This window comes from Nocardioides marinquilinus, assembly GCF_039543705.1.
Taxonomy (GTDB): Bacteria; Actinomycetota; Actinomycetes; order Propionibacteriales; family Nocardioidaceae; genus Nocardioides; species Nocardioides marinquilinus.
The window spans coordinates 112,284-167,610 of the sequence record NZ_BAABKG010000004.1 but is presented as its reverse complement, the minus strand read 5'-3'; the positions used below and the strand labels follow the sequence as shown (position 1 = coordinate 167,610).

The 55,327-nt window shown below is 73.3% G+C and carries 57 protein-coding genes (2 of these 57 only partly in view); 29 read left to right on the top strand and 28 right to left on the bottom strand.

Annotated features, from left to right (window positions below; translation table 11 throughout):
• Positions 1-623 carry the 5' portion of a GlxA family transcriptional regulator gene (locus ABEA04_RS16230; RefSeq protein WP_345460862.1) on the bottom strand. Its footprint begins 322 nt before the window's first position, so 623 of the gene's 945 nt are visible here — the first part of the coding sequence; it begins with the start codon at positions 621-623; its stop codon lies off the left edge, out of view.
• Positions 624-717: 94 nt separating this feature from the next.
• Between ABEA04_RS16230 and ABEA04_RS16225 the strand changes: the two genes are divergently transcribed.
• A complete protein-coding gene (locus ABEA04_RS16225; protein WP_345460859.1) occupies positions 718-882 on the top strand; it encodes a hypothetical protein in 165 nt (54 codons plus the stop codon).
• Between the two features lie 114 nt (positions 883-996).
• Here the strand turns inward: ABEA04_RS16225 and rpsA are convergent, their stop codons facing one another.
• Complete coding sequence (gene rpsA, locus ABEA04_RS16220) at positions 997-2,478, bottom strand: 30S ribosomal protein S1 (protein ID WP_345460856.1); 1,482 nt, start codon at positions 2,476-2,478, stop codon at positions 997-999.
• Between the two features lie 157 nt (positions 2,479-2,635).
• Positions 2,636-3,562 (bottom strand): phosphotransferase family protein, encoded by a 927-nt coding sequence (locus ABEA04_RS16215; RefSeq protein ID WP_345460853.1) that lies wholly within the window; start codon positions 3,560-3,562, stop codon positions 2,636-2,638.
• A 23-nt stretch (positions 3,563-3,585) separates the two neighbouring features.
• On the opposite strand from ABEA04_RS16215, the gene ABEA04_RS16210 reads away from it, so the two are divergent.
• Complete coding sequence (locus ABEA04_RS16210) at positions 3,586-4,449, top strand: class I SAM-dependent methyltransferase (RefSeq protein ID WP_345460850.1); 864 nt, start codon at positions 3,586-3,588, stop codon at positions 4,447-4,449.
• 244 nt (positions 4,450-4,693) lie between these two features.
• Here ABEA04_RS16210 and ABEA04_RS16205 read toward each other — a convergent pair whose 3' ends face one another.
• The 3 genes from ABEA04_RS16205 to ABEA04_RS16195 all read right to left on the bottom strand — a co-directional run bounded on the left by ABEA04_RS16205 (position 4,694) and on the right by ABEA04_RS16195 (position 7,290).
• Entirely contained in the window at positions 4,694-5,689 is a 996-nt protein-coding gene (locus ABEA04_RS16205) for a potassium channel family protein (RefSeq protein ID WP_345461778.1), read from the bottom strand.
• Between the two features lie 105 nt (positions 5,690-5,794).
• Positions 5,795-6,781 (bottom strand): YihY/virulence factor BrkB family protein, encoded by a 987-nt coding sequence (locus ABEA04_RS16200; RefSeq protein WP_345460847.1) that lies wholly within the window; start codon positions 6,779-6,781, stop codon positions 5,795-5,797.
• Between the two features lie 59 nt (positions 6,782-6,840).
• On the bottom strand, positions 6,841-7,290 hold the full coding sequence (locus ABEA04_RS16195) for a MarR family transcriptional regulator (protein WP_345460844.1): 450 nt from the start codon (positions 7,288-7,290) through the stop codon (positions 6,841-6,843).
• Positions 7,291-7,344: 54 nt separating this feature from the next.
• Here ABEA04_RS16195 and ABEA04_RS16190 point away from each other — a divergent pair, with 54 nt between their 5' ends.
• Positions 7,345-8,460: a phosphotransferase gene (locus tag ABEA04_RS16190; RefSeq protein WP_345460841.1), complete on the top strand. Its 1,116-nt coding sequence runs from the start codon at positions 7,345-7,347 to the stop codon at positions 8,458-8,460.
• A 12-nt stretch (positions 8,461-8,472) separates the two neighbouring features.
• Here ABEA04_RS16190 and ABEA04_RS16185 read toward each other — a convergent pair whose 3' ends face one another.
• The gene (locus tag ABEA04_RS16185) at positions 8,473-9,855 is read right to left on the bottom strand and encodes a cation:dicarboxylate symporter family transporter (RefSeq protein ID WP_345460838.1); all 1,383 of its coding nucleotides are present in this window, start codon (positions 9,853-9,855) and stop codon (positions 8,473-8,475) included.
• Between the two features lie 160 nt (positions 9,856-10,015).
• Between ABEA04_RS16185 and ABEA04_RS16180 the strand changes: the two genes are divergently transcribed.
• Both ABEA04_RS16180 and ABEA04_RS16175 read left to right on the top strand, forming a co-directional pair.
• Complete coding sequence (locus tag ABEA04_RS16180) at positions 10,016-11,587, top strand: sensor histidine kinase (RefSeq protein ID WP_345460834.1); 1,572 nt, start codon at positions 10,016-10,018, stop codon at positions 11,585-11,587.
• Positions 11,584-12,264 (top strand): response regulator, encoded by a 681-nt coding sequence (locus tag ABEA04_RS16175; protein WP_345460831.1) that lies wholly within the window; start codon positions 11,584-11,586, stop codon positions 12,262-12,264. The genes ABEA04_RS16180 and ABEA04_RS16175 overlap by 4 nt, the downstream gene beginning before the upstream one ends.
• 417 nt (positions 12,265-12,681) lie before the next feature.
• On the opposite strand, the gene ABEA04_RS16170 is transcribed toward ABEA04_RS16175, so the two are convergent.
• Positions 12,682-14,139 (bottom strand): glycine hydroxymethyltransferase, encoded by a 1,458-nt coding sequence (locus ABEA04_RS16170; RefSeq protein ID WP_345460828.1) that lies wholly within the window; start codon positions 14,137-14,139, stop codon positions 12,682-12,684.
• A gap of 352 nt (positions 14,140-14,491) precedes the next feature.
• Here ABEA04_RS16170 and ABEA04_RS16165 point away from each other — a divergent pair, with 352 nt between their 5' ends.
• The 4 genes from ABEA04_RS16165 to ABEA04_RS16150 all read left to right on the top strand — a co-directional run bounded on the left by ABEA04_RS16165 (position 14,492) and on the right by ABEA04_RS16150 (position 18,026).
• A complete protein-coding gene (locus ABEA04_RS16165; RefSeq protein WP_345460825.1) occupies positions 14,492-16,207 on the top strand; it encodes a nitrite/sulfite reductase in 1,716 nt (571 codons plus the stop codon).
• Between the two features lie 70 nt (positions 16,208-16,277).
• Positions 16,278-16,487 (top strand): hypothetical protein, encoded by a 210-nt coding sequence (locus ABEA04_RS16160; protein WP_345460822.1) that lies wholly within the window; start codon positions 16,278-16,280, stop codon positions 16,485-16,487.
• Entirely contained in the window at positions 16,484-17,233 is a 750-nt protein-coding gene (locus ABEA04_RS16155; protein WP_345460819.1) for a phosphoadenylyl-sulfate reductase, read from the top strand. Before ABEA04_RS16160 ends, ABEA04_RS16155 begins: the two co-directional genes overlap by 4 nt.
• 28 nt (positions 17,234-17,261) lie before the next feature.
• Positions 17,262-18,026: a sirohydrochlorin chelatase gene (locus ABEA04_RS16150; protein WP_345460816.1), complete on the top strand. Its 765-nt coding sequence runs from the start codon at positions 17,262-17,264 to the stop codon at positions 18,024-18,026.
• 306 nt (positions 18,027-18,332) lie between these two features.
• Here the strand turns inward: ABEA04_RS16150 and ABEA04_RS16145 are convergent, their stop codons facing one another.
• The 5 genes from ABEA04_RS16145 to gcvT are packed head-to-tail and all read right to left on the bottom strand — an operon-like array spanning position 18,333 to position 23,078.
• Positions 18,333-19,136, bottom strand: coding sequence for a thymidylate synthase (locus ABEA04_RS16145; RefSeq protein ID WP_345460813.1), 804 nt, complete (start codon positions 19,134-19,136; stop codon positions 18,333-18,335).
• A gap of 10 nt (positions 19,137-19,146) precedes the next feature.
• Positions 19,147-20,004, bottom strand: coding sequence for a PhzF family phenazine biosynthesis protein (locus tag ABEA04_RS16140; protein ID WP_345460810.1), 858 nt, complete (start codon positions 20,002-20,004; stop codon positions 19,147-19,149).
• A 30-nt stretch (positions 20,005-20,034) separates the two neighbouring features.
• Positions 20,035-21,630: a hypothetical protein gene (locus ABEA04_RS16135; protein ID WP_345460807.1), complete on the bottom strand. Its 1,596-nt coding sequence runs from the start codon at positions 21,628-21,630 to the stop codon at positions 20,035-20,037.
• Between the two features lie 9 nt (positions 21,631-21,639).
• The gene (locus ABEA04_RS16130; RefSeq protein WP_345460804.1) at positions 21,640-21,912 is read right to left on the bottom strand and encodes a hypothetical protein; all 273 of its coding nucleotides are present in this window, start codon (positions 21,910-21,912) and stop codon (positions 21,640-21,642) included.
• A complete protein-coding gene (gene gcvT, locus ABEA04_RS16125) occupies positions 21,909-23,078 on the bottom strand; it encodes a glycine cleavage system aminomethyltransferase GcvT (RefSeq protein ID WP_345460801.1) in 1,170 nt (389 codons plus the stop codon). The genes ABEA04_RS16130 and gcvT overlap by 4 nt, the downstream gene beginning before the upstream one ends.
• Positions 23,079-23,154: 76 nt before the next feature.
• On the opposite strand from gcvT, the gene ABEA04_RS16120 reads away from it, so the two are divergent.
• Entirely contained in the window at positions 23,155-24,663 is a 1,509-nt protein-coding gene (locus ABEA04_RS16120; protein WP_345460798.1) for a leucyl aminopeptidase, read from the top strand.
• A gap of 441 nt (positions 24,664-25,104) precedes the next feature.
• Here the strand turns inward: ABEA04_RS16120 and ABEA04_RS16115 are convergent, their stop codons facing one another.
• A complete protein-coding gene (locus ABEA04_RS16115; protein WP_345460795.1) occupies positions 25,105-26,622 on the bottom strand; it encodes a S8 family peptidase in 1,518 nt (505 codons plus the stop codon).
• Positions 26,623-26,820: 198 nt separating this feature from the next.
• Positions 26,821-27,192 carry a hypothetical protein gene (locus tag ABEA04_RS16110; protein WP_345460793.1) on the bottom strand — a complete coding sequence of 124 codons (372 nt, stop codon included), beginning with the start codon at positions 27,190-27,192 and terminating at the stop codon, positions 26,821-26,823.
• 62 nt (positions 27,193-27,254) lie between these two features.
• Here ABEA04_RS16110 and lpdA point away from each other — a divergent pair, with 62 nt between their 5' ends.
• Positions 27,255-28,628 (top strand): dihydrolipoyl dehydrogenase, encoded by a 1,374-nt coding sequence (gene lpdA, locus ABEA04_RS16105; protein WP_345460790.1) that lies wholly within the window; start codon positions 27,255-27,257, stop codon positions 28,626-28,628.
• A 100-nt stretch (positions 28,629-28,728) separates the two neighbouring features.
• Positions 28,729-30,702, top strand: coding sequence for a 2-oxoglutarate dehydrogenase, E2 component, dihydrolipoamide succinyltransferase (gene sucB / locus ABEA04_RS16100; protein WP_345460787.1), 1,974 nt, complete (start codon positions 28,729-28,731; stop codon positions 30,700-30,702).
• Between the two features lie 130 nt (positions 30,703-30,832).
• On the opposite strand, the gene ABEA04_RS16095 is transcribed toward sucB, so the two are convergent.
• Together ABEA04_RS16095 and ABEA04_RS16090 are read right to left on the bottom strand one after the other, a co-directional pair.
• Entirely contained in the window at positions 30,833-31,288 is a 456-nt protein-coding gene (locus ABEA04_RS16095; protein ID WP_345460784.1) for a tellurite resistance TerB family protein, read from the bottom strand.
• Positions 31,289-31,380: 92 nt separating this feature from the next.
• Positions 31,381-32,247, bottom strand: a complete 867-nt coding sequence (locus ABEA04_RS16090) for a hypothetical protein (protein WP_345460781.1) — start codon at positions 32,245-32,247, stop codon at positions 31,381-31,383.
• 61 nt (positions 32,248-32,308) lie between these two features.
• Between ABEA04_RS16090 and ABEA04_RS16085 the strand changes: the two genes are divergently transcribed.
• Complete coding sequence (locus ABEA04_RS16085) at positions 32,309-33,244, top strand: TIGR01777 family oxidoreductase (protein WP_345460778.1); 936 nt, start codon at positions 32,309-32,311, stop codon at positions 33,242-33,244.
• Here ABEA04_RS16085 and ABEA04_RS16080 read toward each other — a convergent pair.
• Together ABEA04_RS16080 and ABEA04_RS16075 are read right to left on the bottom strand one after the other, a co-directional pair.
• Positions 33,228-33,788 (bottom strand): hypothetical protein, encoded by a 561-nt coding sequence (locus ABEA04_RS16080; protein ID WP_345460775.1) that lies wholly within the window; start codon positions 33,786-33,788, stop codon positions 33,228-33,230. The genes ABEA04_RS16085 and ABEA04_RS16080 overlap by 17 nt on opposite strands.
• A 66-nt stretch (positions 33,789-33,854) precedes the next feature.
• Positions 33,855-34,451 carry a hypothetical protein gene (locus tag ABEA04_RS16075; RefSeq protein WP_345460772.1) on the bottom strand — a complete coding sequence of 199 codons (597 nt, stop codon included), beginning with the start codon at positions 34,449-34,451 and terminating at the stop codon, positions 33,855-33,857.
• A 33-nt stretch (positions 34,452-34,484) separates the two neighbouring features.
• Here ABEA04_RS16075 and ABEA04_RS16070 point away from each other — a divergent pair, with 33 nt between their 5' ends.
• The 4 genes from ABEA04_RS16070 (at position 34,485) to ABEA04_RS16055 (ending at position 38,185) form a co-directional block, all read left to right on the top strand.
• Positions 34,485-35,408 (top strand): alpha/beta hydrolase, encoded by a 924-nt coding sequence (locus tag ABEA04_RS16070; protein WP_345460769.1) that lies wholly within the window; start codon positions 34,485-34,487, stop codon positions 35,406-35,408.
• Complete coding sequence (gene lipB, locus ABEA04_RS16065) at positions 35,405-36,160, top strand: lipoyl(octanoyl) transferase LipB (RefSeq protein WP_345460766.1); 756 nt, start codon at positions 35,405-35,407, stop codon at positions 36,158-36,160. Before ABEA04_RS16070 ends, lipB begins: the two co-directional genes overlap by 4 nt.
• Before the next feature lie 85 nt (positions 36,161-36,245).
• Complete coding sequence (locus tag ABEA04_RS16060; protein WP_345460763.1) at positions 36,246-37,178, top strand: ABC transporter ATP-binding protein; 933 nt, start codon at positions 36,246-36,248, stop codon at positions 37,176-37,178.
• Positions 37,175-38,185: a hypothetical protein gene (locus tag ABEA04_RS16055; RefSeq protein ID WP_345460760.1), complete on the top strand. Its 1,011-nt coding sequence runs from the start codon at positions 37,175-37,177 to the stop codon at positions 38,183-38,185. The genes ABEA04_RS16060 and ABEA04_RS16055 overlap by 4 nt, the downstream gene beginning before the upstream one ends.
• A 16-nt stretch (positions 38,186-38,201) precedes the next feature.
• Here ABEA04_RS16055 and ABEA04_RS16050 read toward each other — a convergent pair whose 3' ends face one another.
• From ABEA04_RS16050 to ABEA04_RS16040, 3 genes are read right to left on the bottom strand one after another with little or no spacing between them, the layout of a single operon-like run.
• Positions 38,202-38,501: a DUF3349 domain-containing protein gene (locus ABEA04_RS16050; protein ID WP_345460757.1), complete on the bottom strand. Its 300-nt coding sequence runs from the start codon at positions 38,499-38,501 to the stop codon at positions 38,202-38,204.
• A gap of 16 nt (positions 38,502-38,517) precedes the next feature.
• On the bottom strand, positions 38,518-38,823 hold the full coding sequence (locus tag ABEA04_RS16045) for a hypothetical protein (RefSeq protein ID WP_345460754.1): 306 nt from the start codon (positions 38,821-38,823) through the stop codon (positions 38,518-38,520).
• A gap of 14 nt (positions 38,824-38,837) precedes the next feature.
• On the bottom strand, positions 38,838-40,064 hold the full coding sequence (locus ABEA04_RS16040; RefSeq protein ID WP_345460751.1) for an inorganic phosphate transporter: 1,227 nt from the start codon (positions 40,062-40,064) through the stop codon (positions 38,838-38,840).
• A 209-nt stretch (positions 40,065-40,273) separates the two neighbouring features.
• Between ABEA04_RS16040 and lipA the strand changes: the two genes are divergently transcribed.
• The 3 genes from lipA to ABEA04_RS16025 all read left to right on the top strand — a co-directional run bounded on the left by lipA (position 40,274) and on the right by ABEA04_RS16025 (position 42,975).
• Positions 40,274-41,221 carry a lipoyl synthase gene (lipA, locus tag ABEA04_RS16035; protein ID WP_345460748.1) on the top strand — a complete coding sequence of 316 codons (948 nt, stop codon included), beginning with the start codon at positions 40,274-40,276 and terminating at the stop codon, positions 41,219-41,221.
• 31 nt (positions 41,222-41,252) lie between these two features.
• Complete coding sequence (locus ABEA04_RS16030) at positions 41,253-41,990, top strand: DUF4191 domain-containing protein (RefSeq protein WP_345460745.1); 738 nt, start codon at positions 41,253-41,255, stop codon at positions 41,988-41,990.
• An 85-nt stretch (positions 41,991-42,075) separates the two neighbouring features.
• On the top strand, positions 42,076-42,975 hold the full coding sequence (locus ABEA04_RS16025) for an AraC family transcriptional regulator (RefSeq protein ID WP_345460742.1): 900 nt from the start codon (positions 42,076-42,078) through the stop codon (positions 42,973-42,975).
• 142 nt (positions 42,976-43,117) lie between these two features.
• Here ABEA04_RS16025 and ABEA04_RS16020 read toward each other — a convergent pair whose 3' ends face one another.
• The gene (locus tag ABEA04_RS16020; RefSeq protein WP_345460739.1) at positions 43,118-45,190 is read right to left on the bottom strand and encodes an MMPL family transporter; all 2,073 of its coding nucleotides are present in this window, start codon (positions 45,188-45,190) and stop codon (positions 43,118-43,120) included.
• A gap of 112 nt (positions 45,191-45,302) precedes the next feature.
• Between ABEA04_RS16020 and ABEA04_RS16015 the strand changes: the two genes are divergently transcribed.
• Positions 45,303-45,737, top strand: a complete 435-nt coding sequence (locus tag ABEA04_RS16015; protein ID WP_345460736.1) for a MarR family winged helix-turn-helix transcriptional regulator — start codon at positions 45,303-45,305, stop codon at positions 45,735-45,737.
• A gap of 6 nt (positions 45,738-45,743) precedes the next feature.
• Here the strand turns inward: ABEA04_RS16015 and ABEA04_RS16010 are convergent, their stop codons facing one another.
• On the bottom strand, positions 45,744-46,178 hold the full coding sequence (locus tag ABEA04_RS16010; RefSeq protein WP_345460733.1) for an RDD family protein: 435 nt from the start codon (positions 46,176-46,178) through the stop codon (positions 45,744-45,746).
• A gap of 156 nt (positions 46,179-46,334) precedes the next feature.
• On the opposite strand from ABEA04_RS16010, the gene glnA reads away from it, so the two are divergent.
• Genes glnA through ABEA04_RS23020 form a run of 3 tightly spaced genes read left to right on the top strand, consistent with a single transcriptional unit; the run spans position 46,335 to position 48,822 of the window.
• Positions 46,335-47,756 (top strand): type I glutamate--ammonia ligase, encoded by a 1,422-nt coding sequence (gene glnA / locus ABEA04_RS16005; RefSeq protein ID WP_345460730.1) that lies wholly within the window; start codon positions 46,335-46,337, stop codon positions 47,754-47,756.
• Between the two features lie 27 nt (positions 47,757-47,783).
• Positions 47,784-48,458, top strand: coding sequence for a DUF4192 family protein (locus ABEA04_RS16000; RefSeq protein WP_345460727.1), 675 nt, complete (start codon positions 47,784-47,786; stop codon positions 48,456-48,458).
• A gap of 7 nt (positions 48,459-48,465) precedes the next feature.
• Positions 48,466-48,822: a DUF4192 family protein gene (locus tag ABEA04_RS23020; protein ID WP_425577049.1), complete on the top strand. Its 357-nt coding sequence runs from the start codon at positions 48,466-48,468 to the stop codon at positions 48,820-48,822.
• 4 nt (positions 48,823-48,826) lie between these two features.
• Here ABEA04_RS23020 and ABEA04_RS15995 read toward each other — a convergent pair whose 3' ends face one another.
• Positions 48,827-49,768, bottom strand: a complete 942-nt coding sequence (locus ABEA04_RS15995; RefSeq protein WP_345460724.1) for a GlxA family transcriptional regulator — start codon at positions 49,766-49,768, stop codon at positions 48,827-48,829.
• A 108-nt stretch (positions 49,769-49,876) separates the two neighbouring features.
• Here ABEA04_RS15995 and ABEA04_RS15990 point away from each other — a divergent pair, with 108 nt between their 5' ends.
• From ABEA04_RS15990 to ABEA04_RS15980, 3 genes are all read left to right on the top strand, one after another.
• Positions 49,877-50,188 (top strand): putative quinol monooxygenase, encoded by a 312-nt coding sequence (locus tag ABEA04_RS15990; RefSeq protein WP_003941073.1) that lies wholly within the window; start codon positions 49,877-49,879, stop codon positions 50,186-50,188.
• 179 nt (positions 50,189-50,367) lie between these two features.
• On the top strand, positions 50,368-50,757 hold the full coding sequence (locus ABEA04_RS15985; RefSeq protein WP_345460720.1) for a hypothetical protein: 390 nt from the start codon (positions 50,368-50,370) through the stop codon (positions 50,755-50,757).
• A gap of 815 nt (positions 50,758-51,572) precedes the next feature.
• A complete protein-coding gene (locus tag ABEA04_RS15980) occupies positions 51,573-52,436 on the top strand; it encodes a hypothetical protein (protein WP_345460717.1) in 864 nt (287 codons plus the stop codon).
• A gap of 30 nt (positions 52,437-52,466) precedes the next feature.
• Here the strand turns inward: ABEA04_RS15980 and ABEA04_RS15975 are convergent, their stop codons facing one another.
• The 3 genes from ABEA04_RS15975 to ABEA04_RS15965 are packed head-to-tail and all read right to left on the bottom strand — an operon-like array spanning position 52,467 to position 54,111.
• Positions 52,467-52,754 carry a DUF6510 family protein gene (locus tag ABEA04_RS15975; protein WP_345460714.1) on the bottom strand — a complete coding sequence of 96 codons (288 nt, stop codon included), beginning with the start codon at positions 52,752-52,754 and terminating at the stop codon, positions 52,467-52,469.
• A gap of 2 nt (positions 52,755-52,756) precedes the next feature.
• Positions 52,757-53,497 carry a ferredoxin reductase gene (locus tag ABEA04_RS15970; RefSeq protein WP_345460711.1) on the bottom strand — a complete coding sequence of 247 codons (741 nt, stop codon included), beginning with the start codon at positions 53,495-53,497 and terminating at the stop codon, positions 52,757-52,759.
• Between the two features lie 2 nt (positions 53,498-53,499).
• The gene (locus ABEA04_RS15965; protein WP_345460708.1) at positions 53,500-54,111 is read right to left on the bottom strand and encodes a sulfite oxidase-like oxidoreductase; all 612 of its coding nucleotides are present in this window, start codon (positions 54,109-54,111) and stop codon (positions 53,500-53,502) included.
• Positions 54,112-54,200: 89 nt separating this feature from the next.
• Here ABEA04_RS15965 and ABEA04_RS15960 point away from each other — a divergent pair, with 89 nt between their 5' ends.
• Positions 54,201-55,211: a S66 family peptidase gene (locus tag ABEA04_RS15960; RefSeq protein WP_345460705.1), complete on the top strand. Its 1,011-nt coding sequence runs from the start codon at positions 54,201-54,203 to the stop codon at positions 55,209-55,211.
• Between the two features lie 30 nt (positions 55,212-55,241).
• On the top strand, positions 55,242-55,327 hold the start of the coding sequence (locus tag ABEA04_RS15955) for a type II toxin-antitoxin system PemK/MazF family toxin (protein WP_345460702.1). 304 nt of this gene lie beyond the right edge of the window; 86 of the gene's 390 nt are visible here — the first part of the coding sequence; the start codon lies at positions 55,242-55,244; its stop codon lies off the right edge, out of view.

The window sequence follows — 55,327 nt, the reverse complement described above, 5'->3', positions numbered from 1 at the left end:
TGGTAGTCGACGACCTGGCGGGCGATGAACTGCGCCTGCCCGCCGTCGCGGTGCGGGGGGACGACGATGCGGCGCGCCGTCGCGGCGGCCACCCGGGCGCCGAACGTCTGGCGCATCAGGTGCAGCGAGGCGTCGATGCCGGCGGCGCTGCCGGCCCCGGTGACGATCGTGTCGGACTGCACGTAGAGGACGTCGGGCCGCACGATCGCGCGCGGGTAGCGCTCGGCCATGACGTCGGTGAAGCGCCAGTGGGTGGTGCACTCACGGCCGTCGAGCAGCCCGGCCTCGGCGAGGATGAACGCGGCCGTGCAGTGGGCGTAGACGAACGCGCCGCGCGCGTGGGCGGCGCGGGCCACCTCGAGCACGGCGGGGTCGAAGCGCAGGAAGTCGTGGGTGGGCGAGAAGCAGACGAGGTCGGCGTCCTCGGTGGCCTCGAGGCCGAGGTCGACGTGCAGGTCGAAGCCCGACCGGCCCTCCACCCGCCCCGGCCGGGGCGTGCAGACGCGGAAGTCGAAGACCGGGGTGTCGTCCTCGGGGTGCTCGGGCTCGCCCCAGACCTCGACGAGCGAGCCGAGCCCGAACGGCTCGGCCTGGTCCTGCACGACGACGGCGACGGTCTTCACGCTCCGCAGCCTAGGCCGGAACTGGCAGGAAATCGACCAGGACCGGCATTCCTGCCACTGGTGGCAGGATCACCGTGGGAGCAGGATTACTGCCATGAGCATCCTGTTGATCGTCCTGGTCCTGTCCCTCGCCGCCATCGCCTGGAGCGTGCGCGCCGTCCTCCACGACGGGCCCTCGGCCCGCCCGCCCCGCTCGCACGGCGTCGACACCGACTTCGTCGCCCCCACCGTCCGCGGCGCCTACGAGCGTGCCGCCTGACCCGCCCACCCGCCCCCACCGACGACGACGGCCCGGCCCCCTCTCGGGGACCGGGCCGTCGTGGCGTTCGGTTCTGCTTCGTCGTGCTGGCTCAGCGAGCCGGGGGGCCTGGGATCAGGCGCCGCCGCCGGTGAGCTTGTCGCGCAGGGCCTGCAGCGCCTCGTCGGAGGCGAGCGAGCCGCCGTCCTGACCGGACTCGTCGTCGCTGCCACCGCCGGAGGAGTAGGACGTCGCCTCGCCGGCCTCGGCCTCGGCGGCCTTGGCCTCCTGCTGCTGCTTGACGTGCGCCTCCCAGCGGGCGTGCGCCTTGGCGTACTGGTCCTCCCAGACCGCACGCTGCTCGTCGAAGCCCTCGAGCCACTCGCCCGTCTCGGGGTCGAAGCCCTCGGGGTAGACGTAGTTGCCCTGCTCGTCGTAGGTCGCCGCCATGCCGTACAGCGTGGGGTCGAACTCCTCGACGTCGGAGGCGGCCGCGGTCTCGTTGGCCTGCTTGAGCGACAGCGAGATGCGACGACGCTCGAGGTCGATGTCGATGATCTTGACCATCACGTCGTCGCTGACCTGGACGACCTGCTCGGGGATCTCCACGTGGCGCTCGGCCAGCTCGGAGATGTGCACCAGGCCCTCGATGCCCTCCTCGACGCGGACGAACGAGCCGAAGGGCACCAGCTTGGTGACCTTGCCCGGCACGATCTGGCCGATCTGGTGGGTGCGGGCGAAGTGCTGCCAGGGGTCCTCCTGCGTCGCCTTGAGCGACAGCGAGACCCGCTCGCGGTCCATGTCGACGTCGAGCACCTCGACGGTGACCTCGTCGCCGACAGCCACGACCTCGCTCGGGTGGTCGATGTGCTTCCACGACAGCTCGGAGACGTGCACCAGGCCGTCGACGCCACCGAGGTCGACGAAGGCACCGAAGTTGACGATGCTCGAGACGACGCCCTTGCGGATCTGGCCCTTCTGCAGCTGGGTCAGGAAGCCGTGGCGCACCTCGGACTGGGTCTGCTCGAGCCACTGGCGGCGCGAGAGCACCACGTTGTTGCGGTTCTTGTCGAGCTCGATGATCTTCGCCTCGAGCTTCTGGCCCACGTAGGGCTGCAGGTCGCGCACGCGGCGCATCTCGACGAGCGAGGCGGGCAGGAAGCCGCGCAGACCGATGTCGAGGATCAGGCCGCCCTTGACGACCTCGATGACGGTGCCCTCGACGACGCCGTCCTCCTCCTTGACCTGCTCGATGGTGCCCCAGGCACGCTCGTACTGGGCGCGCTTCTTGGACAGGATCAGGCGACCCTCCTTGTCCTCCTTCTGGAGGACGAGGGCCTCGACGGCGTCACCGACGGAGACGACCTCGTTGGGGTCGACGTCGTGCTTGATCGACAGCTCGCGCGAGGGAATGACGCCCTCGGTCTTGTAGCCGATGTCGAGCAGGACCTCGTCGCGGTCGACCTTGACGATGGTGCCGGCGACGATGTCGCCGTCGTTGAAGTACTTGATGGTCTGGTCGATCGCGGCCAGGAAGTCCGCTTCGGAGCCGATGTCGTTGACGGCCACCTGGGGCGCGTCGACGTCGAAGTCGGCGAAGTTGAGAGTGCTTGTCATCTGGGAGTGGGATCCTCGGGGTGGACAACGTGTCGGGGCACGCGAGAAGCCCGGTTTCACCATCGACGAGAGCCGGTCTCGTGAGAGACCCTTTCAACAGCGAGCCGCGGTCCGCTCCGTACGGGACGACGGCAGACCTCTGGCGCAGTGGCCGAGTCTACGCGCGGGCGCGAAGACCCGTCCAACCGGCGTCGTCCGGGGGCGCGGCCGCCGGGTCGCGGGTGCGGGCGATCGCGAGCAGCAGGTCGTGGCCGCGGGCGGCGACCGGGTTGGCCTCACGGCGCGAGGCGAGGTCGACGAGCGCCCACAGGTCGGCGGCGCGGGCCAGGGCGAGCGCCGGCGCGGAGGCCACGCCGTGCCGGGCTCCGTAGGCCGCGAGGACGGCGTCGGCGTAGGCCGGCGCGCGCTCGAAGCGCAGCACGTTGCCGAGGTCGGTGAAGGGATGGCCGGCGTGGGCGTACTCCCAGTCGAGCAGGCCGGTGACGGCGAGGGTGTCCGGGTCGACGAGCAGGTTCTTGGGGTTGAGGTCGCTGTGCACCAGGCAGCGCCGCGCGACGGTGTCGAGCAGGTCCTGCGCGGCGTCGGCCACCTCCAGCAGCCCGGCCTGCTCGTCGCGCGTCCAGTGCCGCAGCCCGTCGAGGTGGGTCTCGACGTAGGTCGGCAGCGCATCGGGGACGCCGTCCCACGGCTCGACCAGCAGGTCGCGGTCGCGGACGACGAACCCGCCGGCCCGCGGCATCGGCATGCCGCCGAGGGCCGCCACCAGCTCGCCGACCGCCGTGCCGAACCGGGCCAGCCCGGCGTCGTCCAGCCGCGGGAGCACGAGGTCGCCGCGCTCCCCCGGCAGCAGCGAGGTGACCAGCAGGGCGGGCGCGAAGCTGCCCGGCGGGCCGGGCGGGCGCACCTCGAGCACGTCGGCCACCGGCAGCAGCCCGTGCACCAGCCGCAGCAGCGCGGCGTCGACCTCGGCGCGGTCGGGGTCGCGGACGCAGATGCGCACCACCACCCGCTCGTCACCGACGGCGCCGAGGTAGGTCTCTCCCGACCAGCCGCCGTCGAGGGGCTCCAGCGATGCGAGGTCCACCGGCGCGAGACTACGGTTCGACCATGCCGGACGCCGACCCGTTCGCGCCCGACTCGCGCCACCACCCGCCGCTGCCCGACTCGGTGCGCTCCACGCGCCGTCCGGTCGACGAGGCCACCTCGCGGCGGGCGAACGGGCCCGACTGGGACCGCTACGCCGACGAGTACCAGGCCACCCACGGCGCCTTCCTCGGCGACGCCGGCTTCGTGTGGGGACCCGAGGGCCTCACCGAGGACGACGCCCGCGCGCTCGCCCCGCCGGGCGGGCTCGCCGGACGCGACGTCCTCGAGGTCGGCTCGGGCGCCGGCCAGTGCTCGCGGTGGGTGGCCACCCAGGGCGGACGGGCGGTCGGCCTCGACCTGTCGTTCCGCCAGCTGCAGCACGCCCACCGCCTCGACGCCGAGACCGGCGTGCGGGTCGTCTCGGTGCTCGGCACCGCGACCGCGCTGCCCTTCGCCGACGCCAGCTTCGACGTCGTCTTCTCCAGCTTCGGCGCGCTGCAGTTCGTGCACGACATCGCGACCGCGGTGGCCGAGACAGCCCGCGTGCTGCGGCCCGGCGGCCGCTTCGCCTTCTCGATCACCCACCCGCTGCGCTGGGCCTTCCCCGACGATCCCGGCGAGGAGGGGCTCGTGGCCAGCCAGTCCTACTGGGACCGCACCCCCTACGTGGAGGTCGACGACGCCACCGGCGAGGTGACCTACGTCGAGCACCACCGCACGCTCGGCGACTGGGTCGGGCTGCTCGCCGGTGCCGGGTTCGCCCTCACCACGCTGCTCGAGCCGGAGTGGCCCGAGGGGCACGACCGGGTGTGGGGCGGCTGGTCGCGCACCCGGGGGCTCGTCGTCCCGGGCACCGCGGTGCTCGGCGCCGACCTGCGCCCTTGAGGAAAACTTGAGCAGACGTTCGGGGTTTCTGCTGCCCGAACGTGAACAGCCCGTCTATAGTTCTTCCTACCGAGCCGCTGGTGACCCGAGACGCCAGCGGCTCGGTTCTTTTTTCCCTCGACCTCATCGCCTCTTCGCGGATTCTCCTGCGGGGCCGGGGCAGGTCGTCCTAGAGTCGGGTCACCGCGCCGCTGGTGACCCGAGACGCCAGCGGCGCGGTCTCACGTTTTCGCGCGGACGTCGGTCAGTCGGCGTCGCTGGCGAGGTCCTCGTCGTGCGTGCCGGGCCGCGGCGCCCACGGCAGCTCCTTGGCCGGGCGGACGACGATCAGCCGGTCTCCGCGGGCGAGCAGCGCGACCACGGGGTCGAAGTAGCGGTAGACCCGCTCGTCGCGCACGACCGCGATCACCTGGTCGGGCAGCGTCTGCGGCTGCTTGCCGACCTCGGCGACGAGCAGCTCGCGCTCGGCCACCTCGAGGCCCTCGCCGTAGCTGAGCAGGTCCTCCATGACCGTGCCGAGCATCGGCGAGACGGTGGAGAGGCCGAGCAGCCGGCCGACGGCGTCGGAGGAGGTGATGACCGAGTCGGCGCCCGACTGCCGCATGAGCGGCGCGTTCTCGTGCTCGCGGACGGCGGCCACGATGTAGGCGTCGGGGCTGAGCTGGCGCACGGTGAGGGTGGCGAGCACGTTCGAGTCGTCGCGGTCGGTGGTGATGATGACCTGGTCGGCCTTGGCGACCCCGGCGCGCCGCAGCACGTCGCGACGGGTGGCGTCGCCGGTGATGACGGCGAGGCCGTCGGCGTGCGCCTCGGCCAGCGCGCCCGAGGAGGGGTCGACCACGACGATCTCGTCGCGCTCGAAGCCGTTGTTGAGCAGCGTCTCGACGGCGCTGCGGCCCTTGGTGCCGTAGCCGACGACCACCACGTGCTGGCCCATCTTCCTCCTCCATCGGGAGACTCGGATCATCTCGCGGCCCTGCGAGGCGAGCACCTCGAGGGTGGTGCCGATCAACAGCACCAGGAACCCGATGCGGGCCGGGGTGATGACGAAGGCGTTGACCAGCCGGGCGGTGTCGCTGACCGGCGCGATGTCGCCGTAGCCGGTCGTGCTCAACGTGACCGTCGTGTAGTAGATCGCGTCGATGAGGCTGATCTCGTTGGCGGGGTCGTTGTTGTCGTTGTAGCCGGTGCGGTCGAAGTAGACCAGCAGCACGGTGCCGACCAGGATGCCGAGCGCCATCAGCACCCGGCGGGTCAGCTCCCACCACGGCGACCGGGTGCGCTCGGGCAGCGCGATGCGGCCGCGCTGTGCCTCGTCCCGGTCGCTCACGGCCACGCGCGGAATCTATCCCTCGGCCTGGCGCTCACGCGTCACCGCGGTGCGCAGGCGCTGCGTCATCAGCTCGAGCCGCGCCCGCGCGGTGTGCTTCTGCGGGAAGACCTCGTCGAAGGCGGCGTTGACGGCGGCACCGATCAGCACCGCGAGCGCGACGAGGTAGAGCCACAGCAGCACCGCGATCGGCGCGGCGAGCGGGCCGTAGATCGAGCGGGAGTCGGCGGCGGTCACCGTGAGCACCCAGCGCAGGACGGCCGACCCCACGATCCACGCGACGAGCGAGAACGTGGCGCCCGGCAGGTTGAAGCTCCAGCTCGTCCGCACCGGCACCGAGACGTGGTAGAGCGTGGCCAGGAAGCAGATGCAGACCACCACCACGACCGGCCAGTAGAAGCCCATCAGGAGGTGCAGCCGGTCGGGCAGCGCATCGCGCACCAGGCTCGGCCCCGCCACCAGCAGCGGCAGCGAGACCGCGCCGGTGAGCACGGCCAGGATGTAGAGCCCGAAGGCCAGGGCCCGGGTCTTGACGATCCCGCGGTGCCCGCCGAGCCCGTGCATGATCGTGATGGTGTCGACGAAGACGTTGAGCGCGCGCGAGCCCGACCACAGGGCGAGCACGAAGCCCACCGAGATCACGTCGAACCGCCCACCGCCGAGGACGTCGTCCAGGGTGGGCTCGATGACGTTGGCGACGGCGCTGTCGGTGAGGAACGCGCCGCACAGGTCGACCACCGCCTGACGCACCTGCTCGACCTGCGCGGGGTCGAACTGCCCGGTGACGTAGCCGATCGCGCCGGCGAGGGCGAAGATCAGCGGCGGCACCGAGACGACGGCGAAGAACGCGCCCTCGGCCGCCAGGCCCGTGACGCGGTGGCGCAGGCACGAGCCGACCGTGGTGACGACCAGCCGCCAGGTGACGTGGCGCAGCCGGTCGAGGCGGCGGCCCGACGACGCCGCGTCGGCCCGGCCGGCCGCGTCGGGGCTGTGCGCCGTCATCCCGCCACGCTAAGGCCGCGGCCCCCCGCGGGCGGGGAGGCGGGGCGCACGCCCCCGGGCTACTCCGGCGCCGGCTCGTCCGACGCGGCGGCCAGCTCGACGAGCACGCCGCGGAAGGTGGCGTAGCGGCGCTCGCCCACGCGCTCGCGCCACCGGTCCTCGAGCCGCGCCAGGCCGCGGGTGACCGCGCGGGCGCGCTGGTCGCCGAGGCGGGTGCGCCGCACCACCCGCACCCGGGCGTCGTCCGGGTGGGGCTCCGAGGTCAGGTGGCCGCTCGCGACCAGCGGGGCGACGAGCTGGCCGCAGCCCTGCTTGGTCATGCCGAGGCGGGCGGCGAGGTCGGTGACGCTCGTGCCGTCCCGCGGGACGGCCTGCAGCAGCCGCAGGTGCGAGAGGCGCAGACCGCGCCACTCCTCCCCCGCGAACGCCGCGCCGACGTCGGCGAACAGCGCCCCGAGCAGGTCGGCCACGTGGGGCTCGTCGTCGCGCTCGCCCTTGACGGAGACCATCAAGCGACTTTACCGTCTCGAGATCGTCAAGCCGCTTGACCGATCGGGGCCACCATGACCGACCGCGCCGCCCTCGGGCCCGCCGACGTCGACGACGACCGCCTGGCCGTGATGGTCGAGGCTCTGCTCGGCGAGCCCGCCCGCGTCGTCGCGACACGGGTCGAGCCGGTGGCCCACGAGATCCCGGCCCTGACCACCGTCGGGCGGCACTGGGTGCACGTGACGGCGGAGACCGCGGCGGGCGAGCGCGACGTGCGGCTGTTCGTCAAGCACGTGCAGGCCTGGCACCACTCGCCGTTCTTCGCCTCCGTGCCGCCCGAGGCGCGGCAGATGGCCGCCGCCTCCTACCCGTGGCGCACCGAGGGCGCCGTGTACCGCTCCGACCTGTGCGACCGGCTGCCCGCGGGTCTCTCGATGCCGCGGGCGCTCGCCGTGGTCGACCTCGAGCCCGACGCGCAGGCGCTCTGGCTCGAGGACGTCACCGCGCCGCCGGCGCCCTGGGACGACGCCCGCTACGCCCGCGCGGCGCGGCTGCTCGGCCGGCTCGCGGCGAGCCCGGCCGTGGCCCCGCTGGCCGACGTCGGCGCCTTCGACTGGTCGGTGCTGCACTACGTGCACGGCCGGCTGGCCCCCGACGTCGTCCCGCGGCTGCTCGCCGACGACGCCTGGGCGGCGCCGGAGGTGGCCGGGGCCTTCGAGCCCGCCCTGCGGACGCGGCTGCGCGAGGCGGCGGGGCGCGTGGCCGACCTCGGGGCCGAGCTGGCCGCGCTGCCCCGGACGACGTCCCACGGCGACGCCTGCCCCAACAACCTGCTGCCGTCGACCGACCCCGACGGCTTCGTGCTGGTCGACTTCGGCTTCTGGCTGCGGCAGCCGGTGGGCTTCGACCTCGGTCAGCTGCTCGCCGGCGAGGTGCAGCTCGGCCGCGACCGCTGCGACGTCGCCGCGCTGGCCGCTCGCGACGAGGCCTGCCTGGCGGCGTACGTCGCCGGGCTGGCCGACGAGGGCCTCGACCTCGACCCCGCCCTGGTGCGGCGAGCCCACGCCGTGCAGCTGTTCCTGTTCGCGGGCGTCTCGAGCGTGCCCGAGGGCCCCGTGACAGCGCAGCAGGCCGAGGCCCGGGCCGCGTTGGCGACCCACAGCCTCGGCCTGCTGGCCCTGACGGACTGACCGGAGCGGCCCTCAGACCCGCTCGGGGGTCTTCTCCAGGCTCGGGGTCGTGCTCGCCGGGGCCGGCTCGCCGACGTCCTCGTGCTCGTCGAGCATCGTGGCCTCGTCGAAGGGCACCTCGCCGGCCAGCACGCTCGTGAGGCGCTCGTGGTCGTAGCTGCCGGTCCACTTGCCGACCAGCACCGTGGCGACGGCGTTGCCGGCGAAGTTGGTGACCGCGCGGGCCTCGGACATGAACCGGTCGATGCCGACGATGAGGCCGACGCCGTCGACCAGCTCGGGGCGGTGCGAGCTCAGGCCGCCGGCCAGGGTGGCCAGGCCGGCGCCGGTGACGCCGGCGGCGCCCTTCGAGGCGATCATCATGAACAGCAGCAGCGAGACCTGCTCGCCGATCGACAGCGGGTCGCCCAGCGCCTCGGCCACGAACAGCGAGGCCATGGTCAGGTAGATCGCGGTGCCGTCGAGGTTGAAGGAGTAGCCGGTCGGGACGACGACGCCCACGGTGGCCTTGTCGACGCCGGCGTGCTCCATCTTGGCGATCAGGCGGGGCAGGGCCGACTCGGACGACGAGGTCGACACGATCAGCAGGAACTCGCGGCCGAGGTAGCGCAGCAGGCTGAAGATGCTGATGCCGGTGGCCAGGCGCAGGATCGTGCCGAGGACGGCGAAGACGAAGATGCCGCAGGTGACGTAGAAGCCGATCATCAGCACCGCGAGGCTGCGCAGCGCGTCGACGCCGGTGGCGCCGACCACGGCGGCCATGGCGGCGAAGGCGCCGACCGGGGCGGCGTACATGATCATCGCGAGCACCCGGAAGACGACCCGCTGCGCGTGACCGATGCCGCGCAGCACCGGCTCGCCGGCCCGGCCCATCTTCTGCAGCGCGAAGCCGACGAGCAGCGCGATCATCAGCGTCTGCAGCACGTCGCCGGACGTCAGGCCCGAGAGCAGGGAGTCGGGGATGATGCTCTGCAGGAACTCGGTGGTGCTGCCGTGGCCCTCGGCGGCCTTCTCCTGGCCGGTGCTGCGCACCGCGTCGGTGACGCGCAGGCCCTCGCCCGGGTGCAGCAGGTTGCCCACGACCATGCCGATGGCGAGCGCGAAGGTCGACATCGAGATGAAGTAGACGAGCGCGAGGCCGCCGACCTTGCCGACCTTGGCGGCGTTGGCGACCGAGCCGACGCCGATGACGATCGTGCAGAAGATGACCGGCTGGATCATCATCCGGATCAGGTCGACGAACGACTCGCCGATCGGCTTGAGGCCCACGGCGAAGTCGGGGGCCGCGATGCCGGTGCCGATGCCGAGCAGGACGGCGATGATGACGGCGATGTAGAGGTAGTGGGTCCTGTTGCGGGGCGGACGGCGGGTCTCGCCGGCTGCGGTGGTGCTCATGGTGCCTCCCGGTGCTGGGCCCGGCTGCTCCGGGCACCGCCCAGCGTCGTGCCGACTGTGAGCCGGGTCACCCTTGTGGTCGTTGTGGTCGGCGTCACGTCTTCCCGTCACGGCCGACCTGCGTCAGGGTGGCCCGGTGCCACGACGTGGGAGGCGCGCGATGCCGGTCGCGCGGCAGGTGCTGCTGCTGCAGGTCACTTTCGTGCTGGTGCTCGTCGTGGTCTCGCTGGGGCTGGCCGCCTACGACGCCCGGCGCGACGCGCGCACCAGCGCGACCGACCGCGCGGTGGCCGTGGCCCGCTCGGTCGCCGACGCGCCGGACGTCGTCCAGGCCCTCGGCACCGGCGACCCGTCGGCGTCGCTGCAGCCGTTCGCCGAGCGGGTGCGCGCCGACGCCGACGTCGACTTCGTGACGATCATGGCGCCCGACCGCACCCGGTACACGCACCCCGACCCGGCCAACATCGGCAAGCCGTTCATCGGCGACCTCGGCGACGCCCCCGAGGGCGGCGTCTTCACCCAGGAGTACGCCGGCACGCTCGGGCCCTCGATGCGGGCCGTCGTCCCGGTGACCGACCCGTCGGCCCCCGGGCAGCCGGTGGTGGCGCTGGTCTCGGTCGGCATCCGGGTCAGCTCGGTCGACCGGCAGGTGCGCCAGGACCTCGGCGCGATCGGGCTCGCGGCCGGGCTGGTGCTGCTGGCCGGCGCGGTCGGGGCGTGGTTGATCAGCCGGCGGCTGCGGCGCCAGACCCACGGGCTGGGCGAGCTGGAGATGACGCGGATGTACGAGTACTACTCGGCGGTGCTGCACGCCGTCCGGGAGGGCCTGCTGCTGCTCGACCCGGCCGGTCGGGTGCAGCTGGCCAACGACGAGGCGCGCCGGCTGCTCGACCTGCCCGACGACGTCGAGGGACGCCGCCTGGCCGACCTCGGGCTCGCCCCCGCGCTGGTCGAGGCGGCCCAGGGCGGCACCGCCGAGTCCGACGACCTCTACCTGGCCGGCGACCGGGTGCTGGTCGTCAGCTCGTCGCCGGCGGAGTGGGACGGCCGGGCCGTCGGGTCGGTGGTCAGCCTGCGCGACCGCACCGAGCTGCAGGCCGTCACCGGCGAGCTCGACGTCGTGCGCGGGCTCACCGACTCGCTGCGCGCCCAGACCCACGAGGCCGCCAACCGGCTGCACACCGTCGTCTCGCTCGTCGAGCTCGGGCGCACCGAGCAGGCGGTCTCGTTCGCCACCGACGAGCTCGAGCTGACCCAGCGGCTCACCGACGAGGTCGTCGGGTCGGCCGGCGACCCGGTGGTGGCGGCGCTCCTGCTGGGCAAGACCGCCGAGGCGCGCGAGCGCGGGGTCGAGCTCGAGGTCGTGGGCACGCTGCCGGGCGCCGTCCCCCCGCGCGACCTGGTCACGGTGATCGGCAACCTGGTCGACAACGCCTTCGAGGCCACCGGACGACGTGTGCGCGTCGGCCTGGGCGGCACCGACGAGCGGCCCGAGGTGCGGGTCGACGACGACGGCCCGGGCCTGAGCGACGACGAGGCTGCGCACGTGCTCGAGCGCGGCTGGACGACGAAGGCCGAGCCCGGCGCGGGCCGCGGCATCGGCCTCGCGCTGGTCGGGCAGGCGGCGCGGCGCCACGGCGGGCGGGTGCGCATCGAGCGCTCCGACCTCGGCGGCGCGGCGTTCGTCGTCGAGCTCGGCCCGGGCGGGGACACCGGGGAGGACGACGCGTGAGCGGCACGGTGCGGGTGCTCGTGGTCGAGGACGAGGAGCTGACCGCCGAGGCGCACGCCTCCTACGTCGGCCGGGTGCCGGGGTTCGAGGTGGCCGGCGTGGCGCGGTCGGCGGGCGAGGCGGCGCGGCTGCTGGAGGCCGACCCCGACGTCCACCTGATCCTGCTCGACCTGCACCTGCCCGACGGGCACGGCCTGGGGCTGGTGCAGCGGCTGCGCGCCGCCGGCCGGGCCACCGACGTCATCGCGGTGACGGCGGCGCGCGACGCCGACGTCGTGCGGCACGCCGTCGCACAGGGCGTGGTGCTGTACCTGGTGAAGCCGTTCGGCTTCGCGACCTTCCGGGCGCGCCTGGAGCAGTACGCCGAGTACCGCGCCCGGCTCGAGGCGGCGGCGCAGGGCCTCGGGCAGGACGACGTCGACGCCCTGTTCGGCAGCCTGCGCCCGGCCGCCGCCACCCCGCCCAAGGGCATCAACCCCGACACCCTCCGCGCGGTCGTGGCCGCGCTGCGCGAGGCCGACGCACCGATGTCGGCGTCCGAGGTGGCCGACGTCGTCGGCGCCGCGCGGGTCACCGTGCGCCGCTACCTCGAGCACCTCGCCGACACCGGCGAGCTCGAGCGCGGCCAGCGCTACGGCGGGGGCGGGCGTCCGGAGGTCGAGTACCGCCCGCACTGAGGCGTAACCGGCTGCCCGACGACCAAGCTCGGGGTCCGTGGACGGGTCGGCCTCCGAGGGGCCGGTGGTCTCGACGACGCTCGTTCCTCGCTGCTCAACCACCGGTGGTCGAGCAGGCCGAGCGCCTGCGCGAGGCCGTCGTCGAGACCCCGCGACGTCCACGCGAACCCGACCCCACGGACCCTGAGCCTGTCGAAGGGACGGCCCAGGCGAACGTCGCCGTGTCGGGCCGGTGGTTTCGACGACGCTCGTTCCTCGCTGCTCAACCACCGGTCGAGCAGGCCGAGCGCCTGCGCGAGGCCGTCGTCGAGACCCCGCGACGTCCACGCGAACGCGACCCCACGGACCCTGAGCTTGTCGAAGGGACGGCCCGGGCGAACGGCGCCGTGCCAGGCCGGTGGCCGGGGGCGCGACCGCTCAGACGAGCTCGAGGCCCGGGTAGAGGGGGTGCTTGTCGAGCAGCTCGCCGGCGGCGGCCTTGACGCGGTCGGCGACGCCGTCCGCGACCTGGTAGGAGGCCTTCGAGGGGCCGCCGGCCTTGGTGGTGCCGGCGGTCGTGTTGCTCAGCACCTCGACGATCAGCTCGGCGACCCGGTCGAACTCGTCGTGGCCGAAGCCGCGGGTGGTGAGCGCCGGGGTGCCCAGGCGGATGCCGGAGGTGTACCAGGCGCCGTTGGGGTCGGCCGGGATCGAGTTGCGGTTGGTGACCACACCGGCGTCCAGCAGGGCCGACTCGGCCTGGCGGCCGGTGAGGCCGTAGCGCGAGACGTCGAGCAGCACGAGGTGGTTGTCGGTGCCGCCGGTGACCAGGCCGGCGCCGCGCGAGAGGAACCCGTCGGCGAGGGACTTGGCGTTGTCGGCGATGTCCTGGGCGTAGCCGCGGAACGACTCCTGGCGCGCCTCGGCGAACGCGACCGCCTTCGCCGCCATCACGTGCGAGAGCGGACCGCCGAGCACCATCGGGCAGCCGCGGTCGACGCTGGGGGCGAGCTCCTCGGTGGCGAGCACCAGGCCGCCGCGGGGGCCGCGCAGGCTCTTGTGGGTGGTCGAGGTGACGATGTGCGCGTGGGGCACGGGGTCCTCGTCGCCGGTGAAGACCTTGCCGGCCACCAGCCCGGCGAAGTGCGCCATGTCGACCATGAGCGTGGCGCCGACCTCGTCGGCGATCTCGCGCATCGTCGCGAAGTTCACCCGGCGCGGGTAGGCGGAGTAGCCCGCCACCAGAACCAGCGGCTTGAACTCGCGGGCCTTGGCCCGGACGACGTCGTAGTCGAGCAGGCCGGTCGCGGGGTCGGTGCCGTACTGCTGCTGGTGGAACATCTTGCCGCTGATGTTGGGGCGGAAGCCGTGGGTGAGGTGCCCGCCGGCGTCCAGGCTCATGCCGAGCAGGCGCTGGTCGCCGAGCTCGCGGCGCAGCGCCTCCCAGTCGGCCTCGGTGAGCTCGTTGACGTTCTTCTTCTCCGCCCGCTCGAGCCAGGGGCCCTCGACGCGGTGGGCCAGGATCGACCAGAACGCCACCAGGTTGGCGTCGATGCCCGAGTGCGGCTGCACGTAGGCGTACTCGGCGCCGAACAGCTCGCGGGCGTGCTCGGCGGCCAGCGACTCGACGGTGTCGACGTTCTGGCAGCCGGCGTAGAAGCGGTGACCGACAGTGCCCTCGGCGTACTTGTCGCTGAACCAGGTGCCCATCGTCAGCAGCACCGCGGGCGAGGCGTAGTTCTCGCTCGCGATCAGCTTGAGCGAGCCGCGCTGGTCGGCGAGCTCCTGCCGGGTCGCCTCGGCGATGCGTGGCTCGACCGACGCGATCACCTCGAGGGCCTGCGTGTAGGCGGTGCTGGCGCGCTGGGCGATCTGTGCCGGGTCCTGGTGGGCCATGGGGTCGAGCGTAATGAGGCCGGTGGCGGTGCGGGAATCGTCGGACGGCGTCCGTGGTTGCGTGACCTGTGCCACCTGCTGCGCCCCGCTGCCGCACCGCAGGGCGTCCGCGTGTCCGCATCCCGGACAGCCGTCTCACATCACGAGATCTTGATTTGTGGACACCCGTCCCACGCACTGAGACTCATCCCATGGTCTCCGCTGCAACCCAGATCTACCTGGTGGTACGCCGCCACGTGGACCTCGGCCGCACGCGCAGCATGATGTGTCGCCATCGCTGAGCCGATCCGTCTCGACCGCTCCGGTCAACCGATCCCCCCGCCGCACCCGGCGCCCCAGCGAAGGACCACCGATGCCCGACCTGCGCTTCAGCTCGCAGCCGCCCGTCCACACCGAGATCCCGCGCGCCAAGCGCGCCGAGGGTCAGTGGTCGCTGGGCTACACCGAGCCGCTGAATAAGAACGAGCAGTCCAAGAAGGACGACGACCCGCTCAACGTCCGCGACCGGATCCTGCACATCTACTCCAAGCGCGGCTTCGACTCCATCGACCCGGCCGACCTGCGCGGCCGCTTCCGCTGGATGGGCCTTTACACCCAGCGCGCCCCGGGCTTCGACGGCGGCAAGACCGCGATGCTCGAGGAGGAGGAGCTCGACGACAAGTACTTCATGCTGCGCGTGCGCTCCGACGGCCGGCTGCTCAGCCCGGACGCCGTCCGCGCCCTCGGGTCGATCGGCGTCGACTTCGCCCGTGACACCGCCGACGTCACCGACCGCGAGAACATCCAGTACCACTGGATCCGCGTCGAGGACGTGCCCGAGATCTGGCGACGGCTCGACGAGGCCGGCCTCAGCAGCCTCGAGGCGTGCGGCGACTCGCCGCGGCCCTTCCTCGGCTCGCCCGTCGCCGGCGTCGCGGCCGACGAGATCATCGACGGCTCCTCGGCGCTGGAGGAGATCTTCGACCGCTACATCGGCGACCCGGCGTTCTCGAACCTGCCGCGCAAGTTCAAGACCGCGCTGACCGGTCACCCCAGCCACGACGTCTCGCCCGAGACCAACGACGTCGCCTTCGTCGGCACGGTGCACCCCGAGCACGGCCCCGGCTTCGACCTCTGGGTCGGCGGCGGCCTGTCGACCAACCCGATGCTCGCGCAGAAGCTGGGCGTCTGGATCCCGCTCGACGAGGTGCCCGACGCGTGGGCCGCCGTGGCCTCGGTCTTCCGCGACTACGGCTACCGCCGGCTGCGCTCGCGGGCCCGGCTGAAGTTCCTGGTCGCCGACTGGGGCGTGGCGAAATTCCGCGAGGTGATGGAGAAGGAGTACCTCGGCCGCGAGCTGGTCTCGAACCCCTCCCCGCCCTCGCCGGTCGGCCACCGCGACCACGTCGGCGTCCACGACCAGAAGGACGGCCGCAAGTACGTCGGCCTCGCCCCCGTCGTCGGCCGGGTCTCGGGCACGCTGCTCGCCGCGCTGGCCGGCGTCATGGACGAGTTCGGCGTCGAGGGCGCGCGGCTGACGCCCTACCAGAAGATCGTGCTCATCGGCGTCGAGCCCGACCGCGTCGCGCCGCTGCTCGACCGGCTCGACGAGATCGGCCTGTCGGCCCGCCCGTCGCAGTGGCGGCGCAACACCATGGCGTGCACCGGCATCGAGTTCTGCAAGCTCGCGATCGTCGACACCAAGAACCGCGCCCGCGACCTCGTGGCCGAGCTGGAGCGGCGCTTCCCCGACCTCGACGTGCCGATCACCGTCAACGTCAACGGCTGCCCCAACGCCTGCGCCCGCACCCAGGTCGCCGACATCGGCCTCAAGGGGCAGCTGGTGATGAGCGAGGGCCAGCAGGTCGAGGGCTTCCAGGTGCACCTCGGCGGGGCCACCGGGCTGCAGGCCAACTTCGGCCGCAAGCTGCGCGCCCACAAGGTCACCAGCGCCGGACTCGACGACTACGTGACCACCGTCGTCACCAACTTCCTCACCGACCGCGACGGCGACGAGGACTTCGCCACCTGGGTCGCCCGCGCCGACGAGGAACTACTCCGGGGCGAGAAGGTGTTGACCTCCTCATGAGGACACCCCACGACGTTCCCGGCCTCCCCCGCTGCGCTCCTCCGTCCGACAACGCCGAGGGGACCCCGTCATGAGCGCGCGGACCGTCCCGTTCCACTGCCCCTACTGCGGCGACCAGAACCTCTGGCCGCACGAGCCCGAGGGCGCGGACGCCGGCGCACCCGCGGGCCACGGCGCGTGGGAGTGCCGCGACTGCCTGCGCGCCTTCCAGCTGAAGTCGCTCGGGCTGATCCGCCCGACCGGCGCCCAGGGTGCCCCGGCGCAGGGGGTGCAGTCGTGACCGGCGTCGCGCTCACCCAGCACGCCCGCGAGGCGCGCGGCACCGACGTCAGCGGCCGCTCCCCCGAAGAGCTGCGTGACCTGGTCTCCACCTGGGGTGCCGAGCTCGAGCTCGCCCCCGCCGAGACCATCATCGAGTGGGCCGCCGCCACCTTCGGCGACCGGTTCTGCGTGACGTCGTCGATGGCGGACGCCGTCCTGTCGCACCTGGCCTCGCGCGTCGTGCCCGGCATCGACGTGGTCTTCCTCGACACCGGCTACCACTTCGTCGAGACCATCGGCACCCGCGACGCCGTCGCCGCGACCCTCGACGTCAACCTCATCACCATCACGCCCACGCAGACCGTCGCCCAGCAGGACGCCACGGAGGGCAAGGACCTCTTCCGCACCGACCCCGACCGCTGCTGCGCCCTGCGCAAGGTCGCGCCGCTGGTCGACGCGCTCGCGGGCTACGACGCCTGGGCCACCGGCCTGCGCCGCGCCGAGACCCAGAACCGCGTCATCGCTCCGGTCATCGGGTGGGACGCCAAGAAGGCCAAGGTCAAGGTCTCCCCGCTGGCGCGGTGGAGCGACGAGCAGGTCGAGCAGTACGTCGCCGAGCACGGCGTGCTGGTCAACCCGCTCGTGCACGACGGCTATCCCTCGATCGGCTGCGCCCCCTGCACGCGCCGCGTCGCTCCCGGTGACGACCCGCGCAGCGGCCGGTGGGCCGGCACCACGAAGACCGAGTGCGGGATCCACCAGTGACCCCGCTAGTTGGAAGGAGGCAGCACCGGTGAGTGCGCCCGCCCTGATCGCCCTGGCTCCCGCGAGCCGCGACCCCCGCATCGCCCGCACCCTGACCGCCCTGGTGTCCGAGGTCCGCGCCCAGCGCCCCGACCTCCGCGTCGAGCGCGCCCTGCTCGACCCCGCCGCCACCGGCGCCCGCTGGGCCCGCCCCGAGCTGCACAGCGTGCTCGACCGGTTGGTGCGCGGCGGTCACGACGAGGTCGTCGTGGTGCCGATCGCGCTGGTCACCTCCTCCGAGGACGACCACCACCTGGCCGAGGCCGCCCGCGTCGCCGCCGAGCGTCACCCCGGGCTGCGCGTGCGCATCGCGGCCTCGATCGGTCTCGAGGCCTGCCTGCTCGAGGCGCTCGACGAGCGGCTGCGCGAGGCCCTGCGCGACGCCCGCGTGCGTGAGCTCGACGCCCTCGTGCTCGCCGCCCCCGGCTCGACCGACCCGCTCGCCAACCAGTCGGTGGCCCGCCTCGCCCGCCTGTGGGGCACCCACCACCGGCTTCCCGTCTCGGCCGCCTACGCCGCCGGCGCTCCCCCCGCCACCGGCGAGGCCGTGCGTGCCTTCCGCGCCGAGGGACGCCGCCACGTCGCCGTGGCCTCGCTGTTCCTGACCCCCGGCGCCCTCACCGACCGCGCCGCCGAGCTGGCCGAGGAGGCCGGCGCGGTCGCCGTGTCGGGCCCGCTCGCCGCGCACCCGGAGGTCGCGCGCGTCGTCCTCGCGCGGTACGCCGTCGGCGCCGTCGAGCTCGTCCCGGTCTGACGCACCGCGCGTCGCTCACCGGTGGTCGGGCAGCGAGGGACGAGCGTCGTCGAGACCACCTGCCGCCGACCCTGACGTTCGCGTCGACGCCCCGAGGTCTCGAGGCTCGTCGCCAGGGCTCCTCGCACCGCGACCGTCGTCGAGGCGGGCTGACCCGGTGGTCGAGCAGACCACCTGCCGCCGACGCGGACGTTCCCGTCCACCTCTCGAGGTCTCGACACGCCGGTTCCGACCTCGTTCCTCGGTCGGACGGCTTGCTCGACCACCCTCGACGAGGGCACGCGCTCGTTCCTCGCGCGCCCCTCGTCAGACAGCGATGGGTGCCTTGATGCCCGGGTGCGGGTCGTAGCCCTCGAGCGCGATGTGCTCGAGGTCGAAGGCGTCGAGGTCGGTGACGCCCGGGTCGAGGCGCAGGGTCGGCAGCGGGCGCGGGTCGCGGGTCAGCTGCAGCCGCGCCTGGTCGAGGTGGTTGCGGTAGAGGTGGGCGTCGCCGAGGGTGTGCACGAAGTCGCCGACGCCGAGGCCGACGACCTGCGCGACAAGGTGGGTCAGCAGGGCGTAGGAGGCGATGTTGAACGGCACGCCCAGGAAGACGTCGGCCGATCGCTGGTAGAGTTGGCACGACAGCCGGCCACCGTCAGTGGGGTCGACGTAGAACTGGAACAGCGTGTGGCACGGGGCCAGCGCCATGTCGGGGATGTCGGCGACGTTCCAGGCCGAGACGACGTGGCGCCGCGAGTCGGGCTGGGTGCGCAGCTGCTCGACGACCTGGGCCACCTGGTCGACGTGACGGCCGTCGGGTGTGGGCCACGAGCGCCACTGGTAGCCGTAGACCGGGCCGAGGTCGCCGTCCGCGTCGGCCCACTCGTCCCAGATCGACACGCCGCGGTCCTGCAGCCACTTCACGTTGGTGTCGCCCCGCAGGAACCACAGCAGCTCGGCGAAGACCGAGCGGGTGTGCACCTTCTTGGTGGTCACGAGCGGGAAGCCGGCGCGCAGGTCGAAGCGCATCTGGTGGCCGAAGACGCTGCGGGTGCCGACGCCGGTGCGGTCGGACTTCTCGACCCCCTCGTCGAGGATTCGCTGCACCAGATCGAGGTAGGCCTGCACGACCCCGAATCTAGTCGCCCAGGTCGACGCGGCCGACGATCGTGGTGCGGGTGTCTCCTCCCACCCACACCGTCTCCCCCTCGCGCCCCACGTGCACCCGGCCGCGGCGTCCGAGGGCGGTGCCCTGGCTGGCGACGTAGGACGACGGCAGCACCGGGTGCTCCCCCGCGGTCAGCCACTGGGCGAGGCCGGCGTTGAGCGAGCCGGTGACCGGGTCCTCCACGACGCCGATGCCGGGGCAGAACGCGCGCACCTCGACGGCGCACTCGCCCTCGGGGTAGACGCCGACGACGCCGACGTCGAGGTCGCCGAAGACCGACCAGTCCGGCTCGACCGCGAGGACGGCGGCCGCGTCGGCCAGCCGGACGCCCACCCACCCCGGGCCGTTGTCGACCCAGGCGGCGTCGACGACGTCCTCGCGCGTGATGTGGAGCGCGGCGGTCACGCGGTCGAGGTCGGCGTCCGAGACCGGGCCCGAGCGCACCAGCGGCGGCGCGGCGAAGGCCAGGCGGCCGGTGGCGTCGTCCCGGCGCACCCGCACCAGGCCGGCCCCGCACTCCTGCACCACGACGTCGTCCGCGCGCGGGGTGCCGCCCGCCTCGAGCCAGGCGTGGGCCGAGCCGAGCGTCGGGTGGCCGGCGAAGGGCAGCTCGGCGCCGGGGGTGAGGATCCGCAGCCGGTAGTCGGCGCCGCCGTCGCGGCCCTCGTCGGTGGGCGGCAGCAGGAAGGTGGTCTCCGACAGGTTCGTCCAGTGGGCGAAGGCCGCCAGCGTCTCGTCGTCGAGCCCCTCGGCGTCGTGGACGACGGCCACGGGGTTGCCGCGCAGTGGCTCGGCGGAGAACACGTCGACCTGCCGGAAGGCTCGCACGCACCCAACCTAGCCACGCGGCCGCCGCGCCTAGCGCGCGAGGAGGGGCGGCGTGCTGACGTCGAACAGGCGGGTGCTGATGCTGCAGCCGCGGGTCGAGAGGCGGCAGACGACGAGGTCGTAGCCGGGCTGGTAGCCCGCGTCGCGCGGCCGGTCGGGCGGGTAGACCTCGCCGTTGGCGCGGGCCAGGGCGAAGGTGACCGAGTCGGGCTCGCCGAAGGCGGCGTCGACGACGACCGAGCTGCCCGGCAGGGGCAGCGGCACCTGCTCGCCCGTGTCGGAGTCGACGACGTCGGCGTAGGGGCCCGACGAGCCGAGGGGGCGGGTGAGCGCGTAGCGGCCGTCGCGCGACAGGCTGCCGCCCTCGGCCCCCAGTCCGACCGAGGACTGCGTCTCCGGCCGGTCGAGGCGCAGCAGTGTCGAGAGCTGGCGCAGGCTCACCCCGCCGGCCACGTCGAGCAGGCCCGGGCCCGGGGACTCGAGCGTGGTGTCGGGCGCGCCGACCACCAGCACGCGGGGCGGGTCGTCGAGGTAGACCCGCGCGTCGTCGAGGGCGACCACGCGCGTGGTGGCGCCGACCTGGCGGGTGAGCACGTCGCGTCCGCCGAGCGTGCTGCGCACCACCAGCCGGCCCCCCGGGGCCAGCCACGCGGCCAGGCCGCTGTCGGGCGAGCTCGTCACGCCACCGCCGCCGGAGGTGGCGCCCACAGTGCGCGGGGGCCGGCGGCCGACCACCTCCACGACGTCGCCGGCCGCGGTCACGGCGACGACGCCGCCGTCGACCGCGGCGAGCGAGACGACGTCGCCCAGCGGCACCCGGCGCTCGCCGACGGTGACCGCCCCGCCCGACCACCACGCCGTCGGGGCGAGGCCGCTCTGCCCGCCGCCGAGGGCCTCGCGGGCCGGCTCGGTCGCGGGGGCGGCGTCCGCGGTCGGGCTCGCGGTGCCCGTCTCGTCGGGGCCGGGCACGCCCGAGTCGCCCACGCCGCGGCGTGCCGACTCGACCACCACCGGAGCAAGCACCAGCAGCACCACGACGACGGCCGCGGCGGTCAGGCCCCGGCGCCGGCGTCCGCGACGGGTCCGCTCACCGGCCAGCTCGACGGCGGCGGCGAGGTCGGGCGGGCCGGGGTCGACCTCGTCGGCGGCCTGCGCGACCCGCAGCCCGAGGTCGCCGACGTCGCGACCGGGCAGGTCGGCGCCGCGCGAGGCCGCCCGCGCCGTGGCCCAGCCGAGCTCCTCGCCGAGCACCTGCGCCACCTCGACGTCGTCGAGCCGCGCGACGGCGCGCAGCACGAGTCGCCGACGCCGGGCCGGGTCGAGGCGGTCGAGGGTCGGCTCCAGCGCGGCGAGGGACGGCGGCGGGTCGACGGGCTCGGCCCACCAGGCCTGGTGGTCGTCGTCGAGCCGGGCCAGCAGGCCGGCGAACAGGTCGACGTCGGGGTCGACCAGGCCGTCGTCGTCCCGCGGCGCGAGCCGGTCGGCGAAGGTCTCGACGGTCAGCCGCACGGCCGCGGCGGGTGGCACGCCGAGCAGCACGAGCGTGCGCACGCACGCCGTCCAGCGGCCGACGAGGTAGGACTGCCGCTCGCGTGCGTCGTGGCCGCCGGGATCGAGGCGGTCCACGGCACGACCTCAGGCGTGCAGCGACATCGGCCCGTAGACGGGCCGGTCGTGCTCGAGCAGGGTCACCTGGTCGACGCCCGCGGCGGCGAGGTCGGGCCAGGTCTCGCCCACCCACGACTCGGCGTCGGCCTGGGTGGCGAAGCGCTGGTCGGCGAGCGCGGCGTGGTCGGGCACGGTGGCGAGGTCGACCGGCTCGCCGTCGGCGCGCTCGCAGCGCCACCACCACGGCCGGTCGGTCGCGGCCGGTCGCCGGAACGTGGGCGGCTGCTCGGGGAGGTTCACGAGCGCACCGAGGGGTCGACGAACGGCGCCTTGACGACCTGGAACGGCTCGCGCCGTCCCCGCACGTCGACGCCGACCTGCACGCCGGCGTCAGGGTCGGTGTTCATCGACGTCGAGACCAGGGCCAGCGCGATGCCGCTGCGCAGCGTGGGCGAGAAGGTGCCCGAGGTGACCTCGCCGAGCAGGACGTCGGGGGTCAGGCTCACGCTCATGTGCGGCCGCGGGATGGCGCGGCCGGCCGAGCGCAGGGCCACCAGCCGGCGGCGCGGGCCGCGCTCGCGCTCGGCGAGCAGCACGTCGCGACCCCAGAAGCGCTCCTTCTTCCACCCGACCGCCCAGCCGAGCCGGGCCTCGTTGGGCGTCACGTCGAGCGAGATGTCCTGGCCGTGCAGCGGGTAGCCCATCTCGGTGCGCAGGGTGTCGCGGGCACCGAGGCCGCACGGCCGCAGCCCGTGCGGCTCACCCGCCGCCAGGAGCGCGTCCCACAGCGGGCCCGCGAGGTCGTTGGAGGTGATCAGCTCGTAGCCGCGCTCGCCGGTGTAGCCGGTGCGGCAGACCACCACGCGCGGGTCGGTCTCGGCCCCGACGCTGTCGGCGGCCAGGCCGAACGGGGCGTCGACGAAGCTCATGTAGTCGTGCCCGACCGGCAGCCCGACCGCCGCCAGGACGTCGTCCGCGCGCGGGCCCTGCACGGCCAGCACGGCGTGCTCGGTGTGCCGGTCGGTGATCTCGACCGAGGACGGCGCGGCCTCGCGCAGCCGCCGCACCACCTCGGCGGTGTTGGCCGCGTTGGGCACCAGCGCGATCTCGCCGTCGCTGCGGTAGTAGGCGATCAGGTCGTCGACGATGCCGCCGGTCTCGTCGTCGCAGCACAGCGTGTACTGCGCCTGGCCCGGGCCGATGCGCCGCAGGTCGTTGCTGAGCACGCTGTTGACGAACGCGGCGGCTCCCATGCCGCGCACCTCGACCTTGCCGAGGTGGCTGACGTCGAAGATCCCGGCGGCGGTGCGCACGGCGGTGTGCTCGGCGACGACGCCCCCGCCGGCGTACTCCAGCGGCATCGTCCAGCCGCCGAACTCGGCGAGCTTGGCGCCGAGCGCGACGTGGCGGTCGTGGAGGGGGCCCTGGTGCGGTGCGGCCGTCGGGTCCGGGGAGGCAGCGGACATGCGGCCGAACCTACCGGACCGCCACCCGCCCGCCCGGGCGGCGATCCGACGGGGTGCCCCTCGTTATCCTGCGGCGGTGACGACCTACGCGCTGCGCAGCGCCAGTCCGGCCAAGACCCGCGCCGACGCGGTGGTCGTGGGGGTGCTGCGCGGCCCGTCCGGGCCGACGCTCGCGCCCGGCGGCGACGAGGTCGCCTCCGCCTACGGACGCCGGCTCGCCCCCCTGCTGGCCACGCTCGGCGTCACCGGCAAGGCCGGCGAGGTGGTCAAGCTGCCGACGTCGAAGACCATCTCGTCCCCGGTGCTGCTGCTGGCGGGCCTGGGCGACGAGGTCACCCCCGGCACGGCGCGGCGCGCCGCCGGCGTCGCGGCCCGGGCCGCCACCAACGCCGCCTCGGTGGCGCTGGCGCTGCCGGCCGACTCCGCCGCCCTCGTGCGTGCGGTCACCGAGGGCTGGGCGCTCGGCGGCTACACCTTCACCTCCTACAAGCGGCAGCCCGACGGCGAGCGCACCGACCGGGCCGGCGAGGTCGTCGTCCTCAGCCCCCTCGCGCGCAAGAAGGACGTCGTCGCGGCCTTCGAGGAGGCCCAGGTCGTCTCGGCCGCGGTCGCCCAGGCCCGCGACTGGGTCAACACCCCGCCCAACGACCTGCGCCCGCCGAGCTTCGCCGACGCCGTCGTCGAGGCGCGCCGCGGCCACGGCCGCAGCCGGGGCGCCGGCAGCCTCAAGGTCGAGGTGCTCGACGAGAAGCGCCTGGCCGAGCTCGGCTGCGGCGGCATCCTGTCGGTCGGCCGCTCCTCCGACGCGCCGCCGCGGCTGGTGAGGCTCGACTACGAGCCCAAGGGCGCCGTCGCGCACCTGGCGCTGGTGGGCAAGGGCATCACCTTCGACAGCGGTGGCCTGTCCATCAAGCCGGCCGCCGGCATGAAGGAGATGAAGTCCGACATGGCGGGCGCGGCGGCGGTCGTCGCGGCCACCTTCGCCATCGCCGACCTCGGGCTGCCGGTGCGCCTGACCACCTACGCCTCGCTCGCCGAGAACATGGTCAGCGGCGACGCCAGCCGCCCCGGCGACGTCGTCACGATGTACGGCGGCACGACGGTCGAGATCCTCAACACCGACGCCGAGGGCCGCATGGTGCTCGGCGACGCGCTCGTCATGGCGCAGGAGGCGGAGCCGGACGTCGTCCTCGACGTCGCCACGCTGACCGGTCACATGGTGATGGCGCTGGGCGACCGGGTGGCCGGCGTCCTCGGTGACGAGAAGGTCGTCGCCGACGTGCTCGCCGCCTCGGAGGCGGCGGGCGAGGAGCACTGGCCGATGCCGATCCCGGCGATGATGGAGGAGCGCATCCGCTCCTCGAAGATCGCCGACCTCGCCCAGCACGACTGGATCCGCTGGGGCGGCGGCCTCTACGCCGCGGCCTTCCTGCGCGAGTTCACCGGCGGCCTGCCGTGGGCCCACCTCGACATCGCCGGCCCCGCGTTCAACTCCGGCGGCCCGTGGGGCCAGGTCACCTCCGGCGGCACCGGCTTCGCCGTCGCCACCCTCGTCGAGTACGCCCGCTCCCTCGCCACCCGCTGAGAAGGTCCGGCGGTTTCGAGGCTCGTCGGTAGCGCTCCTCGCACCTCAACCACCGTCAGGCGGCTGCACGATGGTCGAGGTGCGAGGCCGGCCACGGCCGAGCCTCGAGACCCCGTGAGGTCGACGCGGACCCGACCCCACGGACCCTGAGCCTGTCGAAGGGCCCCCGCCACGAGCCTCCGCGAGCACGGCCGGCGGTTTCGAGGCTCGTCGCTAGCGCTCCTCGCACCTCAACCACCGTCAGGCGGCTCCACGATGGTCGAGGTGCGAGGCCGGCCACGGCCGAGCCTCGAGACCCCGTGAGGTCAACGAGAACGCGACCCCACGGACCCTGAGCTCGTCGAAGGGCACCCGCGCGCCGCCGTAGGCCCCGGACGCACCACGACCCCCGTCCGGAGGCGGCCGGGGGTCGTGGCGGTCAGGTGACGCCGGGCGGAGCGGTCAGGGGCGACCGAACTTCAGCGTGTAGGAGCCGGAGCCGCTGTAGGCGTAGACGACCCAGCGGTACTGGCCCGACCCGGCGGTGTAGGTGACGCTCTCGGTCGACGTCGAGCCCTCACCGGCGGCGACCTCGACCCACGACGAGCCGTTCCAGCGGTCGAGGTAGAGGTCGAAGTCGGTGCCCGAGGGGCCGGTCAGGCAGCCGGTGAGCGAGCCGCCGGTGGTGGTGAACGACGTCGCGGTCGACTCGCCACGGCTGGCGACCGAGCCGGTGACCGTCTCGTCGCAGGCGCCGCCCGACGGCGGGGGCTCGGTGCCGCCGCCCGCGGTGAAGCGCGAGTAGAGCAGCCGGTTGGGCGAGCCCGAGCCGGGGTTGGTCACGGTGCCGGTGGTGGCGGTGGAGGTGATGGCGTTCGCGACCGCGGACGGCGACGCCGACGGGTTGGCCTCGAGGTAGAGCGCGGCCGCGCCGGCGACGTGCGGGCTGGCCATCGACGTCCCGCTGATGGTGTTGGTGGCGGTGTCGGAGGTGTACCAGGCCGAGGTGATGTTGCTGCCCGGGGCGAAGACGTCGACGCAGGAGCCGAAGTTGGAGAACGACGAGCGGGCGTCGGTGTTGGTGGTGGAGCCGGTGGTGATGGCGCTCGGCGCGCGGGCCGGCGAGACGTTGCACGCGTTCTGGCTCTCGTTGCCCGCGGCGACCACGACGGTCACGCCGCGCGCGACCATGCGGGCCACGGCGTCGTCGGTGGCCTGCGAGGCGCCGCCGCCCAGGCTCATGTTGGCGACCGAGGGGCCGCTGGCGTTGCTGGCGACCCAGTCCATGCCGGCGATGACGCCGGAGTTGCTGCCCGAGCCGCTGCAGTCGAGCACCCGCACCGGGACCAGCGTGACGCCCTTGGCGATGCCGTAGGTGGTGCCGCCGACGGTGCCGGCGACGTGGGTGCCGTGGCCGTTGCAGTCGGTGGTGCCGCGGCCGTCGTTGATGGCGCTGTAGCCGGTCGCCATGCGGCCCGAGAACTCCTGGTGGGTGCCGCGGATGCCGGTGTCGATGACGTAGGCCCGCACGCCGGCGCCGGTGCGGTCGTAGGTGTAGGCGCCGTCGAGGGGCAGGGTGCGCTGGTCGCTGCGGTCCAGGCCCCAGGTGGGGTTGGTCTGGGTGCCGGAGGCGGTGACGACCTGGTCCTGCTCGACGTAGGCGACGTCGGGGTCGAGCCGCACCTGACGCAGCTCGCCGGCGTCCAGCTCGGCGACGTAGCCGTGCAGGGCGCTGAACTGGCGCAGCACGTCGCCGCCGGCGACCCGGGCCTCGCGGGCCTGGGTCGCGGTCGAGGTGCCGTTCTTCAGCACGACGATGTACTGGCCCTCGATCGCGCCCGGGCCGGACGCGGCCCGCAGCGGTGCGGGAGTCGGGTCCGCCGGGGGTGCGGCGGAGGACGGCGTCGCGGCGATGGTGGTGCCGGCGACGACGCACAGGGCTGCGGCTCCCAGCCAGCCCCGACGAGTGGGAAGGGTCATGGTCTCTCCTCGGTCCGCCGTAGTCCGAGACCACCCGAGGCCTCGGCGGCGCACGCGCAACCTAGGGCCGTTCGAGACCCTCCGGACAGCGTCGCGGGCGAGGTCAAGGGAAACCCCCTACGACCTCCCCGCGGGTGGTCTGGACCGGGGCCGGACGACGCGCGGCCCCGCGCGCCTCAGAGCTGCCTCAGAGCTGCCTCAGTGCTCGCCGCGCTGCTGCTTGCGCACCCGGGAGTTGTACTCCCGCATCCGTTGCGGGATGCCGACCACGGCGGCGTCGTAGGACGGCACCTGGTGCCGGTTGCAGAACTCGTGCGCCCAGTTGACCGAGGGCACCCGGCGACGGGTCCACTCGCCGTCGTGGGCCACCAGCAGCAGCGTCACCTCGCTGACCGCGGTGCGCGGCTCGACGAACCCCTCGACGCCACGGCGCTCCTCGACGAACTCACGCAGGTGCTGCTCGTCGACGCGGTCGGAGGCGCGCACCCGAGTCGAGCCCGTGCGGGCGCCGCCCGTGGGGCCGCTCATCTTCGTGCGCGATCCCCGCTTGAAGCGGTCGAGGAAGCCCATGCCCCCAGTCTGCCAGCGGTCGGCCGGTGTCACCGGCGTTACGCCTAGTGCAAGGATGAGGCGTGGCTGAATTCGACGTGCTCGTGCTCGGCGCGGGGTCGGGTGGCTACGCCTGCGCGCTGCGGGCCGCCCAGCTCGGTCTCTCGGTCGGCCTGGTCGAGAAGGGCAAGGTCGGCGGCACCTGCCTGCACGTCGGGTGCATCCCCACCAAGGCGCTGCTGCACGCCGCCGAGATCGCCGACGGCGCCCGCGACGCCGAGCGCTTCGGCGTCCGCGCCAGCCTCGACGGCATCGACATGGCCGGGGTCAACGCCTACAAGGACGGCGTGGTCTCGCGGCTGTTCAAGGGGCTCACCGGCCTGGTGCGCAGCCGCGGCGTCACCGTGGTCGAGGGCGAGGGCCGGGTCACCGGACCCCGCGAGGTCACGGTCGGCGGCGAGGTGCACACCGGCCGCCACCTCGTGCTCGCCACCGGCTCCTACCCGCGCACGCTGCCCGGCCTGGACGTCGACGGCGAGCGCGTGCTCACCTCCGACGACGCGCTCCGCCTCGACCGGGTGCCGGCGTCGGTCGTCGTCCTCGGCGGCGGCGTGATCGGCTGCGAGTTCGCGAGCGTGTGGCGCAGCTTCGGCGCCGAGGTCACGGTGCTCGAGGCGCTGCCGCGGCTCGTGCCGGGCGAGGACGAGGCGTCGTCCAAGGCCCTCGAGCGCGCCTTCACGAAGCGTGGCATCACCGTGCGCACCGGCACCCCGTTCCAGAGCGTGAAGACCACCGACGACGGGGTCGCCGTCACCGTCGAGGGGGGCGAGGTGATCGAGGCCGAGCTGATGCTCGTCGCCGTCGGCCGCGGCCCGGTCACCGACGGGCTCGGCTTCGAGCACACCGGCGTCACCACCGACCGCGGGTTCGTCAGCGTCGACGACCGGTGCCGCACCGGCGCCGAGGGCGTCTACGCCGTCGGTGACATCGTGCCCGGCCTGCAGCTGGCCCACCGCGGCTTCCAGCACGGCATCCTCGTCGCCGAGCACATTGCGGGCCTCGACCCGCGGCCGGTGCCCGAGAGCGCCGTCCCCCGCGTCACCTACTCCCACCCCGAGGTCGCCTCGGTCGGCCTCACCGAGGCCGCCGCCGTCGAGGCGCACGGCGCCGACGCGGTCGAGTCGCTCACCTACGACCTCGGCGGCAACGGCAAGAGCCAGATCCTGCAGACCCAGGGGTTCGTCAAGCTGGTGCGGCTGGTCGACGGACCGGTCGTCGGCGTCCACCTCGTCGGCGAGCGCGTCGGCGAGCTGATCGGCGAGGCCCAGCTGATCTACGGCTGGGAGGCCCACCCCGACGACGTCACGCCCTACGTGCACGCCCACCCCACCCAGCACGAGGCCCTCGGCGAGGCGCACCTCGCGCTCGCCGGCAAGCCGCTGCACGCCCACTCCTGACCGAGCACGACCCAGCCAGACCCAGCCAGACCCCCGCCAGACCCCGCCAGACCAGCCCAGCCAGCCCAGCCAGCCCAGCCAGAAGGAGCACCCCCGCACCATGGCCACCGAAGTCAACCTCCCCGCCCTGGGCGAGTCCGTCACCGAAGGCACCGTCACGCGCTGGCTCAAGCAGGTCGGTGACGAGGTCGCGGTCGACGAGCCGCTGCTCGAGGTCTCCACCGACAAGGTCGACACCGAGATCCCCTCCCCCGTCGCGGGCACCCTGCTCGAGATCAAGGCCGACGAGGACGCCACCGTCGAGGTCGGCGCCGTGCTCGCGCTGATCGGTGACGAGAGCGAGGCCGGCGGCGACAGCGGCGGCGCGGGCACCGAGCCCGAGGCCACCGACTCCGCCGAGCCCGAGGCGCAGCCGAAGGACGAGGGCGAGGCCGAGAAGAAGGCCGAGCAGGAGGAGCAGATCGAGGAGGAGACCGGCGAGCGCCCGCCGGGCGACGAGACCAAGGAGTCGGAGAAGTCCGACTCGGACGCCGGTGGCTCGGGTGGCTCGGGTGGCTCCGGTGGCGGGTCCGGGACGTCGGTCGTGCTGCCGGCCCTGGGCGAGTCGGTCACCGAGGGCACCGTCACGCGCTGGCTCAAGCAGGTCGGTGACGAGGTCGCGGTCGACGAGCCGCTGCTCGAGGTCTCCACCGACAAGGTCGACACCGAGATCCCCTCCCCGGTCGCGGGCACGCTGCTCGAGATCAAGGTCGAGGAGGACGAGACCGTCGAGGTCGGCGCCGAGCTGGCCGTCGTCGGCGACGGCTCCGCCTCGTCGGGCGACGGCGGCACCGCCACCCCCGAGGCGCAGCCGAAGGACGAGGGCGAGGCCGAGAAGAAGGCCGAGCAGGAGGAGAAGATCGAGCAGGAGACCGGCGAGCTGCCGGCCGGCGACGAGACCCCCGAGCGCGAGAAGGAGCCCGAGCCCGAGCCGGAGCCCGCGAAGGAGCCTGCGGCGCAGGAGCCCGCGGCGGAGCAGCCGAGCCAGGAGGCGCCCGCGCCGACCAAGGCCGAGGAGTCCGAGCCCGAGCGCAGCCCCGAGCCGTCGCCGTCCTCGAGCGGATCGTCGGCCGGGTCGTCGAGCCGCCCGGCGTCCTCCGACGCCGGCGGCTACGTGACGCCGCTGGTGCGCAAGCTGGCCGCGCAGCACAACGTCGACCTCGCCTCGGTCACCGGGTCGGGCGTCGGCGGCCGGATCCGCAAGCAGGACGTGCTCGACGCGGCGAAGAAGCAGGAGCAGCCCGCCGAGCAGGCCCCGGCGGCCTCGGCCCCGGCGCCGGCCGCGTCGGGTGGCGCCCAGGCGCCGTCGGTGACGCCGTCCCCGCTGCGCGGCACGACCGAGAAGGTCAGCCGGCTGCGCAAGATCATCGCCCAGCGGGTGCACGAGTCGCTGCAGACCAGCGCCCAGCTGACCCAGGTGGTCGAGGTCGACGTCACCCGCATCGCGCGGCTGCGTGACGCGCAGAAGGCCGACTTCGCCGCCCGCGAGGGCGTCAAGCTCAGCTACCTGCCGTTCTTCGCCAAGGCGGCGATCGACGCGCTCAAGCAGCACCCGAAGCTCAACGCGAACTTCGACGCCGAGGCCGGTGAGGTCACCTACTACGACCGCGAGAACATCGCGTTCGCCGTCGACACCGACAAGGGCCTGATCAGCCCGGTGGTCAAGGACGCCGGCGACCTGTCGATCGCGGGCCTGGCCAAGAAGATCGCCGACGTCGCCGAGCGCACCCGCACCAACAAGATCGGGCCTGACGAGCTCGGTGGCGGCACCTTCACCATCACCAACCTCGGCAGCGTCGGCGCGCTGTTCGACACCCCGATCATCAACCAGCCGCAGGTCGCCATCCTCGGCCCGGGCGCGGTCGTCAAGCGCCCGGTCGTCATCGACGACCCGAACCTGGGCGAGACGATCGCGGTGCGCCACATGGTCTACCTGGCCCTCACCTACGACCACCGCCTCATCGACGGCGCCGACGCCGGCCGCTTCCTCCAGGACGTCCGCAAGCGCCTCGAGGCCGGCGCCTTCGAGGTCTGAGCCCCTAAATCACGCTGACCCGTCGCTTATGAGCGACGGGTCAGCGTGTTTTTCGCTGACCCGTCAGACATGTCCGACGGGTCAGCGTCGATTTCGAGGTGACCCGTCAGACATGTCTGACGGGTCGGCGTCACAGCTCGAACTCGGCGGGGTCGAGGCCGACGGCGTGGCAGGCCTCGCGGACGACCTTCTTCTCCTGGTCGTCGAAGTTGCCGTCGGCGCCGCCGATGATGATGCCGATCTGGATGACGGCGCGGGCCTCGGCGGGCTTCTTCTTGGTCTTCGAGACCGTCTGGATCAGCTCGACCTTGCCGAAGTCGAAGTCGGCGGCGAGCTTGTTGCAGTCCTGGTCGAACAGCGTGCGCAGCTGGTCGGGCGGGAAGTTCGAGAGCACCTCGTTGGTCGTGATCAGGTTCGCGACCTTGGTGCGCTCCTCCTGGTCGACGCTGCCGTCGGCCGCGGCCACCAGCGCGCACATCGCCATGCTGGCGTCGCGGAAGGACCCGCTCTGCAGGTCCTTCTTCTTGGCCACGAGCTGCGACTGCATGTTCTGCGTCGCGTTGCGGAGCTGGTTCCAGATGGGCATGGGGGTGACTACCTCGTCTTCGGTGATCGGGGTCCGGTGCGGCCATCGTGCCGCATCGGACCAACCCGCCCGGGGCCCCGGGCGGGCCCGGTTCAGAGCACCTCGGACTCGATGGTGATGCTGGTCTGCGTCGAGACGGTCTGCTCCGAGCCGCCCTGCTCGGCCTGCACCTCGGTGTCGCCGTCGAGCTCGGCGGAGGTGGGCAGCAGGGTGCCGGCGGTGCCGGTGATGGTGCCGGTCGTCGTCCCGGTGCCGCCCTTGATGGAGCCGCCGGCGACGTCGCCCTCCTGGTAGTCCTGCTCGATCTCGACCGAGACCTCGTAGTCCTCGCCCTGCAGCGACTCCAACGTGTAGGTGGCGGTCTGCTCGACCTCGATGCCGTTGAGCTCGAGGGTCGACCGCAGGGTCCAGGTGGCGCCCTCGCCGAGCTCCTCGTCGGGGAAGACGGCGCCGATCGAGCTCGCCTGCTCGAGCACCTGGTCGAAGGTCTGCTCGATGGCCGGGTCGACGCCGTCGGGCAGCTCGAAGTCGGTGTCGACGACCTGGCCGGACCGGTCGAAGGTGAGCGTGCCGCTGGTGCCGCGCAGCTGCGCCAGGGTCGACTCGAGGGCCGCCCGCGTGGTCTCGTCGCCACCCTCGAGCGCGCGCACCTCCTCGAAGGTCTGCTCGACGGTGATCTCGTCGCCGTCCACGCCGGTGACCTCGCTGAGCTGGGTGATCTCGATCGGCGGGACGTCGATCGTCTGCCCCGCGGCGTCGAGGGTCTGCTGCGTGGTGATGACGGTGCGCTCCTGGTAGCCCTCCTCGAGGTCGAGCTCGAAGCTGATGCGGCCGTCGTCGGCGCCGGCCTCCTCGACCTCGACCGTCGGGTCCTCGCCGGCCTCGGGGACGTCGTCCCCGCACGCGGCGAGCAGCGAGAACAGGGCGACGGCGGTCAGGGCGGGGGCGAGTCGTCTCATGACGCGGGTCTACCCACGAGGGGGGAGGTCACGCCCCCTGCGGCGCTGCGAGTCTGGCGGCATGGCAGGCACTCCCCCGTCCCCCGGGCTCTCGGTCGTCGTCGCCGGAGCGTCCGGCTTCCTCGGCACCCACCTCGTGGCCGCCCTGCGCGAGCGCGGCCACGGCGTCACCGCGCTGGTGCGCCGCGAGCCCGACGGGCCCGGCCAGTCGCGCTGGGACCCCGACGCCGGCACCCTCGACCGCGACCTGGTCGGCGCGGCCGACGTGGTGGTCAACCTGGCCGGCTCCCCGACCGCGGGCAACCCGCACTCGAAGAAGTGGGCCCGCGAGCTGGAGCGCAGCCGCGTCACCACGACGTCGCTGCTCGCCGAGGTGGTCGCCGGCGCGGCCCGCGGCGGCGCGACGCGCACCTTCCTGGCCGGCAACGGCATCTCGTACTACGGCGACCACGGCGACGCCGTCCTCACCGAGGCCTCCGACACGCGTGGTCACTCGACCCTGACGAAGGTGGCGCGGGCGTGGGAGGCGGCGGCCTCGCCCGCCGCGGACGCCGGCGCCCGCGTGTGCGTGCTGCGCACCTCGCCGGTGATGGACCACCGCAGCCCCCCGCTCAAGCAGCTGCGGCTGCTGTTCAAGGCCGGCCTCGGCGGCCGCATCGGCAACGGCCGGCAGTACATGCCGATGTCGTCGCTGCGCGACTGGGTGGCCGCCGCGGTGCACCTGGCCGAGCACCCCGACGCGTCGGGACCGTTCAACATCTGCCTGCCGCACGCGCCGATCAACGCCGAGTTCACCCGCGAGCTGGCCGCCCAGCTGGGCCGCAAGGCGCTGCTGCCGGCGCCGGGCCCGCTGGTGAAGGTGGGCGCCGGCCGCATGGGCCCCGAGCTGCTCGGCTCGGTGAACGTGCGGCCCGAGGCGCTGCTCGCCACCGGCTTCACCTTCGCCGACCCCGACGTCGCCGCGACGCTGCGGACGGCGCTCAACCCGCCCGACTGAGCACCCATGCCACCTGCCACTCGGCGTCCGGGTCGCGCGGGTCGCGCCGCAGGGCCAGGTGGTGGGTCGAGGGCCGGTCGCTCGGCAGGACGACGTCGCCCGCCTCGACGCGCGCCAGCCGGTCGGTGACCCGCAGCACCAGTCGCCCCGGCTCGCGCTCGAGCACCCGGACGTCGAGCACCTGGGTCGTCATGGCGGTGACGCGCCGGCCCCGCTGGTTCCAGGCGTGCAGCATGGCGACGTCGTGCTCACCGGCCACCGAGCCGGGCGTGTAGAGCGCCGCCAGGGCACCGGTGTCGCCGCGGCGCCACGCCGCCGCGCGGGCGGCGTCCCAGGTGCGCAGCACCTCGCGTGCCTGCCCCGCCGGTGCTGGCTCACCGGGCGGCGCCGGTGCCGGCCGGGACGACGCCGGCGCGGCCGGCCCGGAGGCGTCGTCCGACCAGCGCAGCAGGCCCGCCAGCACCAGTCCGCAGACCACACCGGCGGCCACCACGGCGAGCAGGCGCCCGCGCCCTGCGTCGCTGCGTCGTACGGCCCGGCCCATCGCCCCAGCCAACACGGGATCGCCGGCGCCCGCCGGCGTCATCCACAGGGGCCCGGCGGGCGGGGCTCAGCCGGTGGGGCGGAGGTCGACCAGGCCGCGGATGCGGGCCCGGTCGCGGGAGAAGAGCCGGCCGCCCCCGCCCCTGCCGAGCGGCGTGGTGTAGACGAACGCGCTGGCCTCGATGCGGGCTCGGGGCACGCACCGGCGAGGGATGGTCAGCGACATCTCGGTGCCGTGGCGACCGACCTCGGCGCGCAGCCGCGGGCAGGACGCGAAGCCCTGCGGCCGGCCGGCGCCCTCGAGGCCCGCCTCCGCCCGCAGCCCCGACGCGTGGACCGTGGCGAAGCCGTACGGCGGACCGTCGGGCCCGAGCAGGTAGACGAAGTAGTACTGGTCGAACGCGTCGCGGGGCGTCACGACCCGTCGCACCCGCCACGTGACCTCCAGGTCGCGGTCGCCGACCTCGGTGAGCGTCAGCCGCTCGATGTCGACCGTGCGCCGGTCGGCGCGGCCGAGGCCGCGCTCGCCCGTGATGCGGACGTCGCCCCGCTGGTCGGCGCCCGACGCGACGACCGTCGACGACCCCGGCTCGTCGAGCGCCTGCGCCGACGCCACGGCCGGCAGGGCGAGGAGCAGCGACACGGCGGCGACCAGCGTTCTCACGCCGGGAGTGAAGCACGCTGGCATGCTGACGCGGTGCCGAACGAGCGACGGGTCAGCCGGCGCGCCGTGCTGACCGGCGCCGGCGTCACCGGCTCGGCCGTCGTCGTGGGCGGGGTCGGGGTGTGGGAGGGCGTGCTGCCCGGCCGGCCCTGGCTGCAGGAGGTGCTCGGGCTCAACGGCGAGGACGGCGACGTCCCCGACGTCGAGACCGGCCCGGTCGAGTCGGGCGCGTTCGAGTCCGCCGCGCGGCTCGGCGAGACCACCCGCTGGCACCTGCTCCTGCCGCCCGGCGCCGCAGGCCCCGAGGGCCTGCCCCTCGTCGTCGCGCTGCACGGCCTCGGCATGCAGGTCGACACCTTCCTGCCCGGCGGCCTCGGCGTCGCCGAGTGGCTCGCCGCGGTGGTCGACGACGGCACGCCCCCGTTCGCCGTCGTGGCGCCCGAGGGCGGCGACGACTACTGGCACCCCCGGCCCGACGGCCGCGACCCCGGCGCGATGGTGGTCGACGAGCTGCTGCCGCTCATGGCCGAGCGCGGGCTGCGGGCGACGTCGTCCGACCGCATCGGACTGCTCGGCTGGTCGATGGGCGGCTACGGCGCGCTGCGGCTGGGCGGGCTGCTCGGCCCCGACCGCGTGGCCGCCGTCTGCGCCGCGAGCCCGGCGCTGTGGACCGACCCCGACGCCGCCAGCCGCGACGGCTTCGAGGACGCCGAGGAGTACGAGACCTTCAGCGTCTTCGGCCGCCAGGCGCAGCTGGACGGCGTCCTCGTGCGTCTCGAGTGCGGCACCGGCGACCCGTTCTACCGGGCGGTGGAGGACTACGCCGACGGGTTCCCGGGCGACCTCGACCCCGCGCCCCAGGTCGAGCTCGAGCCGGGCGGGCACGACCGCGGCTACTGGCGGCGCCTCATGCCGGGGCAGCTGCGACTGCTGGGCGACGTAGTCTCGAGGTCATGAGCGACCTGGCGTTCGAGGTGGTCGGGCTCGGGTCCGACGCGGTCGACTACGAGGCGGCCTGGGAGCACCAGCGGCAGGTGCACGCCGCGGTCGTCGCCGGCGAGCGGCTGCCGACGGTGCTGCTGCTCGAGCACCCGCCCGTCTACACCGCCGGCAAGCGCACCGAGCCCCACGAGCGCCCGCTCGACGCCGGGGGCGCGCGCGTCGTCGACGTCGACCGCGGCGGCAAGATCACCTTCCACGGACCCGGCCAGCTGGTGGGCTACCCGATCGTCGCGCTGCCCGACCACGTCAAGGTCGTCGACTACGTGCGGCGCGTCGAGGAGGCGCTGATCCGCGTGTGCGCCGACCTCGGCGTCGAGACCGCCCGGGTGCCCGGCCGCAGCGGCGTCTGGCTGCGCGAGGAGGGCCCGTCGACAGGCTCAGGGTCCGTCGGTCGCCCCGAGCGCAAGGTCGCGGCCCTCGGCATCCGCGTCAGCCGCGGCGTCACCATGCACGGCTTCTCGCTCAACTGCGACGTCGACCTCGGCTGGTACGACCGGTTCGTGCCCTGCGGCATCGCCGACGCCGGCGTCACCACGCTCAGCGCCGAGACCGGCCGCACCGTCACCGTGCGCGACGTCCTGCCCTCGGTCGAGCGGCACCTGCGCCACTACCTCGCCTGGACGCCGTACGAGGCCACCCCCGACTACGACCCCAAGCCCGAGCCGGGACGGACGCCGCGCATCGAGCTGATCCGCCCCGGCGTCTGAGCGCGCCGCCGCCGGCCGGGCCACCGTCCGTGGTCTGATGACCGGCCGGCCGGTCGTCGAGCGAGCGGTCGGGACGGGGGGACGCGTGAGCGAGCTGGTCATCGAGACGCACGGGCTGCGCAAGGAGTTCCGCGACCGCCGCGGGCTGCACGTCGCCGTCCACGGTCTCGACCTCGCGGTGCCGGCGGGCGGCGTCCACGGGTTCCTGGGGCCCAACGGCAGCGGCAAGACCACGACGATCCGCATGCTGCTCGGGCTGGCCCGCGCCACCCGCGGGCGGATGCGGCTGTTCGACCACGAGGTGCCCCAGCACCTGCCCGACGTCGTCGACCGCGTCGGCGCGGTCGTGGAGTCGCCGAAGTTCTCGCCGAACCTCACCGGACGCCGCAACCTGCTGCTGCTCTCGCGCAGCATCGGCGTCCCCGACACGCAGGTCGACGCCGCGCTCGAGACCGTCGGGCTCGTCGGCCGCGACGCCGACCGCTACCGCGCCTACTCGCTCGGCATGAAGCAGCGCCTGGCCATCGCGGCGACGCTGCTCAAGCAGCCGCAGCTGCTGATCCTCGACGAGCCGACCAACGGTCTCGACCCGGCCGGCATCCGCGAGATCCGCGAGACCATCCGCGACCTCGGCGAGCAGGGCGTCACCGTGCTGCTGAGCTCGCACATCCTGGCCGAGGTGCAGCAGGTGTGCACCTCGGCCACGATCATCGGCCGCGGCCGCATGCTCGCCTCGGGCCACGTCGACGAGCTGCTCGACGCCGGGACGCCGTCCCACCGCGTCGCTGTCGACGACCCGGCACGCGCCGGCGCGCTGCTCGCCGCCGCCGGGCTGCCCGCCACCACCGACGACGACGGCCGGCTGCGGGTCGAGTCCGACGACCCGGCCGCCATCACCCGCGCGCTCGCGGCCGGCGAGGTGTGGCTCACCGAGCTGACCCCGCTGCGCCGCGACCTCGAGTCGGTCTTCCTCGAGCTCACCGCCGGCGAGGCGCTGGGCGAGGAGGGCGCGCGATGACCCGGCTGCTGCTGGTCGAGCTGACCCGCCTGCGGTGGCGCCGCGCCGTCGTCCTGCTGGTGCTGGTGGCGGTCGTCATCCCGATGGTGGTGCTCGCCGTCCGGGCCTGGGACACCCGGGCTGTCAGCGACGCCGAGCGCGCGGAGGTCCGGGCGCAGATCGAGCGCGACTTCGGCGTGCCCGACGAGGTGATCGCCGAGTGCCTTGCACGTCCCCGCCAGTACTTCGGCCCGCGGGCCGAGCGCTTCACCCCCGAACGGCTCCAGCGGGAGTGCAGCCGCACCGTCGGGTTCCGCCCCACCGTGAGCGACTACGTCGGTCGCGAGCCGCTCACGCTGCGCAACGAGCTGACCACCTCCGGGTTCGGCGTCGTCGCCGTCCTGGTGGTGGCCATGCTGCTGGCCGGCACCACGTTCGTCGGGCACGACTGGAGCTCGGGGTCGATGAGCAACCAGCTGCTCTTCGAGCCGCGCCGGCTGCGGGTGTGGGCGGCGAAGGCGGTCGCCGTGGGGCTGCTGTCGGCGCTGGTCGCCACGGTGGTGCTGACGGTCTACTGGGGAGCGCTCGGCCTGATCGCCTCGGCGCGCGACGTGCCGCAGGTCGACGGGATCACGGGCGAGGTCGTGGAGTCCGTCGTGTGGAGCGTCCTCCTCGTGACCGGGGCGGCCGTCGGGGGCTACGCGCTGACGATGCTCTCGCGCAGCACCGTGTTCACCGTCGGGGTGCTCTTCGGGGTCTCGATCGTCAGCGGCGTGCTGCTCGCGGCGCTCCCCGACGGGGCCGTGCGGTGGAACCCCGGCACCAACGCCTTCGCCGTGGTCAACGACGGCGCCGTCTACTACGTCGAGCCGCCGCCCTCGTGCTTCGTCGAGCAGGACTTCGAGAGCGACGAGTGCCGCGGCGAGCGCGAGGTCACGCGCACCCAGGGCGGGCTCTACCTCGGCGGCGTGCTGCTGCTGGCGGGCGCCTGGTCGGCGTCGTCCTACCGGCGCCGCGACGTGCCGTAGACGGCCGGCTCGCCGCTCAGGCCTCGTCGCCCGGGAAACCCCGGAACGCGAGGTGGTCGCGCACCCGGTCGATGTCGTCCTGGGACGGCAGCGCGTCGGTGACCCGGGTGATCGACACCGCGATGTCGGCCCGCCCCGCCGGGGCCAGCCCCGCGGACGCGAGCTCGCGGGCCACCTCGGCCACCTCGTCGTCGCTCAACCGCCGGCGCAGCAACGCGAGCAGCGGCACGTAGTCCTGCGCCGGGACGCCGCCCGGGTAGCCCTCGCGCAGCCAGGCCACCACGCCCGAGAGGCGTCTGGCCAGCGGGCCGCTCACGGTCTCGGCCCCGCCGTCACGACGCGTCGACGATGGTCGGGAACACGTGCTCGAAACTGACCTCCTTGTCGAAGCCCGCGGCCACCACGATGGTGATGCCGAGGGCGATGCCGGCCAGCACGACCAGGAAGCAGACGCCGGCCAGCACCCGGCCGACCGGCGTCGGGCCGGCCGTCGCGAAGCCGGTGCCGCCGGACGTCGCGTGCTCCTGCCCCAGGAACCGGATGCCGAGGGCGAAGACGGCCGGCAGCCCGGCGCCGAGCACGAGGCCCACCAGCAGCACCTGCCAGGCGGCGTCGAGGGCGAGACCCAGGTTCTCCATCGTGGTGGCTCCTCTCAGACCTTCGCGGGGGCTGGCGCCTCGGAGCGCGCAGCCCCCGGCATCCCGCGCCACTCGGCGTTGACGTTCTCGTGGTCGACCGGCTCGTGGCGCGAGCGGACGAACATGGCGCCGGACGCGGCGGCCAGGGCGAGGAAGACCGCCACGGCGCCGGCGAGCCCGCCGACGCCGTCCGCGACGAACCACGCCGCGGCACCGACGACGGCCGCCATCGGCAGCGTGATCAGCCAGGCCAGGACCATGCGGCCGGCGATGCCCCAGCGCACCTCCGCGCCCCGCTTGCCGAGCCCGGTGCCGAGGATCGACCCGGTGGCCACGTGCGTGGTCGACAGGGCCAGGCCGAGGTGGCTGGAGGTCAGGATGACCGCCGCCGACGAGCTCTCGGCCGCCATCCCCTGCGGCGAGGAGATCTCGACCAGGCCCTTGCCCAGGGTGCGGATGATGCGCCAGCCGCCGAGGTAGGTGCCCAGCGCGATGGCCAACGCGCACGAGACCTTCACCCACAACGGGATGCTCTCGGTGTCGGTCCACCTGCCGCTGGCGAGGAGGGCGAGCGTGATGACACCCATCGTCTTCTGCGCGTCGTTGGTGCCGTGGGCGAGCGAGACCAGGGACGCCGACCCGATCTGGCCCCACCGGAACCCGCGCTCGCGGTAGCGCTCGGCCACCCCCGCGGTGATGCGGTGGACCAGCCACGTGCCGACCGCCGCGACCGCGATCGCGATCAGCGGGGCCACCAGCGCCGGCAGCACCACCTTGCCGAGGACGCCGTCCAGCTTCGTGCCGTCGCCGGCCCAGTTCACGCCGCCGAACCCGAGGCCGGCGATCGCGGCGCCGATGAGGCCGCCGAACAGCGCGTGCGACGAGCTCGACGGAAGGCCGAGCAGCCAGGTCGACAGGTTCCACAGGATGCCGCCCACGAGCCCGGCGAGCACGATGACCAGCAGGGGCTGGCCGCCGTCGGTGAGGAGGTCGGGCCGAGGTGCGCCGTCAGCGTCCTGGATCTTGACGACGGCGTTGGTCACGGTGAGGGCCACCTCGACCGAGAGGAAGGCGCCGACCAGGTTCAGCACGGCCGAGAGCGCGACCGCCACCTTCGGCGCGAGCGCCCCGGTGGCGATCGAGGTGGCCATGGCGTTGCCGGTGTCGTGGAAGCCGTTGGTGAAGTCGAACGCCAGGGCGGTCACGACCACCAGCCCGAGGATGACCAGTTCGGGGCTCACCCTCGCAATGTCCTCCCGCCGACGCCGCCCGGAAAGGCCCCCGCGGTCCTGTTCAGCCGATGTTCACCCGGGCCGCGGGCGGCCCGACGGCGTCCGGCACCGCCACCAAAGGCTCCTCCCGGGGTCACCCGCGGCACGCGACGTCGGACCCGTCGGCGACGTCCGGCCGCGGGTCGGGACGGTCAGGGCTGCGACGTAGCATGGCTGGAGTGACGACCACCCCCGACGCGCCCACCGCACCCAACGGTCGCAAGCTGCTCCGCCTGGAGGTCCGCAACGCCGAGACCCCCATCGAGCGCAAACCGGAGTGGATCAAGACCCGCGCGAAGATGGGCCCGGAGTACAAGCACCTGCAGAGCCTGGTGAAGTCCGAGGGACTGCACACGGTGTGCCAGGAGGCCGGCTGCCCCAACATCTTCGAGTGCTGGGAGGACCGCGAGGCCACCTTCCTCATCGGCGGCGACCAGTGCACGCGCCGCTGCGACTTCTGCCAGATCGACACCGGCAAGCCGCAGCCGCTCGACCGTGACGAGCCGCGCCGCGTCGCTGAGTCGGTGCAGACGATGGGGCTGCGCTACGCCACCATCACCGGCGTCGCCCGCGACGACCTCCCGGACGGCGGCGCCTGGCTCTACGCCGAGACGGTGCGGGCCATCCACGAGCTCAACCCCGACACCGGTGTCGAGAACCTGATCCCCGACTTCAACGGCGACCCCGACCAGCTGGCCGAGGTCTTCGAGTCGCGTCCCGAGGTGCTGGCCCACAACGTCGAGACCGTGCCGCGCATCTTCAAGCGCATCCGCCCGGCCTTCCGCTACGACCGCTCCCTCGACGTGCTCACCCGGGCCCGCGCCTTCGGCCTGGTCACCAAGTCGAACCTGATCCTCGGCATGGGTGAGACCCGCGACGAGGTCAGCCAGGCCCTGCGCGACCTGCACGAGGCCGGCTGCGAGCTGGTCACGATCACCCAGTACCTGCGCCCCTCGGTGCGCCACCACCCGGTCGAGCGCTGGGTCAAGCCCGAGGAGTTCGTCGAGCTGGCCGACGAGGCCACCGCGATCGGGTTCGCCGGCGTCCTGTCGGGTCCGCTCGTGCGTTCGTCCTACCGCGCCGGGCGGCTATATCGTCAGGCGATGGACGCGCGCGCGTCCGTCTAGGCGCGACACGGAGCGAGGGCAACGGGCAGGCATGGCGAGGAAGAAGAAGGTCAAGGAGACCGACCCCACCAAGCAGGGCCGCATGCGGCAGCTGGTCGAGACCTACAAGATGTCGCGCGAGGGCGACAAGGTCATCGGCTGGTGGATGCTCGGCACCTTCGTGGTCTTCGCCGCGCTCGGGTTCTGCCTGTTCTACTTCGTCTTCCCCGGCGACGGCGTCATCAGCCTGGTGCTGTCGATCATCGGCGCGCTGCTGATCGGCCTGCTGGCGATGATGGTCGTCTTCAGCCGCCGCGCCCAGCGGGCCGCGTTCAACCGGCTCGAGGGGCAGCTGGGCGCCGGCGCCCGCGCGCTGACGCTGCTGCGCCGCGGCTGGAAGACCGACGAGATGGTCGGCTTCACCAAGCAGCAGGACATGGTGCACCGCGTGGTCGGCCCCCCGGGCATCGTGCTGGTCGGCGAAGGCAACCCGCACCGCCTGCGTCAGCTGATGACCTCCGAGCGCAAGAAGCACGAGCGGGTCGCCCACGAGACGCCGATCCACGAGGTCGTCGTCGGCAACGACGAGGGCCAGGTGCCGCTGCCGAAGCTGGTCAAGCACATCCAGAAGCTCGGCCGCAAGGTGAAGCCGGCCGAGCTCACCGACATCCTCAACCGCCTCAAGGCCCTCGACGCCCAGCGCCCGAAGCTGCCCATGCCGCGCGGCCCCGTCCCCACCAGCACCAAGGGGATGCGCGGCCAGATGCGGCAGAACATGCGCGGACGGTGAGCGCACCGTCTGACCGCAGCGGACACCGATCGTCGGGTCCGCCGCCCCTCCCCCGTCCTAGCGTGGACGTCGAGAGGAGGGCACCGTGCTGGACCGCTGGAACCGTGCGATCGCCGAGATCGAGGAGCGGCTCGCCGAGACCGGTGAGCCCGTCGACGTCGCGGCGCTCGCCCGCACCGCGCTGACCTCGGAGCACCACTTCCGCCGCGTCTTCTCCGCACTCGCGGGGATGCCGCTGTCGGACTACGTGCGCCGCCGTCGGCTGACCCTGGCGACCGCCGAGGTGGTCGCGGGCGCCGGCGTGCTCGACGTCGCGGTGCGGCACGGCTACGGCTCGGCCGAGGCGTTCACCCGCGCCTTCAAGGCCTGGCACGCGATGACGCCCTCCGAGGCCCGCCGGCCGGGCGCGGTGCTGCAGACGCAGCCGCGCCTGACCTTCCACCTCAGGATCGAGGGAGCAGACCCCATGCGACACCGCATCGAACGACTCGACGGCTTCACGCTCGTCGGCCGCCACGCCCGCCTGCCGCTGCGCTACGAGGGCGAGAACACCGCTCTCGTCGACTTCCACCGCAGCCTGCCTGCCGGGCTCGACGACCGGCTGCGCGAGCTGGCCGACGTCCCCGCCCTGCCCGGGCTGCTGTCGGCGAGCTCGGGCTTCGAGGAGGGCCGCGGCGACGGCAGCGACTTCGACCACCACCACGCCGTCGCCACCACCCGCTCCCCTGCCGAGCTGCCCGACGACCTCGACACCCTGCGGGTCGAGCCGTCGACCTGGGTCGTGTTCGAGGCCGACGGTCCCACCGCGGACGGCGTCCTGCTCGGCCGCGTGCAGCAGCTGTGGGCCGAGGCGTTCTCGCAGTGGTTCCCGGCCAACCCCTACCAGGTCGTGCCCGGCCCCGAGGTCCTCCGCCTCACCTACGCCGACGACGGCGCCTCGGGCCGCGGCGAGCTGTGGCTGCCCGTCGAGCACGTCGCCGGATGACGATGGTCGAGGTGCGAGGAGCCTTGGCCACCAACCGGCATGCTCACCTGGCCACGGACCCTGAGCTTGTCGAAGGGCACCGCCGGAGGCCCTTCGACAAGCTCAGGGTCCGTGAGGTCGCGTCCGCCTAGACGTCTACCCCTCAGCCCACTGACGGCTCAGACGGGCCGACCCGGCGCGGCCACCAGAACCGGTCGCCGAGCACGAGGGCGAGGGCGGGCACGAGCACGGTGCGCACGACGAGGGTGTCGAGCAGCACGCCGATGCACACGATCGTGCCGAGCTGGGCGAGCACCACGAGCGGCAGCACACCGAGCACCGCGAACACCGCGGCCAGCAGCACGCCGGCGCTGGTGATGACGCCGCCGGTGGCGCTGAGCGAGCGCAGCATGCCCCGCCGCGGGCCGTGCTCGGCGGCCTCCTCGCGCGCCCGGGTGACCAGGAAGATGTTGTAGTCGACGCCGAGCGCCACCAGGAACACGAACGCCAGCAGGGGCGCGGTGTTGTCGATGGCCTCGAAGCCGAGCAGCCCGGTGAACAGCCACCACGACGCGCCGAGGCTGGCCGCGAAGGTCGCCACGGTCGTCACCACGAGCAGCACCGGCGCCACCAGCGAACGCAGCAGCAGCACCAGCGCGATCAGCACCAGGCCGACGAGCAGCGGGATGACGACCAGCCGGTCGCGCGCGGCGCCGTCCGCCTCGTCGATCGCCTGCGCCTCGCTGCCGGTCACGTGGGTGTCGTCGAAGCCGGCCACGGCGTCGCGGACGGCGCCGACGGCGGCCTCGGCCTCGGGCGAGCCCGACGCGGCGTCGAGGACGGCGTCCACCTGCGTGATGCCGGCGTCCTGCTGGCTGATCGTGGCCGACTCGACGCCGTCGACCCCGCGGACGGCGGCGAGCACCCGCTGGCCGTCGGCCCGGGTGAGCACCTGCAGCGGGTCGGAGAGCCCGGCGGGGTAGGAGTCGGCCAGGCGCGTCGAGGCGGCGATGGCCTCGGGCTCGTCGAGGAACTGGTCGGCCTGGTCGAGCCCGGTGTCGACGCGGAACAGGCCCACCGACAGTGCCGCCAGCAGCACGACGGTGCCGCCGAGGAAGGCCACCGGGCGCGCGGCGACCCGGTCGCCGACGCGGTGCCAGAACGTGTTCGACTCCACCAGCGCGGCCTGGCCGACCTTCGGCACGCGTGGCCAGAAGATGCCGCGCGGGAAGCACACCAGCGCGGCCGGCAGCACCACGAGCACGAACGCCGCGGCGACCGTGACGCCGATGGCCGAGGCGAGGCCGAGCCCGCGGGTGGTCGGCACGAGCGAGAGCAGCAGCGTCAGCACGCCGAGGACGACGGTCACCGCGCTGCAGAGCACGGCCTCGGCGGTGCGGCGCAGCGCGTGCGCCATGGCCTCGTGGCGCGACTCGAGGTGGCGCAGCTCGTCGCGGTAGCGGCTGATGAGCAGCAGCGCGTAGTCGGTACCGGCCCCGAAGACCAGCACCGAGAGGATGCCGGTCGTCGACTCGTCGAAGGCGACGTCGAGGGCGGCGAGGGACTGCGTGGCCAGGACGCCGGCCAGCCGGTCGGCGATGCCCACCACCGTCAGCGGCACGAGCCAGAGCACGGGGCTGCGGTAGGTGATGATCAGCAGCAGCGCCACCACGCCTGCGGTCGCACCGAGCAGGCGCAGGTCGGCGCCGTCGAAGACGGCGGCGAGGTCGGCCTGCACGGCGGCGGGCCCGGTCACCTGCACCTGCACGCCGTCCGGGACGCCGTCGCGCAGCTGCGTGCGCAGCTCGTCGACGAGGTCGGCGTTCTCGGTGGCCGAGCCGGCCTGCACGGGCACGGTGGCCAGGGCCGCGGTGCCGTCGTCCGAGGGCAGCAGCGGTCCGTCCTGCCCTGCGGGGACGGCGCCCACCCGCTCGGCCAGCCGCCCGAGGTCGGCCAGCTGCTGCCGGTCGAGCCGGGTGCCGTCGTCGGCGGGTCCGGTGGTGAACAGCACGACGGCCACGCTGGCGTCGTCGCCGTCGGGCAGCTCGGACTGCAGCGCGACCGCCTCGGTGCTGTCGCGGCCGGCGGGCAGGGTGTCGTCGGGCTTCGCCGCGCGCTCGCCGCTGCCGAGCAGGACGATGGCGGCGACGGCCAGCAGCAGCGGCACGAGGGCCACGACGGCCGAGACCCGGCGGCGGGTGATGAGGGACGCGAAGCGGGCGGCGCGGTCGGCCACGGGGAGACTCCTGTGAGGATGGCTATGCTGGAGAGAGATCGCTAAGCAACTTAGCAACTAAGGAGCCGAAGAACTAGTGGCCGAGCCCACCCCTCCGGAGGGGTCACCCCCGGTGCCCGAGACGCTGGTCGCCGTCCGCGAGCTCGTCACCGCCAGTACCCACCTCTCCCACGCCATCGGACGCCGCGCGGGCCTGAACCGCACCGAGCTGGCCGCCCTCGAGCACCTCGTCGAGACCCCCGCCGCCCCGGGCGAGCTGGCCGGGCTGCTCGAGGTGAGCACGGCGGCGTCCACGGGGGTCGTCGACCGGCTCGAGCGGCGCGCGCACGTCGAGCGGCGTCCGCACCCCACCGACCGGCGCCGGCTCGAGGTGCACGTCACCGACTCCGGGCGCGCCGAGATGCTCGGCTACCTGCGGCCGATGCTCGACGCGCTCTCGGCGATCGACGCCGACCTCACCGACGACGAGCGCGCGGTCGTCGTCCGGTTCCTGCGCGCGGCGGCCGCGGCGGTGCGGCGCGCAGCCGACGAGCCGCCGGCGCAGTAGCGGCGGCTACCGCCGCGAGCGGGCCCGCGCGAGCATCTCGTCGAAGACCGGACGCCGCACGGTGGCGGTGTCGGCGGCGAGGTCGTGCAGGCCGCGCCCGTCGGGCTTGAAGACCAGCGGCGGGACGACGAGCGCCACGAGCACCTGCCGCACCAGGAAGCGCAGCGGGCTGATCGGTCGCAGCCGGCCGTCGGCGGGCACCACGCGCAGACCGGTGGCGATCTTGCCGAAGGAGCCGGCCAGCAGCCAGGTCAGCACGGCCGACTCGAGCACGAAGACGACCAGCACGAAGAAGCTCGCCGGGCTGCCGGGGTCGAGGTACTCGTCGACGCCGACGAAGGCCACCACGACCAGCGTCGAGGCGATCCAGTCGACGAGGATCGCGGCGAACCGACGGGGCCACGACGCCGTCTCGAAGCCCGCCTCCGCCGGTTGCACCACGCCGCCAGCCTAGGAGCGGAGGTCACGCGGACGACGTCCGGGCACCTGTTACACGGGGGAAACAATCCCGATACGGTCGAGAAATTGCCCGTTGCGACCGTTGCGGGCATCCCGACGCGTCCGTGCGCCGGACCCCGCCGTCCCCAGAGGAGACCCATGTTCAGCAACAGCGAAGAGCTGCTCGCCTTCATCAAGGACGAGGGCGTCGAGATGGTCGACGTCCGCTTCTGCGACCTGCCGGGCATCATGCAGCACTTCACGGTGCCGGTCTCGTCGTTCGACCAGAGCGTCTTCGAGGACGGTCTCGGCTTCGACGGCTCCTCTATCCGCGGCTTCCAGGCGATCAACGAGTCGGACATGTCGCTGTTCCCCGACGTGACCACCGCCTACGTCGACCCGTTCCGCAAGTCCAAGACGCTCAACGTCAACTTCTTCATCCACGACCCGATCACGGGCGAGCCCTACTCGCGCGACCCGCGCAACATCGCCCGCAAGGCGCTGGCCTACCTCTCGACGACGGGCATCGCCGACACGGCGTACTTCGCCCCCGAGGCCGAGTTCTACATCTTCGACAACGTGCGGTACTCCACCGACGTCAACGCCGGGTACTACCACATCGACTCCGAGGAGGGGTGGTGGAACTCGGGCAAGGACGGCGACGACAACCGCGGCTACAAGACCCGCCTCAAGGGCGGCTACTTCCCCGTCGAGCCCTACGACCACTACAGCGACCTGCGCGCCGACATGGTCAAGAACCTCGAGCTGTGCGGGCTTCAGGTCGAGCGGGCCCACCACGAGGTCGGCACTGCCGGCCAGGCCGAGATCAACTACCGCTTCGACACGCTGCTCAAGGCCGCGGACGACGTGATGAAGTTCAAGTACCTCATCAAGAACACCGCCTGGGCCGCCGGCCGCACCGTCACCTTCATGCCGAAGCCGATCTTCGGTGACAACGGCTCGGGCATGCACGTGCACCAGTCGCTGTGGCAGGACGGCACGCCGCTGTTCTACGACGAGACCGGCTACGGCGGTCTGTCCGACACGGCGCGCTGGTACATCGGCGGCATCCTCAAGCACGCCGCGTCGCTGCTGGCCTTCACCAACCCGACGGTGAACTCCTACCACCGCCTGGTGCCCGGCTTCGAGGCCCCGATCTCGCTCGTGTACTCCTCGCGCAACCGCTCGGCGTCCGTGCGCATCCCGATCACCGGCTCGAACCCGAAGGCCAAGCGCATCGAGGCCCGCTTCCCCGACCCGTCGGCGAACCCCTACCTCGCGTTCTCGGCGCTGATGCTCGCCGGCCTCGACGGCATCAAGAACAAGGTCGAGCCCGCCGCCCCGATCGACAAGGACATCTACGAGCTGCCGCCGGACGAGATGGCCGAGATCGACCAGGTCCCCACCTCGCTCAACGCGGTGCTCGACGCCCTCGAGGCCGACCACGATTTCCTCACCCAGGGCAACGTGTTCACCCCCGACCTGATCGAGACCTGGATCGACTACAAGCGCACCCAGGAGATCGCCCCCGTGCAGCTGCGCCCCCACCCGCACGAGTTCGAGCTGTACTACGACATCTGATCTGAGGGTTTTCGCCCCCTATCAGTAGTGGTCGAAAACGGCCTCTGGCCTGGGAAAACGTCTTTCAGCGTCTTCCAGCGTCAGAGGCCGTTTTTCGTTGTTCTGCGGCCCCAGTGCGGCCCCAGACTCGGCCGCCCAGCACCGGTCGAGGTGTCACACCTAGCGGGTATGACACTCTCCGTCCGCTCCCCCGACGAGCTGATCGCGGTCATCCCGCACCTGCTCGGTTTCAAGCCCGAGGGGTCGCTCGTCTTCCTGCCGATGAGCTCCGAACTGCCGACGGCGCGCGTCGACCTACCCACCACACCGCACGACCGCGAGGTCGTCTGGAAGTCCATCCGCGACGCCTACGTCCGCCACGCCCAGCCCGGCTCGAGCCTCGCCATCGTCTGCCTCACCTCCGACCGCGAAACGGCCACCGACGTCGGTCACGAGTTCGCGGCCCGGTTGGACTCCATCGGCATCGACACCCGCGTCACGCTGTGGGCCGACGAGACCCGGTGGGCCGACCTCGACACCGGCGACATGGGCCTCCAGACCGAGGACGCCCCGGACCGGATCGCCGCCGCGACGGTCCTGACCGGCCGAGCCCAGCCGGCCGCCGCGACTCACTCGCGGAGTCCCTGGTCGGCGACCGGACCCCTGTCGCCGACCTGCTACCGGAAACGCGCGATGCGGCGCGCGAAAGCACCGCCAAGTTAGAGGGGCGCTGGCGCGCAGCCGGATGCAGCAGTTCCATCGTGACGGTGTACGGCTCTCGGACACCGACACGGCCCGCCTGCTCGTCACCGTCGAATCCATCACCATTCGAGACCAACTGTGGCTCGACATGAACCGGAGCAACGCCAGCTCCCACGTCGCGCTCTGGACGGATCTGACCAAGCGGGCACCCGACGACGTCCGCGCAGCCCCAGCGTCACTGCTCGGCTTCGCGAGCTGGCTCAGCGGCCACGGAGCACTGGCCTGGTGTCGAGTGGGTCGTCCAGGGGCGACGCAGGAGCGTCGACGCGACGTGCTGAGAGGTGGCTCCAATCGAGCTCTAGGACACCGGCTACAGGCATGGTGATAGGTCAGGAACGGCGTCGCTCCCTACGCAGGAGGGAGCGCAGAGTCTCGGCGTTCGCGTAGCCGACCCGTAGCGCGATCTCTGCGGAGGTGAGGTCCGTGGTTGCTGAGAGGTGCCGAGCTCGTTCGATGCGAAGCCGTTGGACGAAGCCGAGCGGAGTGAGGTTGAGCGCCGCACGGACTCGTCGTTCGAGGGTGCGCCGGCTGGTGCCGAGCGACTGCGCGACGAAGGCGACGTTGAACGGTTCGTCCAGGCGGGCGCGCACGAAGCGTTCGAACTCGACGACGATCGGGTCCTCGTGCCGGAGATGTTCGTAGGCGACGAAGGCCGCCTGCGACGGACGCTCGTCGATGATGAGGAGCTTGGCGACATGTTGGGCGAGGTCGGGGCTGATCGATCGCACGAGTGAGAGCGCGAGGTCGATATGGGCGAACGCGGCGCCGGCGGTGACGAGGTTCCCGTCGACCACGACCATGGTGTCGAGATCGAGGGCGATGGTCGGATAGCGCTTCAGGAACTCCGGCCCCAGGAACCAGCTGGTCGTCGCCCGCCGATGATGCATCCGTCCGGTCTCGGCGACAGCGAACACGCCGGTGCACGCCGCGGCGATCCGGGTGGTCGCGTCGTCGAGGCGCCCGAGCGAGTCGATGACCGAACGAGCATCTCTGCTCTGGAGGGCGTCGTTGGTAGCGGCGGCCGTGAGGGTTCCAAGCGCAGGGACGACGACCACGTCGAACTCTGCGGACTCCGACAGCGGGTGGTCCACCGACAGGGTCATCGATGCCGTCGTGGTCACTCTCCGTTTCGGTCCGAGGATGGCGAGTTCGATCGGGTCGATCCGCGGGTCGACATCGCCGCGGGCTCCGTCGGCCACCCGCACGATGTCGATGACCGACGCGACAGCCGAACCGAAGCAGCCGTCGATCGCGATCAGTCCGATACGCATGGCGCGAACAATAGCAATACTGCCGTATACGCCACTTCTCACATGCCCTTGCTCGCCATACGCTGAACTCGCTTCACCACGAAACCTCGACACCTAGGAGAACCCCTCATGTCCACACCCGCATCACTTCCGTATGCCTTCGTCGCCAAGATCGTCGCGGCCGATGGACAGCACGACGCGCTCGCCGATCTGCTCGCCGGCGCTGTCGCGCTCGCCAACGAAGAAGTAGGAACGATTGTCTGGTTCGCGGTCAGGACCCACGCCGACACCTTCTGGATCTTCGATGCATTCCCCGACGAGGCCGCTCGCGACGCCCACGCCAACGGCGCCATCGTCGCAGCCCTGATGGCCAACCAGCACCTCCTCGGCGCAGCACCCGAGATCCTGGCGGCCGACGTCCTCGCGTCCAAGCTCCCGTAGTCCGCCAACGCACGAGACGATCGCGCCCCGCCGAGCCGTCGCCAGGTCGCGACGCAACGCCACGCTGCGTTGCCGAGCGGTGCGAGGCCTATCGGCACACGGACAGGATGCCGGCCGCGAGCGCTCAGCCGGCGAGGGGTCCGTCGCCGAGGAGAGCGACGTCGGTATCGGGCGGAGCCGTGTTCACGGTCGACCTCGGAGAGGTGCGCAAGCCACGCTCGGGCGCTACGGGTTCTCGGCAGATTCTTCCCACGCAGATGGTTGAACCGTGGCACCGCCACGAGGACCTAGCCTTCGCGGTACAGACCCGGCACAGCAAGTACTCGGACGACAGGACAGGCTCGACCTGCGAGACCTGCGGCCGCTGGAAGTGGCTACCGATCAGCGAGGGTGATGCACCGATTGTGGCCAGCGCTGTGGTCGCGGAGTCGGATCTGATCGCCTCACCGGAGACCTTCGGGGACGGCTTGAAGTCGTTCCGGCACCTGCTCGTCAGGCGGCCGCTCGGGGAAACGCTCGTGGCGGCCAGCCCACGCAACTGGCACCTGGTCGAGGTTCAGATCGCCTAGTGCCGACGCCGATCGGGTCTTCACGCCGCGACCGCTCATCGGCATGAGCGAGCGCTTGATGTGGGGACTTCGACTGACGGCACCGCCCCTGGACTAGGTACTCTCCCGCGACCAACGGAATGTCGCCGATCGTCCGAGCCGCACACGTTCGAAAAGGGTGAACCCGACCGCGGCACCTTCTGCCCGTTGCCAACGCTGTGCGGCCCACGTGCGGCCCAGGCGGCGCGAGATGCACTGTTTGCGCAGGTCAGAACCGGTCCCGTGTCAGTACTACGACATCTGAGCCTCACGGCCACACGGGACGCCGTCGTCCGACCTGCGGGTCGGGCGGCGGCGTCTCGGCGTTACGGGGCAGGACCGGGACAGGAGCGGGGCCGTCATCGGACCGTCACGTCCGTTCCGGCCCGCGACGGGGCCGCGATCGCCATCATGACGGTCGTGACGAACGACCGGAGCGGGCTGAGGCCGCCTCCGGGTGCGGCACTGGACGACCGGTCGACCCGCGCGGCGTACGACGACTGGTGCGAGGAGCGCAAGGAGGGCCTCGGGGTCGTCGCGGTCGGGACGGTCGTGGTGGTCGGCGGTCTGACCCTCCTGGTGGTCAGTCTCGCCACCGGACGTGCCTGGGCGTGGGTCGTGGGCCTGACGGTGGTCATCTCGGGGCTCGGATGGGTAGGCCCCTCGCTCCGGCGGGGCACCATCGCGGCGCCGAGCCCGCGCGGCGGATGGGTGCGCTGCTGGCCGCACGCCCGTGGACCCTGCACGAGGGCGGGGTCCGGTGCGACGAGACCGCGCCGTCCGGCCACCGGTAGCTGGTGCTGGGCGGGGACTCGGTGCTGCTGGCGACGATCGAGACCGCCGACGGCTGCGAGCTGCTCGACGACGTCGTCCGCGGGACCGGTCCGCTCTGGCTGTGCACCGACGCCTCGGGCGCGGTCGCGGCGGCCTACGCACCGGGCTCGGACGGCGGGCGCCTGTACGACGTGCGCCCGGCGCGGCCGGGCGCGGAGGGCGTCGCCGCCGGCACCGGACCCGAGATGAGTCCTGCGGTCGTTCAGGAGGCGTGGCAGCGCTGGTGGGCGCAGCGTCGTACGGCGTCGATCGAGCTGGCGATCGCGCTCGTCGCGTTCGTCGCGGCCGGCGTCCTTGTGGTCGTCGTCGCGACCGCGGACGGGCGACCGGCGACGGCGGCGGTCGTGCTCCTCGTGCTGTCGGGACTGGTCGCGGTGGTGTCGTTCCTCCTCGCGTGGGGGGACGACGTCCGCTCGGTCGCGCGGGCGCGTCGGGTCCGCGCGCAGCTGGGCGGTTCGTGGCGACCCTACGAGGGTCGGTTGCAGCACCGGTCGTGGGTCGAGCTGTCGGGCGAGGCCCCGAGCGGGTCGTCCACGGAGCACCGCTGGGCGCTGGTCGCCGGCGATGACACCCGGGTCCTGCTCGACGAGGACGGCCCGTCCAGCGCGCTCTCGGCCGTGCTCGACGGCAACGCCTCGGTCTGGGTCACCGGCTCGCTTGACGGCGACCCCGTGGTGGTCGTCCCGTTCGGCCCCGACCTGTTCATCACCCGCACCGTGCGGGGCGAGCGCCGGCGCGCCCAGGTCGAGGGGCGCTCGTCCAGACTCCGCCCGCGCTCGGGCCACGCCCTCGAGACCTCACCACCCCTGCCCCGCCGCGGCGCGTGAGACCGGTCCCGACGAGCGGCCGGGCCGCGGTCAGGCCGGCGAGGCCCCGACCGTCGGCGCCGGGACGCGGATCGACCGGATGCCTCGTAGCTCGAGCCACACCTCGTCGCGCGTGCGCACGACGCGGGCGAGCACGCCCTCGCAGCCGCGGCAGCGGAGCACGGTGCCGGGGGCGTCGACGTAGGCCACCGCCTGCGCCAGCGCGCCGGCGTCGCCGCAGCCCGCGCAGGTGACCGTCGCCGAGGTCATCTCGGCGGTGAAGACGGCGCCCAGGTCGCCGGCGAGGACGTTGCCGTCCAGCACACGCTCGTCGTCCATGGTCATCCTCCTGTGGGTCCGAAGCGCTCGGTGCGCACGATCGAGGCGGGGTGGCCCGCGTCGAGGAAGAGTCGGGTCGCGGTCTCGACGAAGGGGTTCGGGCCGCAGACGAAGACCCGACCGGGGCGCCCGATGCTCGCCTCGACGGCCGCGACGTCGGCGGCGGTGAGCCGGCCGGGTGCGCGGACGTCGTCCGGCAGGCCACCGCGGGTGAAGACGTAGGCGATCTCGACGCCGGTGCCCGAGGTGGCGATCCGGTAGAGCTCGTCGGCGTAGATGACGTGGTCGGGCGTGCGGGTCGAGTAGAGCAGGTGGAAGGGCGCCGTCGAGCCCGCCTGCTGCCGCGCGCGGAGCATCGCCATCACGGGCACCACGCCCGAGCCGCCGGCGACCAGACTGACCGCCCGCTCGTCGTCCGGGGTCCAGCGGAACCAGCCGCCGACCGGCCCGCGCACCTCGAGCTCGTCGCCCTCGCGGGCGACGTCGACCAGGTACGACGAGACCTCGCCCCGGGGCACCTTCTGCACGGTGAGCTCGACGCGGTCGGTGGCCGAGGCGGAGGCGATGGAGTAGCTGCGCTGCGCCTGGTAGCCGTCCTCGGCCGTGAGGCGGACGTCGAGGTGCTGGCCCGCGTCGTGCCCCGGCCAGCCCGGCACGTCGAGCACGAGCGTGCGCGCGGTGCGGGTCTCGAGCCACGCGGACGCCACCCGGGCGCGCAGCCACGGCGTGCTGGTGCGGCGCACCGTCAGTCGCCGCTGTAGCGCTGCTCGAGCCACGGGTCGCCGTACTCGTGGTAGCCCAGGGTCTCCCAGAAGCCCGGCTCGTCGTCTTGGCGCAGCTCGATGCCGTTGACCCACTTGGCCGACTTCCACAGGTAGAGGTGGGGCACCAGCAACCGGGCGGGGCCGCCGTGCTCGGCACGCAGCTCGTCGCCGTCGTACTCGTAGGCGATCCAGGCCTTGCCGTCGAGCAGGTCCTCCAGCGGGAGGTTGGTGGTGTAGTCGCCGTAGCACCGCACCAGGGCGAACTCGGCCTCGGTCTCCTCCTCGAGCAGGGAGTCGAGCAGGACCTCGACCGACACCCCGCGCCAGGTGGTGTCGTGCTTGCTCCACCGCGTGACGCAGTGCAGGTCGACGGTGACCTCCTCGCTCGGCAGGGCCATCAGCCCGGCCCAGTCGATCGAGTGCGTCGAGCCGTCGACGTCCCGGACGTCGAGCCGCCACCGGTCGGTGTCGACCACCTGCGTCGGTCCGGCCGACAGCACCGGGAAGTCCTCGGTGAGGTACTGGCCGGGCGGCAGCGGGCGCCCGCCGTCGTCGTCCCTGCGACTGCCGAAGCCTCGGCTGACGACACCCATCGCCACTCCCCTCGCTCGCCCTCGGTGCAGGCTTCCACACCTGGGGTGCGGCGCGCAGCCCTCGGCCCGACCCGTCGGAGAATGCTGTCGTGATCCGCTACCCCGCCCTGCTGCAGCCCGGCGACACGATCGGCGTGACCGCGCCGTCGGCGGGGGTCGAGGGCGCGGGGGTCGAGCGGATCGAGTTCTGCGTCGAGTGGCTGCGGCGGGCCGGCTACGACGTCCGCGTCGGTGAGTGCCTGGTCGGGGGCGGGGTGACCTCGGCGCCGGTCGAGGATCGGGCGGCCGAGCTGACGGCGATGCTGTGCGACCCCGACGTGAGGGCCGTCGTCCCGCCGTGGGGCGGGGAGACCGCGATCGACGTGCTCGACCGGCTCGACTGGGACGCGCTGGCGGCGGCCGAGCCGACGTGGGTGGTGGGCTACTCCGACATCTCGACGCTGCTGCTGCCGATCACCACGCGGCTCGGGTGGGCCACGCTGCACGGCGACAACCTCGCCGACACCCCGATCGCACCGCCCGCCGGGCTGCTGCCGTGGCTCGCGGTCGCGTCGTCGGCGGGTCCGCACCGGCAGCGCGACTCGGGGCTGGTGGCCGACTGGTGGCGCTTCGCGGAGGACCCGCACGCCACGGAGTGGAAGCACGTCGGCACCGGCCGCTGGTCGCTGCATGGCGCCGAGTCGCTGCACGTCAGCGGCCGGCTGGTCGGCGGATGCGTCGAGACGCTGTGCAACCTCGCCGGCACCCCCTACGGCGACGTCGCCGCGTTCGGGCGCGCGCACGCCGACGACGGGCTCGTCGTGTTCGTCGAGGCCGCCGGGGACGACGCCGCCACCATCTGCCGCAACCTGCACGGGCTGCGCCTGGCCGGCTGGTTCGAGCACGCGCGGGCAGTGCTGGTCGGCCGCACCAACGCCCCGCCGACCGACACGCTCACCCAGCGGGACGCCGTCCTCGACGCCCTCGGGCCCACCGGGCTGCCGCTCGTGCTCGACGTCGAGATCGGGCACGTGCCGCCACACCTGCCGCTCGTGCAGGGCGCGGTCGCGACGGTCACGGTCGACGGCGACGTCCGCGAGATCGTGCAGGAGCACCGGTAGGGCGGCAGGTGCCCGTCCTAGGGTGGCGGCATGGGCCCGACCATCAGCTACGAGCCGCAGGCCGACGGTGACGCCGACCCGGGCGAGGTCGTGTGGGGCTGGGTGCCCTACGAGGA

Coding starts and splice junctions, on each gene's coding strand:
- ABEA04_RS16225 (WP_345460859.1), top strand. CDS start 718: ATGAGCATCCTGTTGATCGTCCTGGTCCTGTCCCTCGCCGCCATCGCC.
- rpsA (WP_345460856.1), bottom strand. CDS start 2,478: ATGACAAGCACTCTCAACTTCGCCGACTTCGACGTCGACGCGCCCCAG.
- ABEA04_RS16210 (WP_345460850.1), top strand. CDS start 3,586: ATGCCGGACGCCGACCCGTTCGCGCCCGACTCGCGCCACCACCCGCCG.
- ABEA04_RS16205 (WP_345461778.1), bottom strand. CDS start 5,689: ATGGCGCTCGGCATCCTGGTCGGCACCGTGCTGCTGGTCTACTTCGAC.
- ABEA04_RS16200 (WP_345460847.1), bottom strand. CDS start 6,781: ATGACGGCGCACAGCCCCGACGCGGCCGGCCGGGCCGACGCGGCGTCG.
- ABEA04_RS16195 (WP_345460844.1), bottom strand. CDS start 7,290: ATGGTCTCCGTCAAGGGCGAGCGCGACGACGAGCCCCACGTGGCCGAC.
- ABEA04_RS16190 (WP_345460841.1), top strand. CDS start 7,345: ATGACCGACCGCGCCGCCCTCGGGCCCGCCGACGTCGACGACGACCGC.
- ABEA04_RS16185 (WP_345460838.1), bottom strand. CDS start 9,855: ATGAGCACCACCGCAGCCGGCGAGACCCGCCGTCCGCCCCGCAACAGG.
- ABEA04_RS16180 (WP_345460834.1), top strand. CDS start 10,016: ATGCCGGTCGCGCGGCAGGTGCTGCTGCTGCAGGTCACTTTCGTGCTG.
- ABEA04_RS16170 (WP_345460828.1), bottom strand. CDS start 14,139: ATGGCCCACCAGGACCCGGCACAGATCGCCCAGCGCGCCAGCACCGCC.
- ABEA04_RS16165 (WP_345460825.1), top strand. CDS start 14,492: ATGCCCGACCTGCGCTTCAGCTCGCAGCCGCCCGTCCACACCGAGATC.
- ABEA04_RS16160 (WP_345460822.1), top strand. CDS start 16,278: ATGAGCGCGCGGACCGTCCCGTTCCACTGCCCCTACTGCGGCGACCAG.
- gcvT (WP_345460801.1), bottom strand. CDS start 23,078: ATGTCCGCTGCCTCCCCGGACCCGACGGCCGCACCGCACCAGGGCCCC.
- ABEA04_RS16115 (WP_345460795.1), bottom strand. CDS start 26,622: ATGACCCTTCCCACTCGTCGGGGCTGGCTGGGAGCCGCAGCCCTGTGC.
- ABEA04_RS16110 (WP_345460793.1), bottom strand. CDS start 27,192: ATGGGCTTCCTCGACCGCTTCAAGCGGGGATCGCGCACGAAGATGAGC.
- sucB (WP_345460787.1), top strand. CDS start 28,729: ATGGCCACCGAAGTCAACCTCCCCGCCCTGGGCGAGTCCGTCACCGAA.
- ABEA04_RS16095 (WP_345460784.1), bottom strand. CDS start 31,288: ATGCCCATCTGGAACCAGCTCCGCAACGCGACGCAGAACATGCAGTCG.
- ABEA04_RS16090 (WP_345460781.1), bottom strand. CDS start 32,247: ATGAGACGACTCGCCCCCGCCCTGACCGCCGTCGCCCTGTTCTCGCTG.
- ABEA04_RS16085 (WP_345460778.1), top strand. CDS start 32,309: ATGGCAGGCACTCCCCCGTCCCCCGGGCTCTCGGTCGTCGTCGCCGGA.
- ABEA04_RS16080 (WP_345460775.1), bottom strand. CDS start 33,788: ATGGGCCGGGCCGTACGACGCAGCGACGCAGGGCGCGGGCGCCTGCTC.
- lipB (WP_345460766.1), top strand. CDS start 35,405: ATGAGCGACCTGGCGTTCGAGGTGGTCGGGCTCGGGTCCGACGCGGTC.
- ABEA04_RS16055 (WP_345460760.1), top strand. CDS start 37,175: ATGACCCGGCTGCTGCTGGTCGAGCTGACCCGCCTGCGGTGGCGCCGC.
- ABEA04_RS16045 (WP_345460754.1), bottom strand. CDS start 38,823: ATGGAGAACCTGGGTCTCGCCCTCGACGCCGCCTGGCAGGTGCTGCTG.
- ABEA04_RS16030 (WP_345460745.1), top strand. CDS start 41,253: ATGGCGAGGAAGAAGAAGGTCAAGGAGACCGACCCCACCAAGCAGGGC.
- glnA (WP_345460730.1), top strand. CDS start 46,335: ATGTTCAGCAACAGCGAAGAGCTGCTCGCCTTCATCAAGGACGAGGGC.
- ABEA04_RS15995 (WP_345460724.1), bottom strand. CDS start 49,768: ATGCGTATCGGACTGATCGCGATCGACGGCTGCTTCGGTTCGGCTGTC.
- ABEA04_RS15990 (WP_003941073.1), top strand. CDS start 49,877: ATGTCCACACCCGCATCACTTCCGTATGCCTTCGTCGCCAAGATCGTC.
- ABEA04_RS15975 (WP_345460714.1), bottom strand. CDS start 52,754: ATGGACGACGAGCGTGTGCTGGACGGCAACGTCCTCGCCGGCGACCTG.
- ABEA04_RS15965 (WP_345460708.1), bottom strand. CDS start 54,111: ATGGGTGTCGTCAGCCGAGGCTTCGGCAGTCGCAGGGACGACGACGGC.